This is a genomic window from Dactylosporangium sp. NPDC050588 (assembly GCF_040654975.1).
GTDB classification, from domain to species: domain Bacteria; phylum Actinomycetota; class Actinomycetes; order Mycobacteriales; family Micromonosporaceae; genus Dactylosporangium; species Dactylosporangium maewongense.
Genome location: NZ_JBFAJA010000038.1, coordinates 1 through 57,671 on the forward strand (window position 1 = coordinate 1; position 57,671 = coordinate 57,671).

General features: G+C 73.5%; 43 protein-coding genes (1 of these 43 running past the window's edge). 21 read left to right on the plus strand and 22 right to left on the minus strand.

Going from position 1 to position 57,671, the window contains the following annotated elements; all coding sequences use genetic code 11:
• Nucleotides 1–695 precede the first annotated feature (695 nt).
• From AB0I21_RS25890 to AB0I21_RS25905, 4 genes are all read right to left on the minus strand, one after another.
• Nucleotides 696–1,223, minus strand: a complete 528-nt coding sequence (locus AB0I21_RS25890) for a DinB family protein (protein WP_360564853.1) — start codon at nucleotides 1,221–1,223, stop codon at nucleotides 696–698.
• 122 nt (nucleotides 1,224–1,345) lie between these two features.
• Complete coding sequence (locus AB0I21_RS25895) at nucleotides 1,346–1,750, minus strand: PaaI family thioesterase (RefSeq protein WP_360564855.1); 405 nt, start codon at nucleotides 1,748–1,750, stop codon at nucleotides 1,346–1,348.
• Between the two features lie 44 nt (nucleotides 1,751–1,794).
• Nucleotides 1,795–2,265 (minus strand): hypothetical protein, encoded by a 471-nt coding sequence (locus AB0I21_RS25900; RefSeq protein WP_360564857.1) that lies wholly within the window; start codon nucleotides 2,263–2,265, stop codon nucleotides 1,795–1,797.
• Between the two features lie 240 nt (nucleotides 2,266–2,505).
• Nucleotides 2,506–5,808 carry a condensation domain-containing protein gene (locus tag AB0I21_RS25905; RefSeq protein WP_360564858.1) on the minus strand — a complete coding sequence of 1,101 codons (3,303 nt, stop codon included), beginning with the start codon at nucleotides 5,806–5,808 and terminating at the stop codon, nucleotides 2,506–2,508.
• Between the two features lie 214 nt (nucleotides 5,809–6,022).
• Here AB0I21_RS25905 and AB0I21_RS25910 point away from each other — a divergent pair, with 214 nt between their 5' ends.
• The 9 genes from AB0I21_RS25910 to AB0I21_RS25950 all read left to right on the plus strand — a co-directional run bounded on the left by AB0I21_RS25910 (nucleotide 6,023) and on the right by AB0I21_RS25950 (nucleotide 21,097).
• Nucleotides 6,023–7,441 carry an MFS transporter gene (locus tag AB0I21_RS25910; protein WP_360564860.1) on the plus strand — a complete coding sequence of 473 codons (1,419 nt, stop codon included), beginning with the start codon at nucleotides 6,023–6,025 and terminating at the stop codon, nucleotides 7,439–7,441.
• A 113-nt stretch (nucleotides 7,442–7,554) separates the two neighbouring features.
• Nucleotides 7,555–9,480 carry a non-ribosomal peptide synthetase gene (locus AB0I21_RS25915; RefSeq protein WP_360564862.1) on the plus strand — a complete coding sequence of 642 codons (1,926 nt, stop codon included), beginning with the start codon at nucleotides 7,555–7,557 and terminating at the stop codon, nucleotides 9,478–9,480.
• Between the two features lie 147 nt (nucleotides 9,481–9,627).
• On the plus strand, nucleotides 9,628–10,845 hold the full coding sequence (locus tag AB0I21_RS25920; protein WP_360564863.1) for a cytochrome P450: 1,218 nt from the start codon (nucleotides 9,628–9,630) through the stop codon (nucleotides 10,843–10,845).
• Nucleotide 10,846: 1 nt separating this feature from the next.
• Nucleotides 10,847–11,866 carry a methyltransferase gene (locus AB0I21_RS25925; RefSeq protein ID WP_360564865.1) on the plus strand — a complete coding sequence of 340 codons (1,020 nt, stop codon included), beginning with the start codon at nucleotides 10,847–10,849 and terminating at the stop codon, nucleotides 11,864–11,866.
• Entirely contained in the window at nucleotides 11,866–12,603 is a 738-nt protein-coding gene (locus tag AB0I21_RS25930; RefSeq protein WP_360564867.1) for a thioesterase domain-containing protein, read from the plus strand. The genes AB0I21_RS25925 and AB0I21_RS25930 overlap by 1 nt, the downstream gene beginning before the upstream one ends.
• A 133-nt stretch (nucleotides 12,604–12,736) precedes the next feature.
• Complete coding sequence (locus AB0I21_RS25935; protein ID WP_360564869.1) at nucleotides 12,737–16,054, plus strand: amino acid adenylation domain-containing protein; 3,318 nt, start codon at nucleotides 12,737–12,739, stop codon at nucleotides 16,052–16,054.
• Nucleotides 16,055–16,094: 40 nt separating this feature from the next.
• A complete protein-coding gene (locus AB0I21_RS25940) occupies nucleotides 16,095–16,865 on the plus strand; it encodes an alpha/beta fold hydrolase (RefSeq protein ID WP_344509494.1) in 771 nt (256 codons plus the stop codon).
• Nucleotides 16,862–20,407: an SDR family NAD(P)-dependent oxidoreductase gene (locus AB0I21_RS25945; protein WP_360564871.1), complete on the plus strand. Its 3,546-nt coding sequence runs from the start codon at nucleotides 16,862–16,864 to the stop codon at nucleotides 20,405–20,407. The genes AB0I21_RS25940 and AB0I21_RS25945 overlap by 4 nt, the downstream gene beginning before the upstream one ends.
• 144 nt (nucleotides 20,408–20,551) lie before the next feature.
• A complete protein-coding gene (locus tag AB0I21_RS25950; protein WP_360564873.1) occupies nucleotides 20,552–21,097 on the plus strand; it encodes an ABATE domain-containing protein in 546 nt (181 codons plus the stop codon).
• A gap of 83 nt (nucleotides 21,098–21,180) precedes the next feature.
• Here AB0I21_RS25950 and AB0I21_RS25955 read toward each other — a convergent pair whose 3' ends face one another.
• Complete coding sequence (locus AB0I21_RS25955) at nucleotides 21,181–21,807, minus strand: CGNR zinc finger domain-containing protein (RefSeq protein WP_360564875.1); 627 nt, start codon at nucleotides 21,805–21,807, stop codon at nucleotides 21,181–21,183.
• Between the two features lie 57 nt (nucleotides 21,808–21,864).
• Here AB0I21_RS25955 and AB0I21_RS25960 point away from each other — a divergent pair, with 57 nt between their 5' ends.
• Together AB0I21_RS25960 and AB0I21_RS25965 are read left to right on the plus strand one after the other, a co-directional pair.
• Entirely contained in the window at nucleotides 21,865–22,230 is a 366-nt protein-coding gene (locus AB0I21_RS25960) for a nuclear transport factor 2 family protein (protein ID WP_360564877.1), read from the plus strand.
• 45 nt (nucleotides 22,231–22,275) lie between these two features.
• Nucleotides 22,276–23,769: a DUF4419 domain-containing protein gene (locus AB0I21_RS25965; RefSeq protein ID WP_360564879.1), complete on the plus strand. Its 1,494-nt coding sequence runs from the start codon at nucleotides 22,276–22,278 to the stop codon at nucleotides 23,767–23,769.
• Here the strand turns inward: AB0I21_RS25965 and AB0I21_RS25970 are convergent.
• The 5 genes from AB0I21_RS25970 to AB0I21_RS25990 all read right to left on the minus strand — a co-directional run bounded on the left by AB0I21_RS25970 (nucleotide 23,749) and on the right by AB0I21_RS25990 (nucleotide 29,967).
• Complete coding sequence (locus AB0I21_RS25970) at nucleotides 23,749–24,393, minus strand: hypothetical protein (RefSeq protein ID WP_360564880.1); 645 nt, start codon at nucleotides 24,391–24,393, stop codon at nucleotides 23,749–23,751. The two genes, AB0I21_RS25965 and AB0I21_RS25970, sit on opposite strands and share 21 nt — an antisense overlap.
• A complete protein-coding gene (locus tag AB0I21_RS25975) occupies nucleotides 24,390–25,061 on the minus strand; it encodes a response regulator transcription factor (protein ID WP_360564882.1) in 672 nt (223 codons plus the stop codon). The genes AB0I21_RS25970 and AB0I21_RS25975 overlap by 4 nt, the downstream gene beginning before the upstream one ends.
• Before the next feature lie 1,452 nt (nucleotides 25,062–26,513).
• Entirely contained in the window at nucleotides 26,514–27,680 is a 1,167-nt protein-coding gene (locus AB0I21_RS25980; RefSeq protein WP_360564884.1) for a sensor histidine kinase, read from the minus strand.
• Between the two features lie 261 nt (nucleotides 27,681–27,941).
• Complete coding sequence (locus AB0I21_RS25985) at nucleotides 27,942–28,874, minus strand: NAD-dependent epimerase/dehydratase family protein (RefSeq protein WP_360564886.1); 933 nt, start codon at nucleotides 28,872–28,874, stop codon at nucleotides 27,942–27,944.
• Nucleotides 28,875–28,932: 58 nt separating this feature from the next.
• Entirely contained in the window at nucleotides 28,933–29,967 is a 1,035-nt protein-coding gene (locus AB0I21_RS25990) for a LacI family DNA-binding transcriptional regulator (RefSeq protein ID WP_360564887.1), read from the minus strand.
• Nucleotides 29,968–30,077: 110 nt separating this feature from the next.
• On the opposite strand from AB0I21_RS25990, the gene AB0I21_RS25995 reads away from it, so the two are divergent.
• Complete coding sequence (locus AB0I21_RS25995) at nucleotides 30,078–32,045, plus strand: cellulase family glycosylhydrolase (protein WP_360564888.1); 1,968 nt, start codon at nucleotides 30,078–30,080, stop codon at nucleotides 32,043–32,045.
• Between the two features lie 25 nt (nucleotides 32,046–32,070).
• Here AB0I21_RS25995 and AB0I21_RS26000 read toward each other — a convergent pair whose 3' ends face one another.
• The 6 genes from AB0I21_RS26000 to AB0I21_RS26025 form a co-directional block, all read right to left on the minus strand.
• Nucleotides 32,071–32,712, minus strand: coding sequence for a cellulase family glycosylhydrolase (locus tag AB0I21_RS26000; protein WP_360564890.1), 642 nt, complete (start codon nucleotides 32,710–32,712; stop codon nucleotides 32,071–32,073).
• A 114-nt stretch (nucleotides 32,713–32,826) separates the two neighbouring features.
• Nucleotides 32,827–33,723, minus strand: coding sequence for an ROK family protein (locus AB0I21_RS26005; RefSeq protein ID WP_360564891.1), 897 nt, complete (start codon nucleotides 33,721–33,723; stop codon nucleotides 32,827–32,829).
• Nucleotides 33,720–34,535: a carbohydrate ABC transporter permease gene (locus AB0I21_RS26010; RefSeq protein ID WP_354891510.1), complete on the minus strand. Its 816-nt coding sequence runs from the start codon at nucleotides 34,533–34,535 to the stop codon at nucleotides 33,720–33,722. Before AB0I21_RS26010 ends, AB0I21_RS26005 begins: the two co-directional genes overlap by 4 nt.
• Nucleotides 34,532–35,395: a sugar ABC transporter permease gene (locus AB0I21_RS26015; protein WP_344509465.1), complete on the minus strand. Its 864-nt coding sequence runs from the start codon at nucleotides 35,393–35,395 to the stop codon at nucleotides 34,532–34,534. The genes AB0I21_RS26010 and AB0I21_RS26015 overlap by 4 nt, the downstream gene beginning before the upstream one ends.
• A 62-nt stretch (nucleotides 35,396–35,457) precedes the next feature.
• Nucleotides 35,458–36,738: an ABC transporter substrate-binding protein gene (locus AB0I21_RS26020; RefSeq protein ID WP_360564999.1), complete on the minus strand. Its 1,281-nt coding sequence runs from the start codon at nucleotides 36,736–36,738 to the stop codon at nucleotides 35,458–35,460.
• Between the two features lie 64 nt (nucleotides 36,739–36,802).
• Nucleotides 36,803–37,780: a cellulase family glycosylhydrolase gene (locus AB0I21_RS26025; RefSeq protein WP_360564894.1), complete on the minus strand. Its 978-nt coding sequence runs from the start codon at nucleotides 37,778–37,780 to the stop codon at nucleotides 36,803–36,805.
• Between the two features lie 236 nt (nucleotides 37,781–38,016).
• Here AB0I21_RS26025 and AB0I21_RS26030 point away from each other — a divergent pair, with 236 nt between their 5' ends.
• A complete protein-coding gene (locus AB0I21_RS26030) occupies nucleotides 38,017–38,544 on the plus strand; it encodes a hypothetical protein (RefSeq protein ID WP_360564895.1) in 528 nt (175 codons plus the stop codon).
• 136 nt (nucleotides 38,545–38,680) lie between these two features.
• On the opposite strand, the gene AB0I21_RS26035 is transcribed toward AB0I21_RS26030, so the two are convergent.
• A complete protein-coding gene (locus AB0I21_RS26035; RefSeq protein ID WP_360565001.1) occupies nucleotides 38,681–40,531 on the minus strand; it encodes an ABC transporter ATP-binding protein in 1,851 nt (616 codons plus the stop codon).
• Nucleotides 40,532–40,605: 74 nt separating this feature from the next.
• Nucleotides 40,606–43,137, minus strand: coding sequence for a LuxR C-terminal-related transcriptional regulator (locus AB0I21_RS26040; protein WP_360564897.1), 2,532 nt, complete (start codon nucleotides 43,135–43,137; stop codon nucleotides 40,606–40,608).
• Nucleotides 43,138–43,221: 84 nt separating this feature from the next.
• On the opposite strand from AB0I21_RS26040, the gene AB0I21_RS26045 reads away from it, so the two are divergent.
• The 3 genes from AB0I21_RS26045 to AB0I21_RS26055 are packed head-to-tail and all read left to right on the plus strand — an operon-like array spanning nucleotide 43,222 to nucleotide 45,284.
• Nucleotides 43,222–44,040, plus strand: a complete 819-nt coding sequence (locus tag AB0I21_RS26045) for a MerR family transcriptional regulator (protein WP_360564899.1) — start codon at nucleotides 43,222–43,224, stop codon at nucleotides 44,038–44,040.
• Nucleotides 44,041–44,067: 27 nt separating this feature from the next.
• Complete coding sequence (locus AB0I21_RS26050) at nucleotides 44,068–44,421, plus strand: VOC family protein (protein WP_360564900.1); 354 nt, start codon at nucleotides 44,068–44,070, stop codon at nucleotides 44,419–44,421.
• A gap of 20 nt (nucleotides 44,422–44,441) precedes the next feature.
• Nucleotides 44,442–45,284: an isocitrate lyase/phosphoenolpyruvate mutase family protein gene (locus tag AB0I21_RS26055; RefSeq protein ID WP_360564902.1), complete on the plus strand. Its 843-nt coding sequence runs from the start codon at nucleotides 44,442–44,444 to the stop codon at nucleotides 45,282–45,284.
• A 43-nt stretch (nucleotides 45,285–45,327) separates the two neighbouring features.
• Here AB0I21_RS26055 and rox read toward each other — a convergent pair whose 3' ends face one another.
• Complete coding sequence (gene rox, locus AB0I21_RS26060; protein WP_360564903.1) at nucleotides 45,328–46,746, minus strand: rifampin monooxygenase; 1,419 nt, start codon at nucleotides 46,744–46,746, stop codon at nucleotides 45,328–45,330.
• Between the two features lie 353 nt (nucleotides 46,747–47,099).
• Here rox and AB0I21_RS26065 point away from each other — a divergent pair, with 353 nt between their 5' ends.
• A complete protein-coding gene (locus AB0I21_RS26065) occupies nucleotides 47,100–47,417 on the plus strand; it encodes a hypothetical protein (RefSeq protein WP_360564905.1) in 318 nt (105 codons plus the stop codon).
• Nucleotides 47,418–47,580: 163 nt separating this feature from the next.
• Here AB0I21_RS26065 and AB0I21_RS26070 read toward each other — a convergent pair whose 3' ends face one another.
• From AB0I21_RS26070 to chrA, 3 genes are read right to left on the minus strand one after another with little or no spacing between them, the layout of a single operon-like run.
• Nucleotides 47,581–47,970: a VOC family protein gene (locus AB0I21_RS26070; RefSeq protein ID WP_360564907.1), complete on the minus strand. Its 390-nt coding sequence runs from the start codon at nucleotides 47,968–47,970 to the stop codon at nucleotides 47,581–47,583.
• Entirely contained in the window at nucleotides 47,970–48,713 is a 744-nt protein-coding gene (locus tag AB0I21_RS26075; protein WP_360564909.1) for an ArsR family transcriptional regulator, read from the minus strand. Before AB0I21_RS26075 ends, AB0I21_RS26070 begins: the two co-directional genes overlap by 1 nt.
• A 14-nt stretch (nucleotides 48,714–48,727) precedes the next feature.
• The gene (gene chrA, locus AB0I21_RS26080) at nucleotides 48,728–49,855 is read right to left on the minus strand and encodes a chromate efflux transporter (protein WP_360564910.1); all 1,128 of its coding nucleotides are present in this window, start codon (nucleotides 49,853–49,855) and stop codon (nucleotides 48,728–48,730) included.
• Between the two features lie 245 nt (nucleotides 49,856–50,100).
• Between chrA and AB0I21_RS26085 the strand changes: the two genes are divergently transcribed.
• The 4 genes from AB0I21_RS26085 to AB0I21_RS26100 form a co-directional block, all read left to right on the plus strand.
• A complete protein-coding gene (locus AB0I21_RS26085; RefSeq protein ID WP_360564911.1) occupies nucleotides 50,101–51,912 on the plus strand; it encodes an AfsR/SARP family transcriptional regulator in 1,812 nt (603 codons plus the stop codon).
• Nucleotides 51,913–52,287: 375 nt separating this feature from the next.
• The gene (locus AB0I21_RS26090) at nucleotides 52,288–55,092 is read left to right on the plus strand and encodes a BTAD domain-containing putative transcriptional regulator (RefSeq protein ID WP_360564913.1); all 2,805 of its coding nucleotides are present in this window, start codon (nucleotides 52,288–52,290) and stop codon (nucleotides 55,090–55,092) included.
• Nucleotides 55,089–57,362: a DUF3488 and transglutaminase-like domain-containing protein gene (locus AB0I21_RS26095; protein ID WP_360564914.1), complete on the plus strand. Its 2,274-nt coding sequence runs from the start codon at nucleotides 55,089–55,091 to the stop codon at nucleotides 57,360–57,362. Before AB0I21_RS26090 ends, AB0I21_RS26095 begins: the two co-directional genes overlap by 4 nt.
• A 248-nt stretch (nucleotides 57,363–57,610) precedes the next feature.
• Nucleotides 57,611–57,671: the start of a hypothetical protein gene (locus tag AB0I21_RS26100; protein ID WP_360564916.1), read on the plus strand. It continues 677 nt past the right edge of the window; 61 of the gene's 738 nt are visible here — the first part of the coding sequence; the start codon lies at nucleotides 57,611–57,613; its stop codon lies off the right edge, out of view.

Here is a 57,671-nt window from a genome sequence, read left to right on the forward strand (position 1 = left end):
GGCCGTCCGGACGGCCCGGAACGTCCTTCGATCACGAGCAGGCGGGCACCACAGCAGTCACAGCGACCCGAACCCCGCCCTTGCGCGCCCACGGAACAGCGACCCACTCCCCAGGCACCGGCCACCGCCGGCGCCACCGCCCAGCACCACCGCCCGCCGCCCGGCACCCCGCGCCCGGCACCCCGCGCCCGGCAACTCCTATCCGAGCCCGCCACCCCACCACCCGTGATCCAAGGACAGAACTGGCCGTCCGGACAGCCCGGAACGTCCTTCGATCACGAGCAGTCGAGCACCGCAGCAGTCGCAGCGGTCCGAAGCCGGGCTCCGCGCCGCCCACGAAACAGCGGGCACTCGCCGGGCACCGGCCGCCGCCGACCGGCATCGCCGCCAGGCATCTCCCGCCCGTGCCCGCTGCCCGGCACCAGGCATCTCCTGTCCGCGCCCGCCGTTTCGCCGTGGGTGATCGAAGGACGGATCTGGTTGTCCGGGCGGCCCGGAGCGTACTTCGATCACTCGGGAGTAAGGGCCCGCAGCGGGGCTGGCGGCTCTCATGTGCATGGTCGGTGTCGCACCTGGAGAATCCGGGGCACGGTCCGGTCGTCAGATGGCGGTGAGGACTGCTGGTCGCCGTGCGGGGGTGGTGATTGGAGGATCGCCGACACCTGCTTGCCGACGATGAGTACGTCGGCGACGGGTCAGGCGAAGTGGGTGCGGTAGAGGTCGCGCAGCAGTGCGACCTCCGCGCCGTGGTGCATGACCTCGCGGTTGACGTGCAGCATCAGCGTCGCCATCGGGCGGTCGGCCCACGGGCCCTCCGCCGCGCCGATCGGGCGCTCCAGGGCGGCCTCGTCCAGCGCGCTCACCGCGTCGCGCCAGTCACGGTAGTGGCCCTTGAGCGCGGCGACGGCCGCGTCCGCGGTCACCGGCAGCTGCGCGGTCGCCATCGTCAGCGAGCCGTCGCCGAAGTGCGCGCTGGTGCGGAGGCCCAGTACGTGCAGCGAGACGTGCGTCATCCGCCAGGCGATCGTCGTCACCGGCGGCGGGTCCGGGGTCTCGTGCCCGCCGTCGAGCGTGGCGCGGCCGTCGGCCGCGGTCCGGACGGACCAGCAGTCCTTGACCGGCTCCCAGAAGTACTCGTCGTCGGTGAGGCCGGTCAGCGCAGGCGTCAGGTTGTGCTCCCAGTAGAGGTCGAGCTGGTCGAGCACCTCTGCGCGCCAGTCCATGCGGCGGGCTCCCGTCGGTCGTCGCGGTGATGCCTGCACCGTAGGACCGCCGCGACGACCGCCGGACCGGGTTCCGCGCGGGTTCCCTCATTCGGGAGAAGCCCGGGGAAAAGGCCTGCCGATCAGCGCAGATTCTGCAGCCTGACCTGCCCCCGGGCGACGAGCCCACCGGCCGCGTCGACCGTCTCCACCGCCCAGACCTGCTGCGTGGCGCCGCGGTGGATGGGCACCGCCGTCGAGGTGAGCCGGCCGTTGGCCGCGGTGACCGGCGCGAAGAAGTCGGTGGTGTTGCTGACCCCGACCACGGTGCCCTTGTCGCCGAGCCACCGGTCGGCGGCCACGCTCGCGACGGACTCGACCACCGCGCAGTGCACCCCGCCGTGCAGGATGCCGTGCGGCTGCAGCAGGTCGCCGCGGGCCGACCAGGCGGCGACCACCTGGTCGGGGCCGACCTCCTCGAACTGCAGGCCGAGGTGCTCGACATAGGGTCCGAGTCGCTGCGGAAGCGAAAGCTTGTCCACGGTCATGACTCGAGTATCCCAGTGTCCGCCGGAGTCTGCAGAGTCGACAGTCAGCTGTCGAAGAACTCGAGCTGCCCATTGCGCCGCAGCCGGTCCACCCAGGCCTGGGCCGTGTAGCGGGGGACGTCGAAATGCCGTGCGAGCTGCCCCACGCTGCCGGTGCGGCGCAGCTCCGCGGCGACCAGCTCGGCGTCGGGCATGCGCCGGTACGGCCGATCGGGCTTGGCGCGGCGGGCCTGCCGCTCCTCCGGCTCCGGCGGCGTCGCCCCGTTGAGCACGGTCGCGGCGACGGCGCTGCTGAGCGAGCGGGCGAGCATGTCGAAGTCGATCGAACGGGCCGCGTTGACCGGCAGTGCCCCGCCTTCGGGCGCCATCACCGACAGCTCGACGACCTGCGCCTCGAGATTCTGGTTGATCCGGACCCGCGCTGTGATGGTGGCGGGCTGCTTGTCGCCGTCCGGGCTCTCGGCCACGATCTTGACCGTGTAGTGCGTTTCAACGTACTCCTGATCGGATTCCATGGTGGTCCGCCTTATTCTTTGCAATACCTCGGGGCGAGCCGAGGGAATGGTGCATGTCGAGTAGCACAGCGATCCTGTCGATACTATACTGCGGTCGAATCTTGAGAGCCCACCAAAGGCGACACTCCCGGAGGGCTCAAACCCTCGCCTGACCTGGTAAAGCTCTCGACAGGTCGGCGTCTCGCAGTCGCCACAGCCTGTTGACTCTCTGCAACGGACATACACCATAGGGTGACGCCATCACCGGCGCACCCCACCGAGCTCCCCGATCGGAGCCGCGGGTGACTCGGCGACGGCGGCCAGCAGCTCCAGCACCTGGTCGATGCGCTGATAGCCGGACGCGTGGTCCCACAGGTCCGTGTTGAGCTCGAGCATCGCCGACAGCCCGGCCGGGCGCAGCAGCCCGTGGAAGGCCATGTCGTAGCGGGCCGTGCCGTGGGAGATGAAGCGGTATTCGCAGCCCAGCCCGGCGAGGTCGGCGGGCATCCACGACTCCAGCTGCAGTTCGCACGTGACCTGGTAGATCGGGTGTACGCCGGTGACCCGCCGGGGCTGCACGGTCTGCACGATGTCGGCGAACGGCGCCTGCTGGTGCTCGTAGGAGCGCAGCACCGCCGCGCCGACCCGCCGCACCAGCTCGTCGAAGCGCGGGTTGCCCGACAGGTCGAGCCGGACCGGGACCACGTTGAGGAAGCAGCCGACGAGCTGGTCGGCGCCGCGCTGGGTCCGGTTCGCCGTGGGGATGCCGATGACGATGTCGTCCTGGCCACTGAGCCGGTGCAGCAGCACGCCGACGGCCGCACAGAACACGGTGAACGGCGTGGTGCGCGCGGCGGCGGCCACGTCGCGCAGCGTGCGTGCCGCGTCGGCGGAGACGGGACGCTCCAGGAACTCGCCCCGGAACCTCGCCTTGTCGCCGCGCGGGCGGTCGGTGTCCAGCCGCAGCGGCGGGGCGCCGGCGAGCTCGCGGGCCCAGAACCGGCGCAGCCGCTCGCCCTCGGGGCCGTCGAGCAGCTCCTGCTCGGCCCGGGCGAGGGCAGCGAAGCCGACCTCGTGGCGCGGCAGGGCCGGTGCGCGTCCGGCGGCCCGCGCCTCGTACGCGACGGCGAGGTCCCGCATGATCAGCGTCATCGACACCTCGTCGGTGACCAGGTGGTGGAACAGCAGCTGCACCTGGTGCCGCTCGGGTTCGAGGCGGATGATCCGCGCCCGCAGCAGCGGCCCGCGGGTGATGTCGAAGCCGGTGTAGGCGATGTCGTGCTCGAGCCGTCCGCGCTCGGCCTCCCGCGCGTCGGCGTCGAGGCCGGTCAGGTCGTGGACCGGCACGTCGATCCCGGTGTACGGCTGGATCCGCTGTACCGGCTGCCCGCCGACCTCGACGAACGTGCCCCGCAGCCCCGGCTGGTGCGCGACCACGTCGTTGACCGCGGCCGCGAACGCCTCGGGGCGCATCGGCCCGGTGAGGTCGAGCACGAGGGGGATCGTGTGGGTGAGCGAGCCCGGGTCGGCCTGCTCGGCCAGCCACAGCTGCCGCTGCCCGGACAGCAGCGGCACCTCGACGACCACGTCGTCCTCGACGACCGAAGCGACCGAATCGCCCGAAGCGGCCGAAGCAGTCGAAGCATCCGAAGCGGCCCAATCAGTCGAAGCATCCGAAGCGGGCAGGTCGGCGACCAGCTCCAGCATGCCGTCCAGCTCGGGGTTCGCGGCGCGCAGCGCGCCGGTCAGCTCCACCGGGGTGGGGTTCTCGAACAGGGTGCGCACCCGCACCCGCACGCCGAGCGCCTCCTGGATGTCGGCGACGAGCCGGGTGGCGAGCAGCGAGTGCCCGCCGCTTTCGAAGAAGTCCGCGTCCGGCGCGAGGCCCGGCTTCTCCAGGGACTGCGCCCAGATCTCGACGATCAGGTCGAGCAGCCGGTCCGGGCCGTCGGGGCGGGCCGGCCCGGATTCGACTGAAGCGGCCGCGGGCAGGCCGTCGACGATCTCGAGGCGGCCGCCGACGTCCCGGCGCGCCGTGAGCCCGGTGGGCGCGCCGCCGAGCAGCAGCGCCGCGGGCTGGTGCGGCGACAGCCCGTCGGCCAGCCGCAGCTCCTCGCCGGCGTCGACACCGGTCAGGACCGGCCAGTCCTGTGCGCCGCGGGAACGGTCGAGGGTCAGCGTCACCGGCGTGCCGTCCGGCAGGTCCAGGCGCACTTGTTCGTCGCCGTCCCCGGCCAGGGGCGCCGGCTCCGGCGCGTGCAGGTCGAGCTCCGGCAGCCGCAGCTCCGGCCGCGCGAGCCACTGCCGCAGCACCCGGGCGTAGTCGTCGACGAGCGCCCGGACGCCTTCGGAGGTGTAGAGGTCGCCGTCGTACTCCAGCCACAGCCGGACCCGCTCGTCGGAGAACTCGATCTCCACGACGGTGTCGAACCGGCCCCGGCCGCGCTCGACGTCCAGGACCCGCACCGGCAGCCCGCCGAAGCGCAGGTCGCCGACCGCGTCCACGCGCGGCAGGAACAGGTGCTGGATCAGCGGCGTCCGGTCGGTCGGCCGCGGCGCGGCGGCGGCCCGCACGATCCGGTTGAACGGCAGCCGCACGTGCTCGATCGCCGCCGCGACCCGCTTCGAGCAGCGGGCCACCGTCTCGGGCAGGTCGGGGGCGCCGCCGAGGTCCAGGCGCAGCGGGACGGTGTTGGACAGCTGCCCGACCAGCGTCTCCAGCTGCGGCGCGCCGCGGTTGGCCGCGAGCACGCCGAGGATCAGGTCGTCGCGGCCGGTGGAGCGGGCGATCGTGGCGGCCCAGCCGGCGAGGCACAACGCGTAGGGCGAGCTGTGCAGGTCCCGGGCGGCGGCGCGCAGCTCGGGCCCGCCGACGCCCGGCAGGACCAGCTCGACGCGGCTGCCGACGCCGCGGCGGATCCGCCGGCGCGGCCGGTCGGGGCGCACGTCGAGGCTGGTGGGCGCGTCGCGGAGGGTCTCGCTCCACCACGCGGTGTCGGTGTCCTGGGTGGCCGGCAGCAGCGCCTCGCGCTCCCAGAGGACGAAGTCGCCGTACTGCAGCTCGGGCTCCGGCACCGTCGAGGGGCGCCCGGCGAGCGCGGCGGTGTAGTCCGCGGCGAGCTCCGCCAGCAGCAACCGGACCGCGGTGGCGTCGGCGACGATGTGGTGCACGGCGAGGGCGAGCACGTCCTCGCCGTCGCCGTGCAGCAGCAGGAAGGCGATCCCGCAGCCGGACGACGGGTCGATCCCGGTGGCGGCGAACCGGACCAGCGCGTCGCTACTGGAAGGGGCCGGCTCGTCGAGCACGGTGACGGGCAGCGGGTCCGGCACGGGGAGCACGGTCTGGCCGGGTTCGCCGTCGTGCAGCCGCAGCGCGGTGCGCAGGACCTCGTGCCGCGCCAGCAGCGCGCCGACCGCGGCGCGCAACGCGTCCGGGTCCAGGCGGCCGGGGACGGCGAGCGCCACGCACTCGGTCAGCGGGGCCTGCTCCGCCGCCGACGCGTCGGAGGACCAGAAGTGCTCCTGGATGACCGCGAGGGGCATGAAGTCTTCACAGTCTCTCATGAAGATACGATAACTCACTGCGTGAGAATCGCGCGCGAAGTGACCGGTTCGGGTGGCTTCTGGCCCCGCAAGATGCGCTGTCTGCAGAGTCGAGTTACGGTGAGGGCCGTCGGCAGTTGTGGTGTGTGGGTGAAGACTCGTGCCGACAGCCGCGCAGACCCGCGCACCGGAATACGAGCGTCTCGCACGAATTCCCGCAGAGGAGTCATGGGGCATGACCTCAACCAACGCGCAAAACAGGACACCCGCACAGACGGAGCGGGCCGAAGCACGCCCGGAAGGCGCCCCCAGGACGCCGCAAGGCCCGGCCGGCGCCGCGCCGCCCGCCGCCCCCGGTGGCGGGAAGCCGCCCGCCCCCGGCGGTCGCCGCCCCTCGGTGCTGCGCAACCGCGACTTCGCCCTCGTGTGGGGCGGTGAGTCGATCAGCCTGCTGGGCAGCGAGATCAGCGTCATCGCGCTGCCGTCCCTCGCCGTGCTGGTGTTCGGTGAGGGCGCACTCGGCGTCGGTCTGCTGATCGCGCTGCAGTGGATCCCGTTCGTGCTGCTCGCCCCGGTGATGGGGGTGCTCACCGACCGCCTGAACCGGCGGATGATGATGCAGATCTCCAACCTGGCCCGGTTCCTCATCCTCGGCTCGCTGCCGTTGCTGTGGGCCCTCGACGGGTTGACCATCACCCACCTGTACGTGGCGGCGGTGCTCAAGGGCATCTTCGACGTGGTCTTCCAGCTCGCCTACCAGGCGTACCTGCCGCAGCTGCTGCCGCGGGAGGACCTGGTCGACGGCAACGCCAAGACCCAGTTGAGCCGGTCCGTCGCGCTCATCTTCGGCCGTAGCGCCGGTGGTGCGCTGGTCGGCGCGCTCGGCGCGGCGCGGGCGATCACCGCCGACGCCGTCACCTACCTGTTCGCCGGGCTGTCGCTGATGCTCGTGAAGTTCAAGGAGCCGGCCCCGCAGCCCCGCCCCGGCGGCGTGCAGGCGACCCTGAAAGACCTGCGCGGCGGCGTGTCGATGACCTTCGGCAACCGGCTGCTGCGCTACCTGACGCTGATGGCCACCTTCGGCAACACGGCCGTGTCCATGGTCCTCGCGATGATCATCGTGTTCGGCTACCAGGACCTGCACCTCAGCGCCGCGCAGATCGGTCTCGTGCTCGGTGTCGGCGGCACGCCGGTCATCCTCGGCGCGATCCTGTCCCGCCGGATCAACGAGCGTCTCGGCATGGGCCGCACGCTGCTGCTGACCCACTCGATGCTGGTGGTCGCGTTCCTGCTGCTGCCGTTCGCCCAGTTCGGCAACACCGCGACGGCCGTGACGATCCTGATCATCTCGCAGGGCATCTCGTCGTTCACCACGCCGGTCGGCAACGTCGGTGTGATGACGCTGATCCAGAAGGCCACGCCGCCGCAGGCGATGGGCCGCGTCGGTGGCGTCGCCCTGCCGTTCGTCTGGGGCGCGAACGCCGCCGGTCCGCTGCTGGGCAGCGCGATCGCCGTGGCCTTCACCAACGTGACCGCCTTCTACCTGGCCGCCGCGCTGGCCGTGGTCGCCGTGCTCTGGGTCCTCGCGGGCCGGGTGCACAAGCTGATCGACGACGTCCCGGAGCAGGAGCGAGTGGTCGTCCCGGCCGCCTGAGAACCGGCCGCCTGAGAACCGGTCGCCCGAGAACCGGTCGCCCGAGAACCGGTCGCCCGAGAACCGGTCGCCTGAGAACCGGTCGCCTGAGAAGCAGGGAAGGAATCGCAGACATGATCACCCAGCAGGAAGCCCCGGTCGTCCGAGCAGGCACGGCGACCCTGGTCTCCCGGATCGAGGGGTTCGCCCACAGCGCCCCGGACTCGCCGGCCGTGCGGCACGGCGACCGGGAGCTGACCTACGGCGAGCTCAACCAGCAGGCCAACCAGCTCGCCCACGAGCTGTCGGTCCTGGGTGTGCGGCGCGGTGACATGGTCGCCATGTACCTGGGCCGCTCGATCGAGTGGGTGGTCGGCATGCTCGGCTGCCTGAAGGCCGGCGGCATCTGCATGCCGCTGGACCCTTCGGTGCCGGTCGAGCGCTTCAACCGGGCCATCGCGGCGGGGCGCCCCGCCGCCGTGGTGGCGGCCGCGCACTGCCCCGACGCGGCCGAGGTGCCGCCCGTCCCGGTCGGGGTGCCCGTGGCGCCCTGCCCGGGCGGCGGCAACCCCACGCCGCCGGTCCCGGGCGGGCTGCCCGTGGTCACCATCGACGCCGGCGTGCCGGCCCGCGGGCACCTGCCGGACCCCGGCCCGGCGGCGCGGCGGGACGAGCTCGCCTACGCCATGTTCACCTCCGGCTCCACCGGAGCGGCGAAGATCGTCCTCGCGCAGCACTCGTGGCTGGCGCTCAGCGCCGCCCGCAGCGCCACCATCAACGGCACCACCGCCGCCGACCGCGGCTCGTGGCTGGGCGCGGCCGGGGCCGGCATCGCGATCCACGAGGTCGGTGGCCTGCTCTGGCAGGGCGCGCAGATCGTCATCGGCGAGCACGACGTGATCGCGTCGCCGCCCGCGCTGCGCGACTGGCTCCTGCGGGAGGAGATCACGCTCAGCTTCGTCATCACGCCGGTCGGCGAGGTGCTGCAGAACCTGCCGTGGCCGGGCCAGACCCCGCTGCGGCTGCTCACGCTCGGCGGCGACCGGCTCAACAAGTGGGGTCCGCCGGACCTGCCGTTCGAGGTCGCCGTCTCGTACGGCAGCCTCGAGGCCTTCCAGGTCGCCAACTCCGTCCACCCGTGGCCGCTGCGGTGCACGCCGTCCACGGCGACGGCCGCCGACCGCCGGTCCGCGCCGCCGGTCGGCCGCCCGATCGAGGGCGTCACCGTGCACCTGCTGGAGGAGGACGGCCTGACCCCGGTCGGTGACGGCATCGGCGAGGTGTGGATCGACTCCGACTGCCTGAGCCTCGGCTACCTCGGCGACCCGGCGCAGACCGCGGACCGCTTCCGCCCCAACCCGTTCGGCGCGCCGGGCAGCAGGATCTACCGCTCCGGCGACGCGGGCCGGTTCCGCCCCGACGGCATCCTGGAGCACCACGGCCGCATCGACGACATCGTGAAGATCCGCGGGCACCGCGTCGAGCTCGGTGACGTCGAATGGGTCCTCGGCCGGCACCCCGGCGTCCGCCAGGTCGCCGTCGTCGCGGTGATGGACGGCGACCAGCGCCGGCTCGTCGCGTGCTTCACGGCCGAAGCCGGCGAGGCCGACGTCGCGCCCCTCGAGCTGCGCGACTACGCCCTGGAGCGGTTGCCGGACTTCATGATCCCGGTCGCCTTCGTCCAGCTCGACGAGCTGCCCCTGAACACGTCGAACAAGATCGACCGCCGTCGGCTCCCCCCGGCGGACTGGGCCCGCGGCCGCCCCGCGCGCTCCTGGCGGGCGCCCGCCCCCGGCACGGAGACCGAGCTGGCGCGGCTGTTCGCCGACCTGCTGCACGTCGAGAAGGTCGGTGCCGACGACCACTTCCTGGAGCTCGGCGGCGACTCGCTGCTGCTGGCCCGCCTGCAGGGTCTCATCGAGCAGGACCTCGGCACCCGCGTCGAGATGAACGACCTGGTGACCGACCCGACCGTCAGCGGCCTGGCGCGACTGATCGGCGCCGCACCCGAGGCCGCCGCGACCCCCGCGCTGCCCCCGATCACCCCGCGCCGCCGATAGACGCCGATCGACGCCGAGAGACGCCGAGAGACGCCGAGAGACCCAGTAGCGCGCCCAGCGTGGCGCTGCCCAGTACACGAGACCCCAAGAACGTCACAGGGCCCATGGGAACCCCCATGGGCCCACCGACCCGGCTTGGAGGCAGGCATGGATGCCGGCACGACCATGGAAGCGGATGTCGCCACCGACAGGCTGGTGACCGCGTTCGACCATCACGACCCCGGATACACCCCGTACACCGCGCAGCGCGTCAACAGCGAGATCCGCGACCGCGGTGTCACCTACTCCCCCGCCTACGGCGGCGTGTGGATCCTGTCCCGCTACGCGGACGTCCGCGCCGCCCTCACCGACTGGCAGACCTACAGCTCGGCCCGCGGGGTGCACTTCCCGCGCGCCGACGGCATGCCGATGTTCTCCCCCATCGACTTCGACCCGCCGCAGCAGCGCGAGATCCGCGACCGGATGGCCGCGCCGGTGACCCGCGAGGCGATCGCCGACCTGGAGCCGCGGCTGCGCGAGATGGCGCACCGGCTTCTGGCGCCGGTGGCCGCGCGCGGGCACGGCGACCTGATGGCCGAGCTCGCCGAGCCGTTCGCGATCGAGGTGCTGGGCGTGGCGTTCGGGCTGTCCGACGCCTGCCGCAGCCGCGTCCGGGCGGCGACGAAGACGATGTGGACCTACATCTCCACCGACAAGGACGCGAGCAAGTTCTGGCCCGCCTTCCACGACATCCTCGCCGAGGAGATCGAGCGGGTGCGGCGCGAGCCCGACGGCGGCTACATCGCGAAGCTGGCCGCGATGGAGCGCGACGGGCGGCCGCTGCCGGACGAGGAGCTGTACTCCATCATCGTCAGCTTCTGCGTCGCCGGGCACGACAACACGATGAACTCGATCACCCGCCTGGTGCACACCCTCGGCCAGGACCCGGGGCTGCAGCTGCGGCTGCGCCGCGAGCCGGAGCTGCGCGCGGCCGTCGCCGAGGAGGCGCTGCGGCGCTGGTGCCCCACCGACCGGTTCACCCGCGTCACGACCCGCGAGGTCACGGTCGCCGACACCGTCATCCCCGCCGGCGCCCGCGTGGTGCTGCTCTTCGACGCGGCCAACCGGGACCCGGAGAAGTTCCCGGACCCCGACGCGTTCGACCCCGACCGCGGCAACTCCCACCACCACCTGAGCTTCGGCCACGGCATCCACCACTGCATGGGCGTGCATCTCGCCAGGTCGGAGTTCGCCGCTGTACTGGACGAGCTGGCCGAGCTGCCCGTCTTCGACCTCGCCGGCCCGAGCGAGCTGCACTTCGAGAACGGCCGGCACATCATGTACGACCGGCTGCCGGTGCGGTTCCGTGCCGAGGAGGAGCGCTGACATGACCGACGTGACCACCGCACCGCCGCCGACCCTGCTGATCGACCTGGCGACCGGCCTGTGGCGGTCCCAGACGCTGACGGCGGCGATCGAGATCGGCACGTTCGAGACCCTCGCCGGCGGCGGCGCCACCGCGGCCGAGTTCGCGAGCCGCGCCGGCATCGCCGGCCGCCCGGCGGAGATCCTGCTGACCGCGTGCACCGCGCTGGGGCTGCTGGAGCAGCGCGACGGCCGCTACCACAACAGCGCCGTCGCGGACACGTACCTGGTGCCGGGCCGCCCCGACTACTTCGCCGACTACGTGCAGATGGTCGCCAAGTACACCGCGCCCGGCTGGCTCAAGGCGACCGAGGCGGTGCGCACCGACGCGCCGACCAAGCCGGTGCCGGACCCCGACCGCAACATGTTCGAGGAGGGCAACCGGCCGGACTCCTTCTGGGACGGGCTCTTCGCCTTCTCCACCCTCACCGCGCGGCACCTCGCCCGGGCCGTGGACCTGTCCGGGGTGCGGCGCCTGCTGGACGTCGGCGGCGGGGCGGGGGCCACCCTGCTGGAGCTGTGCCGCCAGTACCAGCACCTGCACGGCACCGTGCTGGACCTGGCACACGTGTGCGGCCTCGCCCAGCGGCGCATCGACGCGGCCGGCATGTCGCGGCGGGTCGGCACCGCGGCGGCGGACTTCTTCAACGACGCGCTGCCGGGCGGGCACGACGCGGTGCTGCTGTCGATGATCTTGCACGACTGGGACGAGGCGCAGAACCGGAAGATCATCGCCGCGTGCCTGGACGCGCTGCCGTCCGGCGGCACGCTGCTCATCAGCGAGCTGCTCGTCGACGACGACAAGACCGGCCCCGCCGACGCGGCCCTCATGAGCATGAACATGCTGGTCGGCTGCTGGGGCCGCAACTACACCGCCGCCGAGTACAGCGGCTGGCTGCGCGACGCGGGGTGCGCCGACGTGCGGACCGTCCGCTTCGACTCGCCCGGCGCGAACGGCGTGGTGATCGGGGAGAAGGTGTGATGGACGCGCAACAGCGACGCTGGTTCCTGCGGGAGCCGTCCCCCGACGCGAAGATGCTCCTGCTCGCCATGCCGTACTCCGGCTGCGGCGCCTCGATGTACAAGGCGTGGCCCCTGACCGTCGGCGACGCCGAGGTGGTGCCGATCCAGCACCCCTTCCGGGAGAACCGGATGCGGGAGCCGCACTTCGGCACCTACCAGGACGTCACGAAGGCGATGCTCGACGACATCGGTGACCTCGTCACCGCGCGCCCGTGGGCCGTGTTCGGGCACTGCGGCGGCGCGCTGCCGGCGTTCGAGACGGTCATCCAGGCCGGCGAGCGCGGCCTGCCGCCGCCGCACCAGTGCTTCATGTCGAGTCAGGTCGCGCCGCAGGACGGCCCGTGGGGCCGGTTCCTGGGCCTCGACGAGGACGGGCTGCGCGCCGAGATCGCCGGGCTGCTGGCCGCGATGGGCGCCGGCGCCGCGCAGGCCGAGGAGCTCGTCGACCTGTTCATCGACACCATGGAGGCCGACGTCGAGGCGAACCGGGTGTACTGGCGCCCGGCCGGCACCGTGCAGTGCCCGATCACGGGCATCGGCTGGGACGCCGACGTCGAGGTGCCGCACGGCCTGATGACCGGGTGGCCGCTGTGGGCGCCGTACGAGAAGGTGCTGCTGTCCGGGACGCACTACAGCTTCCTGGAGGCTCCGCCGTCGCTTCTCCAGGTGCTGGCGGACCGGCTCACGGCCGGCTGAGCGGATTCCCGCAGGACGGGACCCCGGCACGCCCCCGGTGCCGGGGTCCCGTCGTCTGCCGACTATGCAGCCTGAATGGCAGAGTCGGCGAAGTCTGTATAGTCTGTAATGAATCGACTGGGAGGACCGTGGCATGCCTCAACAGAGCGAACTGCTTCGTCGACTGCGCCAGCTCCCCGGGGACCGCCGGGACGAGCTGCTGGCCCGCCTGGAGGGCGTCTCCTCGGGGATCCGATCGGCCCCGCTGTCGTTCCGGCAGGAGCAGCTGTGGCTGTTCGACCGGTTCGCCCCCAGCAGCCGGGCCTACGGTCTCGGTTTCGCCTTCCCGATCGAGGGCCCGCTGAAGCCCGAGGCGCTGCGCGCGGCCCTGGCGGACCTGCAGCAGCGGCACACGGTGCTGCGCTCGACGTTCCCCGACGACGACAAGCAGGGCACCCAGCACGTGCAGCCGGCGCCGCAGGACGTCCGGCTCGACGTCGAAGACGTCACTGACGGCACTGACGGCACTGACGGCACCGACAGCACCGGCGACCGGCTGCGCGCCCGCGCCGACGAGGTCGTGAAGGACGAGCTGCGCCGCGGCCTGGACCTCAACTCCGGCCCGATGGTCCGGTTCAAGCTGCTGCGCGGCAGCGACGAGCGGCACCTGCTGGTGCTCACCAGCCACTACATCGTGCTCGACCCCCGCTCCGCCCGCGTGCTGCAGCGCGACCTCGGCGTCGCCTACGAGGCCCGGGTCGCCGGCGCCGCACCGCAGTGGAAGGAGCCGGCGGCCGACTTCGGCGCCTACGCGAGCTGGCAGCGCGACTGGTGCCGGCAGGACGGCGTCCGCGACGCGAGCGACCACTGGCGCGGCGCCCTCGCCGGCTGGGAGGGCACCGAGCTGCCCACCGACCACCCCCGCCCGCGCCTGCTGGACCTCTCCAGCGACGTGGTCCGGGCGCCGATCCCCGCGCCGCTCGGCGACGCCGGCCGGGACGCGTTGCTCGCCGCGTTCCTCGTCGTGGTCGCCCGGCACACCGCCCGCAGCGACCTCACCATCGGCGTGCCCACCGACGTCCCCGGCCCGTTCGACCCCGACCTGCTCGTCGGCGACTGTGGCAACCTCGTGCCGCTGCGGGTCGAGCTCGACGAGGCCGACAGCTTCGCCGCCGTCGTCGCCGAGGTCCGCGCCGCCCGCGAGGCCGGCGCCGAGCACGCGGCGCTGCCCTTCAAGCTGGTCCTCGACGCGCTCGGCGTCGAGCCCGACGCCGGCCGGCTGCCCCTCGTGCAGATCGGCTTCGCCGACGCCGGCGAGCCCGCCGTCCCGGTCGAGGCCGACGGGGTGCGCATAGGTTGCGAGCAGGTCGACGCCGGCGCCGGCACGTTCGAGCTCGCCCTGGAGGTCGCCGGCGGAGCGCGGCCCACCGCGGCCGTCCGTTACGCGACCTCCCTGTACAGCCGCGACACCGCCACCCGTCTCCTGGACCGCTTCCTGCAGACCCTGGAAGTGCTGTCCGCCCAGCCGGACCGCCCCCTCGGCGACGCCCGGCTCGGCACCGCCGAGGAGCGCGCGGACGTCCTGGACCGGTGGAACGCCCCGATCGGCGAGCCCGCCGACACGACGCTGCACGAGCTCTTCGCCGATGTCGTCGCGGCCGGCCCCGCGCGGACCGCGCTGCGGTGGAAGGACGGCAGCGTCACGTACCGCACGCTCGACAGCTGGTCGTGCCGGATCGCCGACCAGCTCGTCGCCGCCGGCGTCGGCCTCGGCGACCTGGTGCCCGTCGTCATGGAGCGCGGCCCGGCGCTGATCGCCGCCGTCCTCGGCATCATGCGCGCCGGCGCCGCCTACGTCCCGATCGACACCGGCCAGCCCGACGAACGGCTCGCCATGATCCTGGAGGACACCGGCGCGGACACCGTCGTCGTCTCCGCCGGCACCGCCGGCCGGGTCCCGGAGCCGCTGCGGATCGTCGTCGGCACCGACCCGGCGAGCGTGCCGGATGACGAGGAGGCGTGCCACCGGTGCGCGCCGGCCGTCGTGCCGCCCGCGTCCGCCGCGTACGTCATCTACACCTCCGGCTCCACCGGCCGCCCCAAGGGCGTCATCGTCGAGCACCGCAACGCCGCGAACTTCGTGCGGACCGTGCGGGGCATGTTCGACCTCACCCCCGCCGACCGGGTGCTGCACTTCGCCTCGCCCGGCTTCGACGTGTCCGTGTTCGAGATCTTCGGCTCGCTGCTCAACGGCGCCGAGCTGTACGTCATGGACGAGGACCAGCGCCGCGACGTCGACGAGCTCGACCGGGTGCTGCGCGAGCAGCGGATCACCGTCGTGGATCTGCCGCCGGCCATCATGGAGCTGCTCGCCCCCGAGAACTACCCGGAGCTGCGGGTCGCGTTCGTCGGTGGCGAGGCGTTCACCGGCGAGCTGACCACCCGGTGGGCCCGCGGCCGCGGCTTCTGGAACGGCTACGGCCCGACCGAGACCACCGTGACCGTCGTCGCCAAGCGGTGCGAGGGCGAGTGGACGTCGTCGCCGCCGATCGGCCGGGCGATGGACAACCACCGCGCCTACGTCGTCGACGCCGCCGGCGCCGGTGTCCTGCCCGCCGGCGCGATCGGTGAGCTCGCCATCGCCGGCCTCGGCGTCGCCCGCGGCTACCTCGGCCGGCCCGACCTGACCGCCGACCGGTTCCGCCCCGACCCCGACGGCCCGCCCGGCTCCCGCCGGTACCTCACCGGCGACCTCGCCGTGTGGAACGACGAGGGCGAGCTGGAGTTCGTCGGCCGCGCCGACCGGCAGGTGAAGGTCCGCGGCGTGCGGATCGAGCTCGGCGAGGTCGAGGCCGCGCTGCAGGCCGTCGACGGCGTCGCCCAGGCGGTCGCCGAGGTCGCCAACGACCCTCGCACCGGTGCGCTGCTCATGGCGTACGTGGTGCCGGAGCGCGCCGGGGAGCTGCAACTGGACACCGTCCGCTCCGCCGTGGCCGGCCGGCTGCCGTCGGCGATGGTGCCCTCCGTGCTGGTGCCCCTGGAGGCGGTGCCGCTCACCCCGAGCGGCAAGATCGACCGGCGCCGGCTGCCCACGGTGGAGTTCGCCGCGGTCGAGGAGCTCACCGAGGCCGACGAGGAGAACAGCTCGCCGACCGAGCGCACCATGCGCGAGGAGGTCTTCGCCCCGCTGCTGGGCGCCCGCATCGGCAACGACGTGAACTTCTTCGCCGCCGGCGGCACCAGCCTCCAGGCGATCCAGCTGTCGTCGCGGGTCAGCTCGGTGTTCGGGGTGGCGGTGCCGATCGCGGAATTCTTCGCCAACCCGACCGTGTCCGGCCTGTCCGCGCTCGTCGACGCGGCCGGCGCCACGCAGGGCTCGCAGCGCGACGCCCTCGCCGAGGCACTGGCGGCGGTCGAGGGGCGCAGCGACGAGGAGCTCGCCGAGCTCGCCGCCGAACTGGACGCCCGATGAGCGGGTCGGGACGGCTCCAGAGCGCGGCGGAGGTGGCGGCATGACGACTGCGACGGTCACCTTCACGGCGGACTCGCAGTGGGTGCGCCGGGTGCCCCGGGAGGGTGCCCGGCTCCGGCTGGTCTGCCTGCCGTTCGCCGGCGGCGGCGCGTCGGTCTACCAGGGCATGGCGGCGCTGCTGCCGTCCTGGATCGAGGTCCTGGCGGTGCAGCCGCCCGGGCACGAGGACCGGTCCCGCGAGCCGCTGCCGGCCAGCATCCCGGGGCTCGTCACGGCGTGCGCGATCGCGCTGCGGCCGTACACGACGATGCCCTACGCCCTGTACGGCCACTGCGCCGGCGCCCTGCTGGCCCACGAGGTCGCGCACGAGATGGGCCGGCGCTTCGGGACCTGGCCGCAGCGGCTGATCGCCGCCGAGCAGCCGGCACCGCAGGCCCCGCCGCCCCCGGCGCCGCTGCACCTGCGGTCCGACGAGGACCTCCTGGCGTCCATCCGCGACCGTGGCGGGCTGCCCGAGGCGGTCGCCGGCAACGCGCAGCTGCTGGAGTTCCTGCTTCCCGTGCTGCGCCACGACTTCGCGCTCTGGGAGAACTACCGGCACCGCCCCCGCCCGCCGCTGCCGGTCCCGATCACCACGGTCCGCGGCACGACCGGCTCGGTCGACGAGACCGCCCTGGCCGGCTGGGCCGAGCAGACCACCGCCGGGCGCACCGGCGTGACCGTCGAGGGCGGCCACTACTTCATCGTCGGACTGACCGCGGCGGCCGCCGGGGGGATCGCCGCCGCCCTGGACGGAAGGACACCCCCGTGAGCACCACCGACACCATCGCCCGGATCGCCGCCGGAGCCGCCGGTGTGCAGGACGCCGCCGCCGTGTACGACCGCAAGCTCCGCGCTGCCGCGTCCCGCGTCTCGGGAGGGCAGGCCACCACCGGCCTCCCCTCCGGTGCGGAGATCCCCGCCGACCGTCCCGCCCTCGTGCGCGGCCCCTCGCCGGTGCTGCCGCCCGACGCGGTGGCGACGCTGCCCGAGGCCCTCGAACGCGCCGCCCGCGTCGCGCCCGGCCGCGGCACCACGTACGTGCTCCCGGACGGCAACACCGACCGGCAGACCTACGCCGAGCTCTACGACGAGGCCCGCCGCGTCCTGAGCGGCCTGCGCCGGCACGGCCTGACGCCCGGCGACGCCGTGCTGCTGCAGTGCGCCGACAGCCGCACCTTCGTCACCGCCTGGTGGGCGTGCGTGCTGGGCGGGTTCATGCCGACCGCGGTCGCGCCGGCTCCGGAGTACAACACCGACAACGCCGCCGTGCGCAAGCTCGCCTCCGCGTGGGAGCTGCTCGGCAAGCCGCCGGTCATCGCCGACGCCGCGTTGCTGTCCGGCGTGGAATCCCTCGCCGACCGGCTGCCCGCGCTGCGGGTGCTCGCCGCGGACACTCTGCCTTCGGAGGAGCCGGCTTCCTGGGATGTGCCGGACCCCGAGGCCCTCATCGTCAACCTGCTCACGTCCGGCAGCACCGGCACCCCGAAGTGCGTGCAGCACCGCCACCGCACGATCGTCGCCCGCACGTACGCGACCATTTTTGCGAACGGCTTCACGCAGGACGAGGTCTCGCTGAACTGGATGCCGCTCGACCACGTCGGCGGCATGATCATGTTCAACCTGCGGGACGTGTTCCTCACCTGCGAGCACGTCAACGTCCGCACCGAGTCCGTCATCCGCCGTCCGCTGCTGTGGCTCGACTGCGTCGACCGCTTCGGCGCCACCTGCACCTGGGCGCCCAACTTCGCGTTCTCGCTCGTCACGCAGCGCGCCGACGAGATCGCCGCCGGCTCCTGGAAGCTCGGCACGCTCACCAACATCTGCAACGCCGGCGAGGCCGTCGTCGCCCGCACCGCCCGCCGGTTCGTGGAGCTGCTCGCCCCGCACGGCCTGCCCGCCGACGCCATGGTGCCCTGCTGGGGCATGTCGGAGACGTCGTCCGGCGTCACGTACTCCCGCATGCACCGCGACGACCCGGCCGCCGGCACGATCGCGCTGGTGCCCGCGTCCCTGGACGGCGCGCTGCGCGAGCTGCCCGCCGGCACCCCCGGCGCGGTCGTCGTCACCGAGGTCGGCGCGCCGATCCCCGGCGTGGCGCTGCGGATCGTCGGCCCGGACGGTGCCGTGCTCCCCGAGGGGCGCGTCGGCCGCCTGCACATCTCCGGCACGACCGTCCAGAACGGCTACGCCCACAACGACAAGGCCAACGCGGAGAGCTTCACCGCCGACGGCTGGTTCGACACCGGCGACCTCGGCTTCCTGCGCGACGGCCGGCTGTTCCTCACCGGGCGCCAGAAGAACATGGTCATCGTCAACGGGGCCAACTTCCCCGCGCACGAGATCGAGGCCGTCGTGGAGCAGGTCGCCGGTGTACGACCCGCGTGCTCGGCCGTCGCGGGTGTGCCCGACGAGGACACCGGCACCGACGCCCTGGTCGTCTTCTTCGTCCCGGACACCGACGACGTGCCGGCGCTCGTCGACGACATCCGCACCGCCCTGTCCCGGGACTTGGCGCTGCGCCCCACGTACCTGGTGCCGGTGACGGAGCAGGAGTTCCCCCGGCAGAACGGCGGGAAGGTGCAGCGGGAGCGGCTCCTGTCGGGCTGGCGCGCCGGCGACTTCGACGACCGCTGCTACGCCGACTCCACGGGCCCCTCGGACGCCGCGGACCAGGCCGGCACCGCGGCGCTCTCCGTCGTCTGGGAGCCCGCCGGCACGCCGCTGGAGCGCGGACCGGCGACGCGGGTGCTGTTCGACGCCACCAACGGTGACGGTGACCGGGACGTGCTCGGCGACTTTCTCGCCGTCGCCAGGACGCTCGGGCCCGACGACGAGCTCGCCGTCCTCACCCGTGGCGCCGTCCACGCCGTCGAGGGCGACCTGGTCGAGCCGGACCGTGCCGGGTTGACGGCGCTGGTCCGCACCGCCGCCTCGGAGCGCCTCGCCGCGAGGATCACGCTCATCGACGCGCCCGCCGACGCGACCGACGACGACCTCGCCGCCCTGGCGGGCATGCGGCACGACGAGACCGTGGTCGCCGTGCGCGACGGCCGGCCGCTCGTGCAGCGGCTGCGCACCACGACGCTGCCCGAGGCGTTCGACGTCCCCGCCGACGTCCTGCCGCGCGGCGGCACCTGCCTCATCACCGGCGGCCTCGGCGGGCTGGGCCGCACCGTCGCCGAGCACCTCGTCGCCGGGCACGGGGCGCGGCTGCTCATCGTCGGCCGGACCCCCGCGTCGCGGCTCGACGACGGCTCCCGCGAGGCCCTGGAGATCCTCACGTCGATCGGCGAGGTCATGTACCGCGCCGCCGACGTCGCCGACGCCACCGCCCTGTCCGCCGCGGTCGCCGACGCCGAGACGTCCTGGGGCCGCGGACTGGACCTGGTGCTGCACCTCGCCGGCGCTCCCGTCGCGCCGCAGTGGGAGCAGCTGTCGCGGCACGAGCTGCGGGCCGAGTCCCCCGAGTGGCTCGCCGGCATGCTGCGCCCGAAGGCCGGCGGCTGCGCCGCGATCGACCAGCTCCTGGCGACCCGCCCTGGCACCGCCGTCGTGCTCTTCTCGTCCGTCAACGGCCTCTTCGGCGGCACCGGCTTCGGCGCGTACGCCGCCGCCAACGCCGTCCTGGACGGCTGGGCGCACCGCTGGGCGGCGACCGGCCGCCGGGCGCAGAGCATCGGCTGGAGCATGTGGGACGGCCCCGGCATGAACGACGGCAGCCCCCTGGTCGCCGCCGCCCGGCACCGCGGCCTGTCCCTGATCGACCCCGCCCACGGCACCGTGGCACTCCTCGGCGCCCTGCACACCGGTGCCGTGCACCTGCTGATCGGCGCCGACCCGGAAAACGAGCAGATCAAGCCGTTCCTGGCCGCGGACCAGCTGCGCGGCGGCACCATCGCGGTCGCCGTGGTGCCCTCCCCCGGCGAGGACCCGGAGCGCGTCCGCTCCGCCGTCGCCACCCGCCTCGCGCGCGAGGGCATCTTCGCCCGCGTCGGCGTGACGACCCGCATCGAACGCGACCGCAGCGGCGCCCCCGACCCGGCCGCGATCCTCGCCGCGATCGGCACCGGCGGCGCCGGCTACACGGCCCCCGAGGGCCGAGTGGAGCAGCTCGTCGCGGACGCCGCCGCCGACGTCCTGGCCGTCCCCCGCATCGGCCGGGAGGACTCGTTCTTCAGCCTGGGCTGCGACTCGGTCCGCGCGCTGCAGCTCGCCCAGGCCCTCAGCGACCGCCTCGGCGCGCCGGTGACGGTCGGCTCGCTCTACGAGTCGCCGACAGTGCGCGCCCTGGCCGCCACCATCGCCGCCTGACCGCACCACCCGGGACCCGGCGCACCCCGCGCCGGGTCCTTCGGGCATTGACCAACGTCTGAATGGGGGAAGGTTCGTCTCACACCGTGCCGGCCCGAGGAAGAGGCCTCTCGTTGGGCGGGCGGGGCGGGCTAGGGTGGGCGGATGGCGCGGCTGGACGGGTCGGGCGCGGGTGAGGCGCAGAGGTTCCGTAGCGGGCGCATGGCGCTCGATCTGGTGCACACGGCCGGCGACCGCGAGCACGGGAGGGTGGAGCTGCTGAGCGGGCCGGACGAGCTGGGCCGCTGGCTCCGAGTGGTGACCGGGCTCGACCCGATCGTGGCGACCGCGGTCGACATCGATCCCGTGCACGCACTGCGGCATGCCGTGCGTCGCGCCGCCGCTCGTACCATGGCGAAAACCGCGACAAGTGTCGTGGACCGGCTCACGCTCAACGCCGCCGCGGCGCTCACCCCTCCCGTGCCGGAGCTGCGAGCCGACGGCACCGCCGCCGTGCGGGGCGTGGTGCGGGTGCCGGAGGTGTTGTCGCTGCTCGCCCGGGACGCGATCGAGCTGTTCGGCGGGCCGCTCGCGGCGCACGTCCGGATGTGTGGTGGCTGCGGGCTGCTGTACGTCGAGCCGTCGCCGGGCGGGTGCTCGCCACGACGCTGCGCGGGCCGGGTCAGGCCGTCGCGGTCACGGTCGGCGTAGCACGCCGGTTGCGGTGGCCGCGGCGCCGTTGCACGTCGAGCCGTCGCCGGGCGGGTGCTCGGCACTACGCTGCGCGGGCCGGATCAGGCCGTCGCGGTTTCGGTCGGCGTAGCACGCCGGTTGCGGTGGCTGCGGGCCTTGTTGCGGTTGCCGCACCGCTCCATCGAGCACCAGCGGCGGTTCCCGGGGCGGGACGAGTCGAGGAAGATCAGCTGGCACGGGTCGCCGGCGCACTCGCGGAGCCGGTCGCGCAGCGCGGGGGTGCCGATCACGGTGAGCGCGTCGCGGGCGAACGCGGCGAGCACCTGCCGCCCGGTGACCGGGGTGACCCACCGCCGGACCAGGTCGGCGGCGTCGACGCGGAAGCGGGGCGGGGCGTCCGCATAGCCGTTGAGGACCTCCACGGCCGCCGCGTCGACCGGGCGGCCGTGGGCGATGGCGGGCGCGATCAACCAGAACGTGTCCCGCAGGTGCCGGACCCGCTCCAGATCCGTCGCCCCGATCCGGAGGTCACTCACAGTGAGCAGCGCGGGCGCGGCGAGCCGGGTGCGGGTCAGCCAGTCCGCGAGGTCGGCGGGCCGGTGCAGGATCTCCCACCGGCGGCCAGCGCCGGGCCCGCCCGTGGCGAGCAGCTCGACGCCGAGACTGCCGGGATCGAACGAGAACCGTTGCCCATACGCACTGGTCAGCACGTGGATGCCTGGGTGCATGTAACCAGTTTAACCGGTGCGGACCCCGGGTATCCAACGTGCGGAAGGGGGGTCGACATGACCATCGCAACGGAGCTGAAGGACCTCGAGAAGGAAATGTGGCGGGCCAACCGCGAAGGCGACGGCGACTTCTACGAACGGGTCGTACGCGAGGATGCTCTCACCGTCAGTAAACATGGCGTCGCCGGTAAGGCGGACATCGTCCCGAACGTCACCAAGAACGAGAACCCGTTCCTCAAGACCGACCTGAGCCACCTGAAGGTCGTGCAGATCAGCGAGGACAGCGCCCTGGTGACGTACAAGGCGACGGTGACCGCGCTGATCGACGACGAGCAGCAGAAGTTCCAGGTCCTCGCGACCAGTGTGTACGCCCGCGAGGACGACGGATGGCGCTCGGTGTTCCACCAGCAGACCGAGGTCTGAGCAGGGTCGGCCCCGGTCCGTTGACCGGGGCCTTACAGTCGGCGGGTGGTCACGTTCGGAGTCGATGACGTCACGCCCGCCGCCGCGCCGCTGCCGACCCGCCCGCTGGGCGGGCTGTTCCCGGACGCGTTGGCCGTCGGCGGCGACCTCGGGCTGGCGGTGCTCGAACCCGACGGGGTGCACCCGCTGCTGAGCGCCGTCGCGCGGGCGTTCGCCGACCACCGGCCGCTCGTACTGTCGCCCGACGCGGTCTGGCTCACCATCGCGCAGGGCGTCGCCCAGCACATCCGCCTGCACGCCGAGGAGCTGCGGCCGCTGCTGGTCCGGCACGCCGGCCGCAAGAAGCTCGCCGTCACCATCGACGGTCCCGTGCCGCAGGACGCCGCTTCATGGGCGGTGCTGACCGACCAGTTCGCCGGCCTGCTCGCGAAGGAGATCGAGGACGCCGAGCTGTTCGAGTGCGACTTCTCCACCAGTACGCCGGTCGAGCGGACCGCCGGGCGGGTGGTGCTGCTGGACGCGTACTCGCCGTATTTCGCGCTGTGGCTGGTCGCGGTCTGCGGCATCCCGTCGGTGACCCTGACCGGCACCGTCGAGGACTGGCGGCGCATCCGCGGACGGGTCGACGCGCTCCAGCGCTTCGGGTTGGACACCTGGTGCCGGTCGCTCGCGCCGATCCTCGACGAGTTCGTCCGGGCCGCGTCCGGCGCGCCGGACGTCGCCTTCTGGCAGCGGATCTACAGCCCCGTCGACGCGTACGGCGGCGAGGTCATCACCGGCTGGGTCACCCGCTTCTACCCGTACCTGGCCGACTCGGCCGTCGACCGCCCGAACCCGATGCTGGACCTGCCCGTCGGCGAACCGCGGGACGTCCCCAGGAACCAGGGGCCCGGCATCCGCAGCTCATCGGTGCCGGCCACGCTGTCGCGGGTGGTCGTGCACGTCAACGACCAGATCGGCGGCGACAACGGGGTGGTGGCACTGCACGCCGGGCTCGTCGCGGTCGCCCAGGACCCGGACGGCGCCCTGCGACCGGTCGCCGGCTGGCACCTGGCGGAGGCGGCGCTCGAGATCGACGACGTGATCGACCGGATGGTGCGCGACCACGACACGACCCCGGTGGGCGAGCTGCCCCGGTCAGGGTCCGTGGAGGGGACCGCCGAGGTCGTCGCGCTCTACCACCGCGTCGGCTCCGCGACCCTGTTCGACGGCGCGTGGCGACTGCCGCCGGCGGACGAGCGCCGCTCGTTCACGACCGGTGACGACCAGCTGTGGGGCGTCACGCTCTTCGAGCTGGCGGACGGTCGCACCATCGGCTCGATCGCGCACTGGCAGACACAGACGGTGTCGTGGGTACTGTGCCGGATCAAGGCCGCGACGCCGGGCGATCGCGACTTCCTGCCGAAGATGGTGGACGACCCAGCGGACGTGCCGGTGCTCGGCACATCCCTCGCGATCCTGCTCTCCGCCGCCCTGGACTCCGGCGGCGACGTCGCGCACCTGGAGACCGGCCGCCTCTCACAGCTGGGTCAGGCGTAGCCAGCGGCAGCTCCAGTCGTCGTCGTTGCCCTCGACCGGCGGGCCGTGCTGCTCTTCGGCCGGTGCGTACCGCCCTCGCCGGCCTTCCAGCCAGCCGCAGCTTGCCCGGTACCGGCCGGGCGCCAGCGGCAGGACGGCGCCGACACCGAGCATGTGCTCCAGGTCGAGCCGGTTGCCGGTCCGCGTCGCCTCGGCGGCACCGGCCGGCGCCCACACCACCGCGACCTGTCCGCCGCTCAGTTCCAGCTCCAGCTCCGCGACCGGCCGCTCCCGCTCGCGTGCGGCGGCCCCGGCGGCGTACCGGCGCGGGGCGTCGCTGTTGCGCACCCATGACCGCACGACGAGCAGGCCGTCACCGCCGGCAGCGACGTCCGCGCCGCCCGGCCCGTCCATCTCCCACACCAGGCCCACCTGGTCCGCGCCGAACCGGACCAGCCCCGCCTCGAGCTCATCGTCGTCCTCCGGGTACAGGACGGCGTGGGCACGGGCGTAGTCACACGCCGGGTCCAGCTCGTAGTCGTCGTCCAGGACCGCCCCGCCCCACCCGGCGAACGACGCCTCGGCGCAGACCAGCAGCGGCCCGCCCTCACCGCCGACCCGGGCCACCCACTCGTACGCGCTCACCGGACGGTGACCAGGCCGGTCTGGTACGCGATGACGACGAGCTGCGCACGGTCCCGCGCACCGAGCTTCACCATCGCGTGGCTCACGTGCGTACGCGCCGTCGCCGGGCTGAGAAACAGCGCCGCGCCGATCTCGTCGTTGCTCATACCCTGCCCCACGAGCGTGAGGACCTCCCTCTCCCGCTGGGTCAGCACGGCGAGCCTGTCCTCGGCCACCCGCACGGCCGCCCGCCCCGCGGTGAACTGCGCGATGAGCCGCCGGGTGATCCTCGGGGCGAGCAACGCCTCACCCGCGGCGATCACCCGCACGGCGTGCAGCAGCTCCGCCGGCCCCGCGTCCTTGAGCAGGAAGCCGCTCGCCCCCGCCTGGAGCGCCTCGAAGACGTAGGCGTCGGTGTCGTACGTGGTCAGGATCAGCACCCGCACGTGCTCAAGCCCGCGCATGCCCGCGATCCGCCCGGTCGCCTGGATACCGTCGAGCTCAGGCATCCGGATGTCCATCAGCACGACATCAGGCCGGGTGGCCCGGACCCGCTCCACCGCCTCCGCACCATCGGCCGCCTCCCCGACCACGACGATGTCGTCCTCAGCGTCGAGCAGCATCTTGAACCCGGACCGCACCAACGCCTGATCGTCGGCAAGCAGCACCTTCACCGGACCATCGCTCACACCATCACCTCCACCGCTCCCCGACGCCGCCCTGCCCTGAACCGTGCACCCATGCCTCGCGTCCCTCCACTGCGTCCGGGTGCGCTCACACCGTCACGCCATGAGTTCCAGCCTATGTTTCGTGGTCCTCCGCCCTGCTCGGGACCGCTCATGCCATCACGCCCACTGTGCTTCGACGCTGGCTTGGGCTCAACCGTGTGGGCCTCCGCTGCGCGACGGGGCGCTCATGCCGTCACCCCCGCTGCGTTTCGGCGTGAGCTGTACGGTTCGCCCATACCTGCAGGCCTTCGCCGCGCCCGGGGACGCTCATGTAGTCACGTCCGTTGCGCTCCGGCGCCCGCCCGGTTTCCAGCCCATGTTCGCAGGCCTCCGCTGTGTGCGGGGCGTTCATGTCCGTCGCATCCGCTGCGCATCTGACATCGGCGTGAGCTGCCCCCTGTACCCATGGTTCGCGTCCTTCGCTACGATCGAGGCGTTCATGTTTGGCGCCCTTCCCCGTGCTCCGCGCTGGCGTGAGCTGAACCTCGTGCTCACGGTTCGCGCCCCTTCGCAGCCTCGGGTTGCTCATGCGGGCGTCCGCTGTATTCGGGTGCGCGCATGTCCGTCACGTCTGCTGCGCTCATCGGCGTCGGCGTCAGCTGGAGCCGCGCCCCCTGGTCCGTGGGCCTCCGCTGCGCGACAGGGCGCTAATGCCGTCACCTCCGTCGCGGTTCGGTGCCGGTCTGAGCAGCGGCTCATGGTCCGTCGGCCTCTGCTGTGCATGGGTCCGCTCAGGGTGTCATCACGTCCGCTGCGCTCCGGCGCCATCTGAGTTACGGCCCGCATCTTGCGGGCGTCCGCTGTATTCGGGTGCGCGCATGTCCGTCACGTCTGCTGCGCTCGTCGGCGTCGGCGTCGGCGTCAGCTGGAGCCCGCGCCCCATGGTCCGTGGGTCTCCGTTGCGCGACAGAGCGCTCATACCGTCACCTTCGTCGCGGTCCGGCGCAGGTCTGAGCAGCAACCCATCGTCCGTAGGCTGCCTCCGCTGCGCGACAGAACGCTCATACCGCCACCTTCGTCGCGGTCCGGCACAGGTCAGAGCAGCAGCCCATCGTCCGTGAGCTGCCACCGCTACGCGACAGAACGCTCATACCGCCACCTCCGCCGCGGTCCGGCACAGGTCAGAGCAGCAGCCCATCGTCCGTGAGCTGCCACCGCTACGCGACAGAACGCTCATACCGCCACCTCCGCCGCGGTCCGGCACAGGTCAGAGCAGCAGCCCATCGTCCGTGAGCTGCCTCCGCTGCGCGACAGGGCGCTCATGCCGCCACCTCCGCCGCGGTCCGGCGCAGGTCAGAGCAGCGGCGCATCGTTCGGTGGCCGCCGCCACGATCGGGGGCGCTCATGTCGTCGCCTTCGCTGTGCGCCTGCGCCCGTCTGAGGTGTGGACCATGGTGGTGCGCGGCGGAGTGGTCATGCAGGAACCGCTGCGTTGGTGACCAGCGGCAGTCTGGCGCGGACCTCGAAGCCGCCCGCGGGTAACGGGGCGGCGGTGAGGTCGCCGCCGAGGAGTTCGCAGCGCTCGATCATGCCCCTGATGCCGCGGCCGGGCTGTGTGGCGGCGGCGGCCTTCGGGCCTGTGTTCGTGACCAGGACCTCGAGGACGTCGGCGTGCCGGCTGAGCGTGACCGTCACCCGGGTGGGGCCGACGTGGCGGATCACGTTGGTGAGCGCCTCCTGCACGATCCGGTACGCGGTGGTGCCGACAGAGCTCGGCACCTCGCCCGCCGTGTCCGCGTCGAGGGTCAGGTCGAGGCCCGCGTCGCGGGCGACCACGGCGAGCTCGTGCACCTGCCCGAGCCCCGGGTGCGGCACCCGGCCGTCGTCATCGTTGCGGAGCACGCCGAGGACGGTCCGCATCTCCTGCAGCGCCTGGGCGCTCGTCTGCTCGATCGTCACCAGCGCCTCGCGGGCCCGGTCCGGGCGCTGGTCCAGCATGTACGCCGTGACGCCCGCCTGCACGTTGATGATGGCGATCGCGTGCGCGACCGTGTCGTGCACCTCCCGGGCGATCCGGAGCCGCTCCGCGTCCACGCGCGACCGGGCCTCCTCCTCGCGGGTCCGCTCGGCCTGCGCCGCCCGCTCCAGGGCCTCCGCCACCGCGACCCGCCGCGACCGGACCGACTCGCCCAGGGCCGCCGCCATGACGGACGCCGCGATCCGGAAGAACACCCACCCGATCGCCGCGCGCGGCTCCACGTCGGCGCCCACGATCAGCCAGCCGGTGGCCAGCACCGCGATGCCGGCGCCCGCGATCAGCAGCGAACGGCGACCGTCGCCATAGGCGGTCAGCGTGTACAGCGCGACGAACAGCCCGATCCACCCCGGCCCGTCGGAGAACCCGGCGACGAAATACGCCAGGCTGATCAGCGCCGACGCGACGAACACCGCGACCGGCCAGCGCCGCCGCACGGCCAGGATCAGCCCGCTCGCGACCAGCAGGGCGATGCCGAGGTGGCCCAGATCGGCCAGCGGGCGCGACCCCACCTCCTGCGGCTTCGCGAGGGTCCCCTGCACCTGCATGACCGCCACGAAGCAGCCGAGCAGGAGATCCTGCACCAGCGCCCCCGGTCGTCTCATACCCGCAGCTTAGTTACCCGGTACGACAGAAAACCTACGACGAGAGGCGCGACCTGGGCGGCACCGCCTACGCAGATCTGCGTACCGTTGGCCGCCGCCCGCCGGAGGACGCGGGGCGGGTGGCGCCACGACGATCGTCGGCGTGAACCCACCGCCACAGCGCGCGGGGCCGCTCCGCGGGCGCGGCAGCGTAGCCCGGGTCCTCGTCGCCGCCGTCGGACTGTCGGGGGCCTTCGGCGGCGACGCGGTGGACGCCCGCGGTCATGCAACTGCTCGGGCTGCCGGGCGCTCCTCGAACGTCTCCCGGATCGCCGCGTCGAGCGGCTTTCCGGACGCCGGCTCGATGAACAGGTCGGCGAGCAGCACGTCCGCGAGGTGGGAGGGGTTGACGCCGGACTCCTTGCGCCCCAGGGCCTGCAACCCGCCGCCGAGCTTCAGGGCGGCCCGGACCACGGCGGCGGGCAGCCGGCGGGCCTTGCGGGGGCGCCCGGCCGCCGTCGCGATGCGCTCCAGCATCTCGCCCCAGCGGAGGTTCTCGTCGGCGACGGGGATGTCCTCGCCGCTGCCCTGTTCGAGGGCGTCGGCGGCGACCTCGGCCACGGCGCGCGCCGAGGTCACGGCCGTCCCGCCGGTGGGGGCGAGCAGCGGCGACCGGGAGCGGGCCCAACCGTCCAGCGCCGGCGCCCAGTTCGGCAGCCGGTCCCCGGCCCGCCCGAACACGAACGGCAGCTCCAGCACGGCGACCGGCAGTCCCGGCCCGGCGGCCTCGCGTGCCTCCCGCGCCTGTTCGACCCGGCAGCGGATGTACGTGTGCCGCTCGGTCAGCCGCAGCTCAGGGTGCAGCCGGTCCCAGTACGTGTAGTACGACCCCATGACGACGCCGCGGGTCAGGCCTTCCTCCCGGGCCGCCGCGAACAGCCGCACCACCGGCTCGACGATGTCGCGGCGGAACTGCGGATGGATCGGCTTGCGCAGTGCGCGTTGTTCGTCGGTACGGGCCGCGTACACCACCCCGTCATGCCCGGTGAGCACCTTGCGCAGCTCGTCGGCCGGCGCGACCTCCATGTCGAGCAGGTGGTCGACCCCCGGCTGCGCGCTGCGCGCCACGGTCGTCACCTCGTGCCCCCGCTCGCGGAGCACGTCCACGACGTGCGCCCCGATCAGCCCGCTGCCACCCACCACAAGAATCCGCACGCCGGATCATGCACGCGGTGCCCACCCCCGTGTCAAGGGATCGTTTCGAATACGTCGATCACGGATGTCGCGGGCGCAGCGGGCGGGTCGACTCCCGCACGTGCAGGGTGCCCGGCGGCAGGGTGATGTGGCTGACGTCGCCGGTGTGCAGCGTCCGCAGCAGCGCCCGGGCGGTCAGCTCCGCCTGGTGCGCGGGGGTCTGCTCGACGGCGGTGATCGCCGGGACCGTGATCTGGCACAGGTCGGAGTCGTCCCAGGCGATCACCGACACGTCCCCCGGCACGGAGCGGCCCAGGTCGTGCACGACCTTGAGGGCGGCGGCGGCCATGACGTCGTTGTCGAAGACGACCGCGGTCGGCGGGTCGGCGCCGCTCATCAGGTCCAGCATCGCCCGCATGCCGTCCACCGCGCTGTAGTTGGTGTGCAGCACGCGATGCCGGTCCAGGCCGGCGCGGTCCACGGCGGCGGCGAACGCCGTGTCGCGCTGCCGGGTGTGCAGCAGCTCCGCGACCCCGGCGACGCGGGCGAACGAGCGGTGCCCCAGCGCCCGCAGGTAGTCGGCGACGCGCGCGGCCGTGCCGGCGGCGTCGGCGTCGACGCTGCTGATGGTGTCCGGTCCGGTGTGCCCGCCGATGACGGCGGCGGGCAGGCCCAGCTCGACGAGCGCGTCGATGCGCGGGTCCTGCGGGCGGACGTCGGTCACGATGACGCCGTCGACGTGCCGGCCGGCGAACCACCGGCGGTACACGTCCACGGTGTCGTCGACCTCGTCGACCAGGTGCAGCAGCAGGCTCATGCCGTTGCGGTTGAGCTCCGCCTCGACGCCGCTGAGCATCTGCGTCAGGTAGGAGTCGACGATCAGCACCCGCGGCGGGCGCACCAGCACGAGGCCGATCGCGTTGGCGCGGGACAGCCCGAGGGAGCGCGCCGCGAGGTTGGGCGCCCAGCCGAGCTCGCGGGCGGCGGCCAGGACCTTCGCCCGGGTCATCTCGGACACGCCCGACCGCCCGTTGAGCGCATACGACACCGCCGCCTCGGAGACGCCCGCTCGGGTGGCGACCTGACGGATCGTGACCCGGCGACTGAAGCGCATAAGGCAGACCGTAAGACGATCAATGCGCTATGTCAACGTCATCATTGACACGCCAGCGGCGCCAACTCTAGTCTCCGGACTGATTCGGTTAAGTCTACGGAAGGCAGCCGATGATCAGACCCCTTCTCGCCGCATGCGCCGGACTCGCCCTCGTGCTGGCGGCAGGCCCGGCGAGCGCCACCACGCACGGCGACACCGGCTTCGTCACCCGCCATGGCGACGACCTCACCCTCAACGGCAAGGAGTTCCGGTTCGCCGGCTCCAACAACTACTACCTGATGTACCGCTCACCGGCGATGGTCGACGACGTCTTCGCCGACGCGAAGGCCGCCGGCTTCACCGTGCTGCGCACCTGGGGCTTCCTGGACATCGGCGCCCAGGACGACACGGGATCCGTGCACCACAAGGAGAACGGCGTCTACTTCCAGTACTGGGACGGCACGCGACCCGCCTACAACGACGGCCCCGACGGCCTCCAGCACCTCGACCAGGTGGTGAAGTCGGCCCGGGACAAGGGCATCCGGCTGGTCATCCCGCTGACCAACAACTGGAGCGCCTTCGGCGGCATGGACCAGTACGTGCGCTGGCGCGGCGGCGCCCACCACGACGACTTCTACACCGACCCGGTGATCCGCGGCTGGTACAAGGACTGGATCAGCCACGTGCTGAACCGCACCAACAGTCTCACCGGGGTCAAGTACAAGGACGATCCCACCATCATGGCGTGGGAGCTCGCCAACGAGCCGCGCTGCGTCGGCTCCGGCGTCTACCCGCGCTCGGCGGCGTGCACCGACGCGACGGTCACCGCATGGGCCGCCGACATCAGCGCCCACCTCGACGGCGTCGACCGCAGGCACCTCATCAGCTCCGGTGACGAGGGTTTCCTGTGTACCGACCGGGCCAGCGCCGACTTCACCGTCAACTGCGCCGACGGCGTCGACTCGGCGGCCCTCGCCGCGCTCCCGGCGGTCGACTTCATGTCCTTCCACCTGTACCCGGACCACTGGAAGAAGGACCCGTCGTGGGGCAGCGGCTGGATCACCACCCACGCCCGTCTCGCCGGCCGGCTGCGCAAGCCGGTGATGCTCGGTGAGTTCGGCCTGCTGGACAAGGCGTCCCGCAACGTCGTCTACCAGCAGTGGACCGACGCCGCGGTCAGCGCCCGCCTCGACGGCTTCCTGTACTGGATCCTCTCCGGCGTGCAGGACGACGGCACCGACTACCCCGACTACGACGGCTTCACCGTCTACTGCCCCAGCCCCGTGTGCACCACCGTCGCCAACGCCGGCGACGAGCTGCGGCACGGCCGTCGCTCCCGCCCGCCGGTCGCCGACCACGACACCGCGCAGACGCTGCGCGACGACCCGGCGACGCTCACCCCGGCCGCGAACGACATCGCCTACCGCACCAGGGTCAAGGCCGCCACCATCGACCTGGACCCGGCCGCCGCCGGCCGGCAGACCACGGTGACCCTGCCCGGCGGCTCGTTCGGCCTGAACGCGAAGACCGGCGTCGTCACGTTCACGCCCGCCGCCGGTTTCGTGGGGCGGGTCGCCGCGCCGTACACCATCCGCGACGAGGCGGGCCGCACCTCCAACGTCGCGGAGCTGCGCGTCACGGTGAAGAACCGGCCCGGCGACGCCCTGGTCCTGGCGTCCTTCGAGGCGGGCACCGAGGGATGGGCCGCGGCGAGCTGGCAGTCCGACGCCGGCACGGTGGCGCGGACGACCGAGTTCCATCCCGAGGGCTCCGCCGGCCTGCGGGTCACCACCGCCGACGGCGGCTGGTTCGGCGTCACCGGCCTGACGGGTGTCGACCTGTCCGGCAAGTCCGCGCTGCGGTACGAGCTGCGCACCACGACCGGCACCTCCACCAGCATCGCCGTGCAGACCGGCGACGCCTACACCTGGTGCCAGTCGACGTGGGGCTACGCGAGCGCGGGCAGCACCACGACCGTCGAGGCGGACCTCGCGACCGGCATGTCCTGCGACGCGGCGGCGCTGGCCGACGTGCGGGCCGTCTACGTCTGGTTCGACGGCAACGGCACGCACGACATCGACCACCTCCGCGCCCAGTAGGCAGCAACGAGCAGGCAGGCCACCGTCAGTTGTAGACGGTGGCCTGCCTCGAGGTCTGCTTCCAGCCGTTGGTGCCCCAGATGATGCGGTCGCCCCACCAGGAGCGGTTGTTGACGTTGAAGCCGTACACCATGTCCAGGTACTCCACGCCGCCGCCGTTGCCGGACCACGACCAGGCGAGCCAGCCGATCCCGCGGTAGTTGGCGTGGTTGACGATCGCGTCCTCGTCGACCGGGCCGTCGGAGTGCCAGTGGCCGAACTCCCCGACGACGAGCAGCAGGCCCGCGTTCACGTAGGAGTCGATGTACGTGTAGACCTCCTGCGCGGTGTCGTACACCCCGTGCATGTGCACGGCCTTGCAGCGGGAGATGACGGCGGAGACGTCCGCGGCGCTGCTGTAGCCGTAGCGGCCGCCGGTGAGCACGACCCGGATGGTGTTGGCGCCGGAGTTCTTCATGTCCGCCCATACCTGGGTCTGGCTGGTGTACCAGGCGTGGCCGTGGTTGGCGCCGCGCATGATGAACTGGTTGCCCCGCGCGTCGAGCAGCCTGGTGCCGGAGACCCGGAACCCGGTCGCCGCGGCGGCCGGCGATGCCGGTCCCGCGACGACCAGTCCGGCGGCGGCGAGCATCCCTGCGGCGACTGCGGCCAGTGTCCGTCGTGCCATGACAGCTCCAATCTGTCCTGAACCGATGAAGCGACGGCAGGCAGCACTGAGCCAGTCGGGACGGAGAATGGCAGCGCTGGCGGGCGTTGCCGTCTCAGTGGAGCGCTTAACGGATTAAGTTGCAACCAGTCGCTGGTACTCGTGCTCGGCGAGGCCAAGCGCGCCGAGCACGCCGGAGAGGCCGCCCAGGTCCGGCGGGACGATGTAGGTGGACAGGTCGGCGGTGGCGGGGACGGCGTCGAGGGCCTTGCCGAGCCGGTCGGCGGTGGCGGCACGCACGGCGTCCAGGAGCCCGGGGATGTTCAGGACGCCGCCGCCGACGACGATGCGGTGCGGCATCAACAGGTACAGGATGGACGTCATGAGCTGCGAGAGGTAGTGCGCCTCGAGCGCCACCGTCCGGGACAGCAGCGGGCCGAGGTCGTGGGCGGGGCGGCCGGCCCGGCGGGCGATGGCGGGGCCGCTGGCGAGTCCTTCGACGCAGTCGCCGTGAAACGGGCAGGTGCCGGCGAAGTCGTCACCGGGATGGCGCTGGACGTGCAGGTGGCCCATCTCGGGGTGCAGCAGGCCGTGCAGCGGGCGGCCGTCGACGACGGCGCCGCCGCCGATGCCCGTGCCGACGGTCACGTAGACGACGGTGCCCTGGCCGCGGCCCGCGCTCCAGCGGTGTTCGCCGTAGGCGGCGCCGTTGACGTCGGTGTCCAGCGCCACCGGGACGCCGAGCCCGCGCCGCAGCGCGCCCACGAGGTCGGTGCCGCCCCAGCCGGGCTTCGGGGTGGTGGTGATCCGGCCCGAGGCGAGGTCGAGCGGGCCGAACGAGGCGACGCCCAGCGCGGCGATGTCGCGGCCGGCGGCGCGCTGGGCGCGGAAGTAGGCGATGACCCGGTCGAGGGTCTCCCCCGGCGAGGTCGTCGGGATGGTGGTGCGGTCCACGACCGCGTCGGGGCCGACCCCCACCGCGCACACCACCTTCGTGCCGCCGGCCTCGACACCACCGAACAGCACGCTCACTTGCCGGCCCCCGCGGTGAAGCCGTTGTAGATGAAGCGCTGGAGGGCGAGAAATGCAACGAGCGTTGGAATGATGACGAGGATGACGCCGGCGGAGATGACCTCCCACTGCGCCCCGAACGGCCCCTTGAAGCGGTACAGCGACGTGGAGATGACCCCGAGCTCCTGCGACGGCATGTACAGGAACGGGATGTAGAACTCGTTGTACATGGCGATGCCCTTGATGATGACGACCGTGGCGATCGCCGGCTTCAGCAGCGGCAGGATGATCCTCCAGTAGATGCCGAACGCGGAGGCGCCCTCCATCGCGGCGGCCTCGTCGAGCTCGCGCGGCACGCCGCGCAGGAACTGCTGGAAGATGTAGATGGAGATGATGTCGGTGCCGAGGAAGAGCACGATCGCCGACCAGCGGCTGTCGTAGAGGTCGAGGGCGTCGACGACCTTGAACGTGGCGACCTGGGTGGTCACGCCGGGCACGAGGGTCGCGAGCAGGAAGAGCGCGACGACCACCCCGCGGAGGCGGAACCGGAAGCGGTCGATGGCGTAGGCGGCCATCGAACCGATGAGGACCGTGCCGGCCAGCGAGACCGCCATGATGATGGACGTGTTCACGAAGCCGCGGAGCATGTGCCCCTTGGTGAAGGCCGTGACGTAGTTGTCCAGGTTGAACCAGTCGCCGGGCGGGTCGAAGGGGCCGCTGTTGAGGTACTCGGTGTTGGTTTTCAGCGACGCCATCACCAGCACGACGGGCGGCAGCAGCACCACCAGGCACGCGCCGGTCAGCGACAGGTATTTCAGCACACGGGCGATCACGAGAGGTCCACCTTCTCGTCGGGTGCGATGCGGCGCTGCAACCACGTCACCAGCAGGATGATCAGCAGCAGGACGACCGCCATCGCCGAGGCGAGGCCGAGCTTGTAGTACTTGAAGGCCATGTTCACGGTCTGGATGACGAAGGTCTCGCTGTCGTTGGCGCCGCCGGTCATGATGAACGGGATCTCGAACACCGACAGCGAGCCCGAGATCGCGAGGATGAACGACAGCCCGACGATCGGCCGGATGCCCGGCAGGATGATGTGCAGGAACTGGTCCCAGCGGTTCGCGCCGTCCAGCTCGGCCGCCTCGTACAGGTGCGCGGGGATCGACTGGATGGCGCCGAGGAACAGCACGAAGTTGAGGCCCAGGTAGCGCCAGATCGAGGTGCCGGCGAGCGAGTAGTTGACCACCTCGGGGTCGCCGAGCCACTGCTGGGTCGCGCCGCCGAGGCCGACCGCCGACATCGCCGAGTCGAGGGTGCCGCCGGGCTGGAAGAAGAACAGGAAGATCATGCCGATGGCGACGCCGTTGATGAGGTACGGGAAGAACAGCACGCCCTTGAACAGGTTCCGGAAGCGCGTGTTGAAGCTCAGGATCGTGGCGAAATACAACGCGAGCAGGATTTGCACCACGGACGCGCCGATGTAATACAGGCTGACCTTGAGCACGCCGAAGAGCTCCGGCCGGGTGGCGATCTCGACGTAGTTGTCGATCCCGACGAACTCCCGGCTCGGGCTCAGCCCGTCCCAGGACGTGACGCTGTAGCCGAACATGTTCACCACCGGGATGTAGGTGAACACGATCAGGAACGTCAGCGGCGCAACGAGAAACACGTAGGGTGTCAGCTTCCGGCCCACGTCTCACCTTTCGAGGACAGAGGCGTGCGGCCCGGCGAAGGGCCGCACGCCAAGCAGCACACCTACTTGAGCTTCGCCCGGGTGTCGGCCCACTTCTTGTTCAGGTCGGCGAAGATCTGTTCCTTCGTCTCCTTCTTCGCGCCGCGGGCCGCGTCGACGATCCGCTGGCGGTACTTGCCGTCGAACAGCGCGATCTCGGCGGTGTTGCCGATCTTGTCGGCGAGCCCCTCCTCGCCCTTCGGCGCCGGGTTCAGCTCGATGAACTCCGTCTTGGCCGTCTGCAGGTCGGCGAGGGACGCCGGCAGCTGCGCGCTCGTCACCACCGAGACGCCGCCCTGGTCGGTGGCGTAGTTCGACTCGTCGGCGAACCAGTCGACCCACGCCCGCGCGGTCGCCTTGTTCTTCGAGTTGACGTTGATGCCGTTCTTGTAGTCGCCGCCGACGACGGTGTGGAACTTGCCGTTGACCTGGTTGGGGAACGGCCAGTAGCCGATGTCGTCCTTGCTGGCGGCGGCCGCCTGCATCTGCACCACGGACCAGGAGCCGAGCATCATCGTGGCGATCTTGCCGGTGCCGAGCATGCCCTTGGACTGCTCCCAGTTGGTCGTCGTCGGGTCCGGCTCGGTGTAGCCGCCCTTGACCGCGTCGAAGAGCAGCGAGTCGATGATGTACTGCTCCTTGCCGGGGCTCCACGGCGCGTCGTCCTTGCCGAGCTTGATGGCCGCCTCCGGGTCGCCGCTGACGGCGCCGCGCACGCCCTCCCACTGGCCGAGCGGCCAGCCGTCCTTGTAGTTGGTGTACAGCGGGATCACGCCGGTCTTGTCCTTGATGGCTTTCAGCGCCGCCAGGAACTCCTCGGGCGTCTTCGGCGGCTCGGTGACGCCGGCCTGCGCCCACACCTTCTTGTTGAACACGTAGCCCTGGGCGTTGCCGGTGATGGCGAGGCCGTACACCTTGCCGCCGAACGTCTGCTCGGAGCGCACGAACCGGTACTTGTCCTTCATCGCGTCCACGGTGCCCAGCGGCTCGAAGAACAGCGGCAGCTGGTCGGCGGTGACGGAGTTCGGGATCGGCAGCACGTCGCCGTAGTTCTTCGTGTTCATCCGGACGCGCACCTCACCCTCGTAGTCGGTGATCGCCTCGAACTTGACGTTCGTGCCGGGATACTTCGCCTCGAACTTCTTCTTGTACTCCGGCAGCACGGTGTCGACGAGGTCGGTCCGCTGCGTCAGTACCGTGATGTCGCCGGCGATCTTGCCGTCCGAGCCGCTGCCCGCGTCTTCCCCGCAGGCGGTGAGGACGAGGGAGGTCACTGCGAGCAAGGCGACGAGGTGCTTCTTCATATGCACGGGTACCACCTTCCGATCAGAGGGGGTGTTATCGGTTGTGCCGCACAGGTGCCAAGAGTCAGAACGAGCGCATGAGGTCGAGCAGGCGGACGTCGACGTCGAAACCGTCGCGCCGCTCGAACCGGGCGCCGGGCCGGTGGTGCCCGGCGATGCCGAACGGGCCTTCGAACTCCCACAGGGCGTAGCCCCAGCCGAACTGGCCGAAGACGTCGAACAGGTCGGCGAACCAGGCCCGCGCGACCTCGTCGGGGGTGTGCTCGTAGCAGCCGAACTCCCCCACGTGCACGGGGACGCCCGCCGCTTCGAGCTCGCGCCACGGCGCGTAGAAGTCGCGCAGCCCCGCGCCGTCCCACCAGCGCCCGTCGTAGTCGCACGGGTAGGCGGGCGCCGGGAGCCCCTGATGCCCGGGCCACCAGGGCGCCCGGTAGTGCGAGACGCGCATCGGCTGGTATCCGCGGACGCTCTGCGTGGCGCCAAGGTCGGCGAGCTCGGGCATGGCGAGGTTGCCGCCGTCGAGGCCGTCGATGACCAGCGGCCGGTCCGGCGAGATCGCCCGCACCGCGGCGGCCGCGTGCCGGATGACGGCCTCATGGGCGTCGCGGGTGAAGCCGCGCAGCCCCAGCGCGGGTGGCTCGTTGACGAGATCGAAGCTGAGCGCTTCCGCCGGGATGCCGCTGTAACGCTGGGCGAACCGCTCCCACGTGGCGACGAACGCGTCGCGGGCCGGGCGGTCCGTCCACAGGTTGTACGGCTCGGTCTCCCACCCGGTGATGATGTAGCCGGGCGCGCGGTGCAGGTTCAGTGAAAGATGCAAGCCGCGCTGCCGGCACGCGTCGAGGATCTTGTCGACGCGGGCGAGCACCGACTCGTCGGCCTGGTGCGGGTCGCCGCCGACGCTCCACAGCCGGTAGTCCGTCGGCAGCCGGATGAAGTTGAATCCCCACGCCGCGACGGCGTCCAGGACCCGCTCGTCGGGCCCTGCCGCGCCGGCGTGCGCGTTGAACATCCACTGGACGTTGAACCCGTGGTGGGGCATCGCGGATCGACCCTTCAGGCGGTGCCGGCCCCGGCCGCGCGCCTGGGGTGGGGGCGCGCGCTCACTGAACCGGATAAGTTCCATCAACCTAGGCCCGCACATTGAAGCTGTCAATCCCACTCCGCCGCCGCACGCCAACACTGAAGCGCATAACCATGTCAGGCGGGTTGCGGCGGTGCTGTAGCTTCGCGGGTCGCCGATCGACGGCGCGCGCCGAAGCAGAAACAGGAGCCACCGTGACCGACCGCACCGAAGCCACCGGGAGACTGCTGCGGCGACTGCGTTCCGACGCCGGAGTGGCCCCGGCGTCGCGGGACGTGGAGCCGCCCGAGCTGGCAGTGTGGCGGCAGATGCGCGACGACCCGTTCCTCGCGGAGTGCTTCACCGTCACCGACGACCCGCCCGTCGTCCACAGCTATCTCGCCGACGGTCACCCGGGCGTGGCCAGATTCCTGGCCGACATCCTCTGGCTGGGCGAGACCTACGACCGCCTGCCGATCGGCTACTGGAGCGCGGGCGCGGACACCTTCGCCGGCGCGCCGGTCATCTACGTCGACGACGAGGCGAGCGTCGAACTGGTCGGCACCAGCCTGGTCGACTTCCTCGGCCCGTGGGTCGGCGAACTCGGCGCCGGGGAACTGCTCGACTTCTGCCGCCGGGCAGGCCTGCGGCCGCCGATGTCGACGGCCGAACGCGACGCGGCACTCGCGGACCACCCGGACCCGCAGCAGGTGTTCGACTTCTTCCTGCACTCGGTAGGGTAGCCGCCACACGCGCCGTCCTGATCGCACTCGCCCGGAGCCATGCCGGTCACGCCCGGACCTGCGCCGCGACGGGCACCGGCGGGCGGGACCCTCGCGGCGCAAGCTGCCCGGGTGGTGTGCCGGACCGAAGGCCCGACTACACGCGGACCTGGTCGTCGGTGTCGGCGAACTGGGTTGAGTAGAGCTCGGCGTAGCGGCCGCCGGCGGCGAGCAGGGACGTGTGGGTGCCGCGTTCGACGATCTGGCCGGCCTCGACGACGAGGATGAGGTCGGCGGCGCGGACGGTGGACAGGCGGTGCGCGATGACGACCGCCGTCCGGCCGCTGAGGGCCTCGGCGAGCGCCGCCTGCACCGCGGCCTCCGACGTCGAGTCGAGGTGCGCGGTCGCCTCGTCGAGCACGACGACCTGCTGGCCGGCCAGAAGCAGGCGGGCGATGGTGAGGCGCTGCCGCTCGCCGCCGGAGAGGCGATAGCCGCGCTCGCCGACGACGGTGTCGAGGCCGTCGGGGAGGGAGGCGACCAGGTCGTCGAGGCGGGCCCGGCGCAGGACCGTCCAGAGCTCGTCCTCGGTCGCCGACGGCCGGGCCAGCAGCAGGTTGGCCCGCACCGACTCGTGGAAGAGGTGCCCGTCCTGGGTGACCATGCCCAGCGTGGCGCGGATCGCGTCGAAGGACAGGTCGCGGACGTCGATCCCGCCGAGGCGGACGGTGCCGCTGTCCACGTCGTACAGGCGAGGCAGGAGCTGCGCGATGGTCGACTTCCCGGCGCCGGACGAGCCGACCAGGGCGATCATCTGGCCCGGCTCGGCCTTGAACGAGACGTCGTGCAGGACCTCCACGCCGCCGCGGGTGTCCAGGGTGGCGACCTCCTCCAGGGAGGCGAGGGACACCTTGTCGGCGGAGGGGTAGCCGAAGCGGACGGAGGAGAACTCGACGGACACCGGGCCGGGCGGGACCTCGCGGGCGTCGGGCTTCTCCGCGACGAGCGGGCGCAGGTCGAGGATCTCGAAGACCCGCTCGAAGCTGACCAGGGCGCTCATCACCTCGACCCGGGCGCTCGCGAGGGCGGTCAGCGGCGCGTACAGCCGGGTCAGCAGCAGCGCGAGCGCCACGACCGCGCCCGCGTCGAGCTGGCCGGCGAGGGCCGCGACGCCGCCGATGCCGTAGACGAGGGCCAGGGCGAGCGAGGACACGACGGTCAGCGCGGTGATGAACACGGTCTGGTTCATGGCGGTGCGGACGCCGATGTCGCGGACCCGGCCGGCCCGGGCGGCGAACTCCACCGACTCGTCGGAGGGCCGGCCGAAGAGCTTGATGAGGGTGGCGCCGGGTGCGGAGAAGCGCTCCGTCATCTGGGTGCTCATCGCCGAGTTGTGCGTGGCGGCCTCGCGCTGCAGGCGGGCGAGCCGGGTGCCCATCCGGCGGGCCGGCAGCACGAACACCGGCAGGAGCAGCAGCGCGAGCAGCGTGATCTTCCACGACAGGCTCACCATCACCGCGAACGTCAGCGACAGGGTGACGATGTTGCTGACAACGCCGGACAGGGTGCCGCTGAACGCGCGCTGCGCGCCGATGACGTCGTTGTTGAGCCGGCTGACCAGCGCGCCGGTGCGGGTGCGGGTGAAGAACGCGACCGGCATGCGCTGCACGTGGTCGAAGACGGTGGTGCGCAGGTCGAGGATCAGCCCCTCGCCGATCTGCGCCGACAGCAGCCGGGCGAGCAGCCCGACGCCGGCCTCGACGAGCGCGATGACCGCGATCAGCACCGCGAGGGTGACGACGGTGTCGCGGGAGCCGCCGCCGACGATCGCGTCGACGACCCGGCCGGCGAGCACCGGCGTGGCGACCGCGAGAAGGGCCGTCACGACGCTCAGCGACAGGAACCCGGCGAGCCGGGCCTTGTGCGGGCGCGCGAACGCGGCGATCCGGCGCAGCGTGGCGACCGAGAACGGCCGCCGGTCCTGGGTCGCGTGGATGGCTTGGTACATCTGGTTCCAGGCGGTGACTTCCATGCTCACGTCCGCCACCGTACGACCTGGAGTGGGGTTCAGGTCCAATCGGTTTACAACAGGCCGAGGTCGCGGGCGCGGCGGACCGCCTCCGCGCGGCTGGACGCGTCGACCTTGCGCAGCACCTCCCGGATGTGGGTGCGCACGGTCTTCACCGACACGTCCATGAGTTCGGCGATCTCCTCGGTCGGGGTCAGCGCCGCGAGGTGCCGCAGCACCTCCGCCTGCCGGAGGCTGAAACCGGGCACGGGATCCGCCGCCGTCGCGTGCCGGCGCAGCAGCTGGCGCACGACGCCGTCGGCCTCGTGGACGGCGCGGGTGCCGCCGTCGTCGACGGTGAACCCGACGGCGGTCCGCAGCGCCTCGGCGGCGCGCTCGTGGTCGCCCCGCCGGGCGGTGCCGGCCGCGAGCAGCAGCCACGCCTCGACGAGCACGCCGACCGGCAGGCCCGGCAAGCACAGCACCTGGTGGGCGCACTCGACGGCGCACTGCGGGTCGCCGGCCGCGAGCAGCGCCGAGCCGCGGGCCAGGGTCGCCTCCGGCCGCTCCTGGTCGAGGCGGGCGAGGGCGGTGCGGGCCTCTTCGTGGCGGCCCATCGCGACCAGGACCCGCGACTCGGCGAGATCCAGCTCGTGCCGGACCCAGAGGCGGGCCGAGGTCTCCGGCGGCGCGCCGCGCAGGACCGACAGCGCCGCGGGCAGTTCGCCGCGGGCGCGCAGGAGCCTGGACCGCACGATGGTCAGGGTGCCCGCGTAGGCGCTCTCCCGCGGCATGATGTCGGTGGCCAGCCCCTCCTCGGCGGTGCGCAGGTGACGCCAGGCGGCGGTGGTGTCGTAGCGTTCGGCGGCGACCCACGCGAGCGCGAGGTCGGCGATGTGCCGCGGACCCCGGTTCAGCGCCTCGGTGCGCGCCACCACGTCGGATGCGCGATGGGCCGTGTCGTACGCCGAGCGCAGCCGCCCCAGCAGCGCCTCGGTGAAGGCGAGATGCTGCGTGCAGTACGCGAGGAGGCCGCCGCACCGTTCGCTGCGGGCCGCGCGGATCGCCGCGGCGAAACTCCCGGCGGCCTCGTCGAGCCTGCCGGCCCGCAGGTGCGCCGTCGCGACGCCGGACAGGACGAACACCCACAGCTCCGGCCGCACGGCGATCCTGCCCGGGTCGACCTGCGGCAGCAGCCGCGCCGCGGCGCCGGTGACCGCGTCGAGCCGCTCCGCGTCGCCGGTCTCGTAGGCGACGGACTGCTGGACCATGCACGCGGCGATCCGGACCGGCAGCGACGCCTCCGGGCCGGGGAGCCAGGCGTCGCCGGCGAGGAGCCGTTCGGCCCGCGGGAGGTCGCTGTGGGATATCGCGTGGGCGGCGGCGACGATCACGCCCTCGGGCGTGTCGGGTTTGGCGGGCATCCCGTCGAGCAGCCCCGTGAGCCGGCCCGCCGGCCCGTCCACGATGACCTCGCCGACCGCCAGGTCGTCGACGACGAACCGGGCCGCGTCCTCCCACGCGCCGACGGCGGCCGCGTGCTCGACGGCGCCGGCGAGGTCACCGTGCCGGGCGGACCAGCGGGCCGCGACGAGCCCGGCGGTCCTGGCCGCGGCGGGCGGCAGCGGGAGCCGGTCGCGCAGCACGGCACCGAACAGCGGGTGGAGGCGGTAGGTGCCCTGCGCCTCGCTCACCGTCTCCAGGAACGCGCCGGCCTCCTCCAGGTCGGCGATGACGTCGCCCTCCTCGACGCCACCCACGATCGCGGCGAGCTCGGCCGTGAACGTGTCCAGGCGGGCCACCCCGGCCAGCAGGCGCCGCTGTCGCGGGGTGCACCGGTCCAGGATCTCCCCGGTGAAGTAGTCGACGACGTAGTCGTGCCCGGCCAGCGCCGGCACCCCGGAGCCGTCCGCCATCGCCAGCGCGCACAGTCGCACCCCGGCGAGCCAGCCCCGGGTCTGTTCCATCACGTCGGCGAGCGCGGCCGGGGTCAGGTCGACGCCGTGCAGCGCGAACAGCGCCCGCACCTCGCCGGCGTCAAGCGCCAGCTCCGACCAGCGCAGCTCGCTGAGCTGGTCGGTCAGCCGGTAGCGGTGCAGCGGGAACCGTGGCCGGTGCCGGCCGACGAGCACCAGCCGGAGGTGGCTCTGCGCGTGCCGTAGCAGGAACTCGATCTCGCCCAGCTGCTCCGCGTCGAGCCAGCAGGCGTCATCGAGGACGAGCACGATCGAGTGCTGCTGGTGGGAGAGGACGGCCGCCAGCTCGGTGACCGTCGCGTGGTCGGGCGCGATGGTCAGGTCCAGCAGTGCCGCGGGCAGCAGCACCCCGGCGCCGCGCAGGGCCGCCAGCAGGTGCTGCCACAGGCGCGCCGGCCGGCCCGTGTCGTCCTGGTCGACGGTGAGCCAGGCGATCGAGTCCCAGCCCGGGCTGTCGTCGGCCCACGCGGCGACCAGGCGGCTCTTGCCGGATCCGGCCGGCCCGGTGACCACGGTGACCGGCAGGTCGGTCAGGCTCCACAGCGAGTCGATGAGCTGCTCACGCGGCAGTGCCCGGTCCACCGGCTCGGGTCTGGTGAGCTTCGCGGACAGCAGTGGCGCTCCGTCCATGGAGGCCTCCATCTGTGTCGATACCCGACAGCATATGCGGAGAAGCTTGACCTTCCACCTACTGGAACAGGTTCACTCAAAGGCATGACACGGGGCATGACACCGGGCGTCACCATCGGCGAGTTCTCGCGGCTGTGCCATCTCAGCGCGAAGACGCTGCGGTACTACCACGATATCGAGCTGCTGGTGCCGGCCGGCATCGACGAGGACACCGGCTACCGGCGGTACGCGCCCGGGCAGGTCGACGACGCGCACCTCATCCGGCGGCTGCGGGACCTCGACATGCCGATCGCGCAGATCCGCGGGGTGCTCGCCGAGCCCGACCCGTCCGCGCGGCAGGAGGCCCTGGCCCGGCACCTGGACCGGATGGAGGCCGAGCTCACCCGTACCCGTGACGTGGTCCTGTCGCTGCGCCGCCTGCTGGGGCCCGAGCCCGAGCTGCCGGTCCGGCACCGGCTGTCGGCGGGTTCGCCGGTGGTCCGGGTGTCGGCGCGGATCACCCGCACCGAGGTGACGGACTGGTGCGGACGGGCCTTCCCTTCGTTGTACTCGATCCTTGCCGACCTCGGCACCGATCCGGCCGGCCCGGCCGGTGCGACCTACTCCGCCGAGTTCTTCGAGGGCGAGATCGGGGAGGTCGTCGCGTTCGTGCCCGTTTCGGCTGACGTGGTGCGGGCGGGCGACGACCGGTTCGCGACCCTGCCGCCCGCCCGCTACGCCGTCGCCGTGCACAACGGCCCGTTCGCCGACTGCGACATCACGTACGGCCGGCTCGGCCTGCACGTCGCGTCCCACGACACCGCCCTGCCCGACCCGATCGTCGAGGTCTACCTGGTCGGACCCGACGAGACCACCGACCCGGCCGAGTTCCGCACCGAGATCTGCTGGCCGATTTCCGCCTGACCTTCGTTTCCTCAGGAGAGAGAGCACATGACCGACCTCGCCATCGCCCACGTCACCGTCGACTGCGCCGACGCGGCCGCCCTCGCCGGCTTCTACGCCGCGCTGCTGGACCGCACCGTCGACCCGGAGGCGACCCCGTTCTTCGCGACCGTGGGCCGCTCGACCGGCGCCCAGCCCGTCCTCATGTTCATCCAGGTCCCCGACAAGACCCCGGGCAAGAACAGCATCCACCTCGACCTGCACACCGCCGACCTGCCCGGCGCCGTCGCCCGCGCCGTCGGCCTCGGCGCGAAGCAGGTCGGCGACTTCAACGAGTACGGCGCCGTCTGGACGACGTTGTCGGACCCCGAGGGTAACCTCTTCGACATCGGCGCCAGCTGATCGTCTTCAGGGGGTTCGCGATGGGCGGGGACCGGCGGCAGCAGTTCGTGGACCTGCACCGGGAGGGCTGCTTCCTGCTGCCCAACGCGTGGGACGCGGGCAGCGCCCGGGTCCTCGAGTCCGCCGGCTTCCCCGCCATCGCGACCACCAGCGCCGGGATCGCGTTCTCCCTCGGCCGGCCCGACCACGACTTCTTCGCCGACCACGGTCCGCTGGCCCGCCTCGACCGCACCACGATGCTCGACCGGGTCCGCGAGATCGTCGCCGCGGTCGACGTGCCGGTGAGCGCCGACCTCGAGGAAGGCTTCGGCGCCTCCCCGGAGGACGTCGCGGCCACCATCTCGATGGCCGTCGCCGCCGGCGCCGCGGGCGGCAACATCGAGGACTTCACCGGCGCGCGGGCCCGGCCCCTGCACGACCAGGCGCTCGCCGTGGAGCGGATCCGGGCCGCCCGCGCCGCGGTCGACTCTTCCGGCGAGCCGTTCGTCCTCGTCGGCCGCACGGACGCGCTCATCGTCGGCGGCACCCTCACCGACGCCGTCGACCGGGCCAATGCCTACCTGGCGGCCGGCGCGGACTGCGCGTTCGTGCCGGGCGCCGCCGACCCGGCCACGATCGGCACGCTGGTCCGCGAGCTCACCGGGCCGCTCAACGTGGTGATGGGCCTGACCGGCGGCACCCTGTCCCTGGCCGCCCTGCGCGACCTCGGCGTCCGCCGCGTCACCGTCGGCGGCAGCATCGCCCGCGCCATGTATCACCACCTGCGCCGGGCCGCCCGGGAGCTGGCCGAGCACGGCACCTTCACGTATGCCGACACCCAGCTCTCCCAGTCCGACCTGAACGACCTCTTCCGCCGGCCGTAGGCCACCGCGGGCGCGTCACGGCGACGCGCCCGCGGCAGCGCGGTCAGGCGGGTTTGCCGAACCAGCGGGCGAGGTGCTCGTCCAGGTCCTGCTGGTCGTCGCCGACCCAGGCCACGTGACCGTCGGGGCGGAGCAGGACGCCCGGGGCGTCCAGCGCCGCGGTGGGGTCCCCGAGGTGGTCGACCCGGTCCGACCAGCCGCCGGCGGTCAGGCGTCCGGTGCGGTCCAGCAGCAGGCCGCGGCCGCGGTGCAGCAGGTCGTACAGGCGGCCCTGTCGCACGTCGAGGTCGGGCAGGCGGCGGCCGAGCAGGTCGGGGCCCGGGCCGAAGTCGTAGCGGACGCCGATCGCGGTGATCTTCTCGATCAGGTGGCGGTTCACCTCGTCGAAGTCCATCAGCTCGGTGAGCAGCCTGCGCAGTGCCCGGGGGCCCGGTTCGGTGGAGAACAGTTCCATCTGGGCGCGGGTGTTGTCCAGCACGTCCGCGGCGACCGGATGCCGCTCGGCCTCGTAGGTGTCCAGCAGCGTGTCCGGCGCCCAGCCGCGGATCTGCGCGGCCAGCTTCCAGCCGAGGTTGAAGGCGTCCTGAACGCCCAGGTTGAGGCCCTGCCCGCCGATGGGTGGATGGATGTGTGCCGCGTCGCCGGCCAGCAGCACCCGCCCGACCCGGAACCGTTCGGCGAGGCGGGTGGCGTCGCCGAAGCGGGACAACCAGCGCGGGGAGTGCACGCCGAAGTCGGTGCCGGCGATGGCGTGGAGCTGGCGCTGGAAGTCCTCGAGGGTGGGTGGCTCCGCGCGGTCGCTGACTCCCGCGCCGGGGATCACGACGCGATAGACCTCGCCGAAGGGTCCGAAGGTGAACCGCTGATCGGTCTTGCGGACCTCGGCCACCTTGGCCGCGATCTCCTCCGGCGGCGCGGCCGCCTCCATCTCGCCCATCAGCGTGTCGGTCCGCGAGGGCTCGCCGGGGAAGCCGACGCCGAGCAGCTTGCGCACGGTGCTGCGGGCGCCGTCGCAGCCGACGAGATAGCGTGACCGCAGCCGTTCGCCGCCGGCCAGCTCGACGGTCACGCCCTCGCCGTCCTGCTCGAGGCCGGCCACCGCACAGCCGCGCCGGACCTGCGCGCCCAGGTCGACCGCATGCGCTTCGAGCAGGTGCACGATGACCGGCTGCGGGATGCCCAGCAGGTAGGCGTGCGCGGTGTCCAGATTCTCGGGCGCGGGCTTGTCGATGGCGGCGAAGAAGCCGGCCGCAGGCCGGCGCCGTGCGCGTGCGGCGATGCGCTCCAGCAGCCCGCGCATCGCCATCAGCTCGATGCTGCGGACATGCAGGCCGACGATGCGGACGAACGACGCCGGCTCGGTCTCCTTCTCCAGGACGAGCACCCGCACGTCGTGCAGTCGCAGCTCGGCGGCCAGCATCGCACCGGCCGGGCCACACCCGGCAATGATCACGTCGAACATAGGTTGTTGCCTTTCGGGAGTGCCTGGTTGGCGGGGCTCCCGGCGACACCTACGTCAATCGCCCGGCCGTGACGGCAGGGGGAGCACCCACATCGATACAGCGTTCATGGGTCTCACCTCCTCGGGCCGTGTCACGGACAGCAGCAAGGTACAAGCCCGGGCCTCGTCCCGTCCAGTCCATTCCGGCCACGACACGCGGACTGACCGCGGGCCGTCCGCGTGTCGCGCGGCGTGTCGATCTGGTGTTCGACGTCGGGTCGTGTCGGTGCTGTCGGCCGGGCGGGCGGTGGCCTACGGTTCGGGACGTCGCCGGTCGTCGGGGGCCGGCACGGAAATCCGGACGGGGTGGAGCCATGGCAGGTGTGGTGCCGGGGCCGCGGGAGCGGCGGGCGGACGGGTGCACGGTGGAGTTCACGATCGGCGGGGTGCCGGGGGCGATGACGACCGGGCACGGGATGGACGGCACGCTGCGGCGGGTGGACCTGCGGGCGGGGGTGCACGGGTCGGAGCTGGCCGGGCTGGCCGACGCGCTCGCCACGGCGATCACGCTCGGGCTGCAGCACGGGGCGCCGCCGGCGGCGTACGCCGACGTGCTGCGGCGGCTCGAGCTGGACGCGCCGGTCGAGGACGGCAACCCGCTCGTCGAGGCGCTGGGGTCCGCGCCCGAGTAGGCGACGGACGGGAGCACCGCGGCGCGAGGGGCACCGGCGCGGAAGCCCCTCGCGGCGCGGCCCGCGCTACCCCATCTCCGGCCGATGGCGACGATGCCCCGGTTGTGGCGCAGGACCGTGCCGGGCGCCCGGCGAGCGGCCGACCCCGGCCCTGCCCGGCCGGTCAGGCGGCGGGCTGGAACAGCTCGATCACGTTGCCTGACGGGTCCTGCAGGAGGATCTGGTGGCCGCCGGGGCCGCTCACGATGTCGTTGCGGAAGGTGAGGCCGGCGGCGCGCAGGCGGGCGACCTCGGCGGGGAGGTCGTCGACGAGGAGATGGATCCGGTTCCAGCCGCCGGGTCCGGGCACCGCGCCGTCGGGCATGGGGCGCCCGGCGGAGCTGGCGGGGCCGCTCAGCAGGAGGCGGAGCCGGCCGCGGACCACGTCGGCGAAGGCCGGCGCGGCGTCGGTCCTGACCGTGAAGCCCAGGTGGGTGGTGTAGAACGCGACGGCGGCCGGGACGTCGCCGACCATGTACCGGACGTGGACCAGATCCTTCAGTTCGAGGCTCATCACTGCGACCTTTCGAGGGAGCTGTCGATGGCGTGCAGCAGGAAGGTGATGCGGGTCGTCAGGTCTTCGGCGGTGCGGGCGAACGGCGACGGCTCGGTCGAGGTCGCCGGGTCGGGCAGGCTCCAGTGGGCGAGGGTGGGCGCGCCGGCGAACGCGGGCCGCAGCTCGCGGACGCGGTCGCACAGGCTGATCACGTGGTCGAAGGGCTCGTCGGCGAAGACGCTCAGGTGTTTCGGGTGGCGGCCGGCGATGTCGATGCCGGCGGCGCGCATGACACGGACCGCCTCAGGATGCAAGGGCTTGGGGTCGCTGCCGGCGCTGGCGGCCCGGACCCTGCCGCCGCCCAGCCGCTCCAGCAGCGCCTCGGCCATCTGGGAGCGGGAGCTGTTGCCCGTGCACAGGAACAGCACGCGGACGGGGACGCGGGGGAAGGACGGCGGCGGCTCCGCGGGGGCGAGGCGCACGCCGGGGTGCAACGCGAGACCGGCCGAGGCGAGCTGAGCGCGGTACTCGACCAGGTCGAGGCTGTAATACGTGTCGCGCTTGTCTGCGGAGCTGCGCCGGGTCCGGACCAGGCCGCCGGAGCGCAGCTGGGCGAGGTGGTAGGAGGTCAGGCTCTGCCGCTGGCCGACCAGCGCCGCCAGCTCGCCGACCTGCCGGTCGCTGCGCGACAGCTCCCGCAGCAGCCGCCACCGCACGGGATGCCCGGCCAGGCGCAGCACGCCCGGTGGTGAATCCTCCATGAACTCAGAATACATCAAATCAAACTGATGGTTACACCGATCGCGGCAGCGGCGAGGAGGGTGGGGACCACGCCCACGCGCAGGGGCAGCAGCAGGACCGCGGCGCCGGCGAGGACGGCGAACTGCCACGGCTCGCGCAGCGCGAGGGTGAGCAGGATCGCGGAGCCGAGGATCGCGCCGATGGCGGCGGGGCCGGCGCCGTCGAGGAACGCCCGGACCCGCGCGTCGCCGCGCAGGCGGTCGAAGCGGTGCGCGCCGAGCAGGATGAACGCGAACGACGGGCTGAACGCCACGACCGAGGCGAGCACGCCGCCGCCGATGCCCGCCGCGGCGTAGCCGACCACCGCGACGGTGTGCACGACGGGGCCCGGCGTGATCTGCCCGAGCGCGACCGCGTTGAGGAACTGCGCGTCGGTCATCCAGTGGAAGCGGTCGACGGCGTCGGCCCGCATCAGCGGGATGATGACGAAGCCGCCACCGTACGACAGCGCGCCGACCTTCAGTGCCACCCAGGCGATCGACAGCAGCACTCCCCCGCCCGCGCCGGCCGCGGCCAGCAGCGGCAGGCCGGGAGCGCGCCGGGTGCCGGCGACGGTGAGCGCGGCCTCCAGCACGCCGCAGGCGAGCAGGACGAGGACGAGCCACGGTCCGAGGGTCGCGGCGGCCACGATCCCGACGGCGACGTACAGCACCCAGCGCACCTTGCTGCCCGACTGCCAGGCCCGCTGCCGGCTCGCCGGGAGGAGGCTCCAGCCTGCCTGCACCGCGACCGCCGCGACGGCCGCGCCGGCCCCGGCCCCGGCACCGCGCACCCACGCGGGCGGCGACCCGGCCAGGAACAGCACGGACAGGGCGAGGATCAGGACGAGGCCCGGCACGATGAACGCGGCCCCGCCGACGAGCGCGCCGACCCGCCCGCGGACCCGCCACGCGCAGAAGATGGCGAGCTGGGTCGAGGCCGGGCCGGGCAGCAGGTTGCAGGCCGCGACCGCGTCCTCGAACTCGGTCGCGTCCAGCCACCGGCGGCGGTCCACGCACAGCTGCCGCAGCAGCGCGATGTGCGAGGGCGGGCCACCGAAGCCGACGCAGCCGATCCGCCCCCACTCCTTGAGCACGGTGAGCAGTCCGACCTGAGGGTCCACGACGAGCACCATACACCAGTTCAGTTTGATGCACTTGCGCTCCGACGGCCGCCGGCTGCGGTCGGGCCGGCCGCCCCCCGACGGCGAGGTCGTCAGGCCCCGAAAGAACGGGCTGACCAGGGCGTTGAGGTTCCCGCAGGGTTTCGGCAGGGTCCCCGCGGCAACATCGCCGGTGACCACTGATCCCAGTGGGTCATCGGGGGAACGCGCGCCGGTCCCGGCCGGCGCGCGTTACGACCACGGGGATGCCGATGTCGTTCTCGTTCCAGATCCTCGGGCAGCTCACGGTGCGCTCCGGCACGGTCCCGGTCGAGCTGCCCGCCGGCAAGCCGCAGGCGCTGCTCGCCGCGCTGCTGCTCAACGCCAACCGCCTCGTCCCGGTCGACCGGCTCGTCGACGCGCTGTGGGACGAGGCGCCGCCCCGCTCGGCGGTGGCGAACGTCCGCACGTACGCGGTCCGCGTCCGCAAGCTGCTCGCCGACCCGGAGACCGTCGCCGGCTCGCGGCTGCTGGGCCAGGAGCGGGCCTACCGGATCGCCGTCCAGCCCGGCGAGCTCGACCTGGCCGAGTTCACGGAGCTGGCCGCGCAGGGCCGCGCGGCGCTGCGGGCCGGCGACCCGTCGCGGGCGGTCGAGCGGCTCATCGCCGCCCTCGCGTGCTGGCGCGACGACCACGCGGGCGTCGGCCTCCCCCGGCCCGGCGGGCTCGGGCAGCGCCTCGCCGCGCTCGACGACGAGCGGCTGCGCACCGTCGAGGACCTCGTCGACGCGCGGCTCGCCCTGCAGCACCACGAGGTCCTCATCGGCGAGCTGCGGCGCACCGTCGTGGAGCACCCGCTGCGGGAGCGCACCTGGGGGCAGCTGATGCGCGCCCTGTACCGCGCCGGCGACGTCTCCGGCGCCCTGCACTGCTTCCTGGAGGTGCGGGCCGCGCTGCGCGAGCGGATGGGCGTCGACCCGGGCCCGGAGCTGCGGCGCCTGCACGCGGCGATGCTGGCCCGCGACCCGGCGCTCGACGAGACCGCGCCGTGCCCGCCGTTCGCGGCGCATCCCGGGACGCCGGCGTTCGCGGCGCCGGCGCTCCCGGTCCCCGCGCACCGGCCGGAACCGCCGCGGCAGCTGCCGCCCGGCCCCGCGGTGCTGGTCGGGCGCGAGCCCGCGGTGGACGCCGTCCTCGCGGCGGTCGCCACCGGCGCCCGGGTCGTCTGCGTCTCCGGGCCGCCGGGCGTCGGCGCGTCCGCGTTCGCCGTCCACGCCGCGCATCTGCTCGCCGACAGGTACCCGGACGGGCAGCTCTTCGTGCGGCTGGGCACCGCCGACCCGGCCGCGGCGGCGGCGCACCTGCTGCACTCGCTCGGCGTCGCCGACGAGACGGTCCCGCGCGGGCTCGCCGCCCGCACTGCCCGCCTGCGGACCGCGCTCGCGAGCCGCCGGGTGCTGCTGCTCGTCGACGGCGTCGACGACGTCGCGCAGGTCCGGCCGCTGCTGCCCGCCGCCCCGGGGTGCCTCGCGGTGATCGCCGCCAGCCGGCCGCTGCCGACGATCGACGGCGTCGCGCTGGTGCCGCTGGACCCCCTGCCCCGGTCCGACGCCGTCGCGCTGCTGCTCGGCTCGCTCGGCCCCGCGCAGGATCCGGTGGCGCTCGACGAGGTCGCCGCCCACTGCGAGGGCCTGCCGGCGGCGCTGCGCATCGTCGTGGCGCGGCTGCTGGGCCGCCCGGACCGGTCCGCGGCCGCGTGCGCCCGGCGGCTGCGGGCGCCGGAGCGCCGCCTCGACGAGCTGCGCGCGCACGACCTGTCGATCCGGGAGAGCCTCGCCGCCCGCTGCGCCACGGTCAGCGCCGCCGCGATGGACGCGCTGCGGACCCTCGCCGGCCTGCCGCAGCCGGTGACCACGCACGACCTCGCCGCCGCGTCCACGCTGAGCCCCGACCGGGCCGGCGACGCGCTCGACGAGCTGGTCGACGCGCGGCTCGTCACCGCCGACGGCACCGGCGGCCACCGTGCCGGCGACCTCGTCCGACTGTTCGCCGCGCAGATGGCCCCGGCCGATGTATAGCGGTGCCGGGGACGTTGTATCCGCCCTGGACCCGCTCCGTCCGTAAGGCCCCGCCGGGACCGGTCGCCGGACATCCAGCCCCGGCCGGTCAGGCGGTGGGTGCCGTGGCCGCCCGAGACGCACGATGCCGTCATCCAGCACGCTCCCGCAGGCGATGCGGTGCTTCGCCGGCGAGACCGGGCAGCCGATGGGTGTCGGCAGGGCCGTCGCCCGCGAGACCCGGGCAGCCGGTCGCCGAGCTTGCGGGCGGCGCACGCACCGCCGTCCACCTCCCCCGATGCCGCGCCGGCGGTCTCCGCGCCGATGGCAGCTGCCGTAGGATGCGTCGATACGCCGGACCGGCATCGCCGATACAAACGGGGGACGGGGAGGTCCATGGAGTTCCGGCTGCTCGGACCGATCGAGGCGTGGACCGCGACCCGGCGGCTGGACGCCGGGCCGCCGCGCCAGCGCCTGGTGCTCGCGGCGGTGGCCGCCGACGCCGGCCGGCTCGTGCCGATCGAGACCATCATCGACCGGGTCTGGGCCGGCGACGCGCCCGACCGGGCCAGGCACGCGCTGTACGTGTACGTCGCCAGGCTCCGCGGCGCCCTGCAGGACGGCGGCGCGTCGCCGCTGGTCCGCCGCTCCGGCGGCTACGTCCTCGACGTCGACCCGGAAGCCGTGGACCTGCACCGGTTCCGGGCCCTCGCCGAGCGGGCCCGCGACCCGCGGACCTCCGACCCCGCCCGGGTCGCGGCGCTGCGGCAGGCCCTGGACCTGTGGCGGGGCGCGCCGCTCGCCGACGTGGCCGGCCCGTGGGCCGAGCGCATGCGCGAGAGCTGGCGCCAGCAGCGCCTCGACGCCGCGGTCTCCTGGGCGCAGGCGGCCCTGCGACTCGGCCAGGGAGGTGAAGGTGGAGGCGGAGGCGCGGGAGCGGTGGAGCCGCTCATCGGCCCGCTGACCGAGCTGGCCGCGGAGCACCCCTACGCAGAGTCCCTGGCCGCGGCCCTCATCGAGGCGCTGCACGAGAGCGGGCACCAGGCGGAGGCGCTCGACCGGTACACCAGAATCCGCCGCAAACTCGTCGACGACCTCGGCACCGAGCCGGGCGCGGAGCTGCGCGACCTGCACGCCCGGCTGCTGCGGCAGGCCGGCACCCCCGAAACCCCGGCGCCGCAGCCCGCCGCGCCCGCCCCGACCGCCGCGCAGCTCCCCCTCGACCTGCACAGCTTCACGGGCCGCACGGCCGAGCTCGACCGCCTCGACGCGATCCTCGAGGAGGCCGTCGTCCTCGCCACGGTCACCGGCACCGCGGGCGTCGGCAAGACCAGCCTCACCGTCCACTGGGCGCACCGTGTCGCCGGCCGCTTCCCCGACGGGCAGCTCTACACCGACCTCAACGGCTTCGGCGGCGCCGACACCGTCGTCACGCCCGCCCAGGCGGTCCGCGGGTTCCTCGACGCGCTGGGCGTGCCGCCGCGGCGCGTCCCGGCCGACCTGGCCGCGCAGACCGCGCTGTTCCGCAGCCTGACCTCGGGCCGGCGCATCCTCATCGTGCTCGACAACGCCCGCGACGCCGACCACGCCCGGCCGCTGCTACCCGGCGGCCCCGGCTGCCTCGTCGTCGTCACCAGCCGGACCAACCTCGCGGGGCTCATCGCCGCCGAGGGCGCCCAGCCGGTCCCCCTCGACCTGCTGACCCACGGGGAGGCGACGCGCCTGCTCGCCCGGCGGCTCGGCCGCGCCCGCCTCGACGCCGAGCCGTCCGCCGTCGACGAGATCGTCGCCGCCTGCGCCGGCCTGCCGCTCGCCCTGGCGATCGTCGCCGCGCGCGCGGCGCTGCGCCCGCACCAGCCGCTCGCCGACCTCGCCGCCGAGCTGCGCGACGACCTCGACCAGTTCGACGTCGGCGACACCCGCGGCGACGTGCGGGCCGTGTTCTCCTCGTCGTACCGCACCCTGAGCGACGCCGCGGCCCGTCTGTTCCGGCTGATCGGCCTGCACCCCGGCCCGGACATCAGCGCGCCGGCCGCGGCGAGCCTGCTCGGCGTGCCGGTGAAGGAGGCGAGGACGCTGCTCGCCGACCTCGTCCGGGCGCACCTGCTCACCGAGCCGGCCGCCGGCCGGTTCGCCGCGCACGACCTGCTGCGCCGGTACGCGGCCGAGCTGGCGGCCAAGGACCCGGCCGGCGAGCGCACCGCGGCGACGCGGCGGCTGCTGGAGTACTACCTGCACACCGCGTTCGCCGCGACCACGCTCCAGCACCCGTTCCAGGTGCGCGTCCCCGACCCGGCGCCTTCGTCCGCCGGCGTCGTGGCGCCCGCGCTCGCCGACCAGGCGGCCGCGGGCCGGTGGTTCGCCGCCGAGTATCCGGTGCTCATCGCCGCCGTCCACGCGGCCGCCACGACCGGGTTCGACTCGCTCGCCTGGCAGATCGCCTGGACGCTCACGAACTTCTTCCAGCGGCAGGGCCGCCACCACGACTGGATCGCCACCCAGCGGGTCGCGCTCGCGGCGGCGCACCGCTGCGGCGACCGGCACGGCGAGGCACACCTGCAGCGGGTCCTGGGCCGCGGCCACCTCGCGCTGGCCAACTACGACGACGCGCACGCCGCCCTCACCGCGTCGCTGGAGCTGTTCCGTGGGCTCGACGACCCCGTCGGCCGGGCCGCGACCCACCTGAACCTCGGCGAGGTGCACGAGGCGCAGGGCGACAACGCGGCGGCGCTCGACCACGCCGAGCATGCCCTCGCGCTGTACCGCACGACCGACCGGCCCTCGAGCCTCGCCTACGCGTTGAACGCGTCCGCCTGGTACCACATCGAGCTCGGCGACCCGGGCCAGGCGGTCGGGCACTGCCGGCAGGCGCTCGCCCTGCAGCAGAAGATCGACGACCGGCACGGGCAGGCCGCGACCCTGGACACGCTCGCCTACGCCCACCACCGGATGGGCGCGTTCGCCGACGCGATCGCCTGCTACCGCCGCGCCGTCGCCCTCACCCACGCCCTCGCCGACAGCCCCAACGAGGCGGGCATCGGCGACCGGCTCGGCGACGCCCTCTTCGACGCCGGCGATCTGCCGGCCGCACAGGCCGAGTGGCGCAAGGCGATGAAGATCTACGACGAGCTGACCCACCCGGCGGCCGACAAGATCCGCGCCAAGCTGGCCGCGCGGCTGCCCCAGGGGGTGACCGGATGACGACGCACCACCGCGCGCCGCGGCGGCTCACCCTGGTCGCGGCCGTCTCGACGCTGCTGGCCGCGCTGCCGGTCGGCACGCTCTTCAACAACGCCACCTGGGCGCTGCGCGCCGCCCTCGTCGTGGCCGCGATGTGCGCCGCCGGGCTGCTCGTGCGCAGCGTCCGCGCGCCGTCCTGGGCGCCGGCCCCGGCCATGGCGCTCGCCGGCCTGCTCGTCCTGACCTGGTCGTTCCGCAGCGGCCACGAGTACGCGGGGATCCTCCCCGCACCGGGCACCTTCGCCCACTTCCGTGACCTGCTGCGGACCGCCGCCGACGACCTGGCCAGGTTCGCGCCGCCGGTCACCGACCGCGAAGGCCTCATGTTCCTGGCGGTCCTCGGCGTCGCCGCCGTCGCGCTCCTCGTCGACCAGCTCGCGGTCGTGCAGCGCCGGCCCGCCCTCGCCGGGCTGCCGATGCTGGCCGTCTACGCCGTGCCGGTCACCGCGAGCAGCGCGAGCACCAGCTGGCTGCCGTTCGTCCTCGGCGCCGCGGGCTTCCTGTGGCTGCTCGGCACCGACAGCCTCGACCGGGTCGACGGGTTCGGGCGCCGGCTCGGCAGCGCCGGCCCGCGGACGCCGTCGCCGCTCGCCGCGGCCGGGCGCCGGCTCGGCGCCGCCGGGGTCGGCCTCGCCGTCCTCGTGCCGCTGGTCCCCTTCGCGCTGCCCGGCATCGGCCTCGACCGGCTCGGTGGCGCCGGCGACCCCGGCGGCGGCGAGGTCGACATGGTCGCCGCGTTCGCCGCGCGGCTGCGGCAGGGCCCCACGTCCGACCTGGTGCGGGTGACCGGTGCGACCGACCCCGACCCGTACTACCTGCGCCTCGGCGTCCTGGAGCAGCTGACCCGGCAGGGCTTCACCGCCCGCCCGCCCGGCGGCACCGGCCGGCTCACCGGACCCGCCTGGGGCGCGTCGGTCCGCAGCACCGCCTACCGGGCCGACATCGAGATCGTCAGCGGTCTCGGCGATGGTCTGCTGCCGGTGTACGCCTGGCCGACGAGCATCACCGGCGCGGGCGCCGGCTGGCGCTTCGACGGGCGGACCGGCGTCGTGCACGCCGAGCGGCGGGCCGCCCCCGGGCTGCGGTACACGGTCGGCTACGTGCGGCCCGACGTCACGCCCGGCGACCTGCGCGGGGCCGCCCCGGTCGACCCCGGCGACCCGGCGTTCAAGGACACCCTCGCCGTGCCCGACGACCCGGCCGTCCGGTCCATCGTGGAGCGGCTGGTCCAGGGCCGGGCGACGCCGTACGACCGGCTCGACGCGATCCACGCGTTCTTCGCGCCGTTCACCTATGACACGCGGGTGGACGCGGACCTCGACCTGGCCGGGTTCCTGCGGACCAGGCGCGGGTTCTGCGTCCAGTACGCCGCCGCGTTCGGCTGGCTGCTGCGCGCCGCGGGGATCCCGTCGCGGGTCGTGATCGGCTTCGCCCGCGGCACCCGCAACGGCGGCACGACCACGATGACCAACCGCGACCTGCACGCCTGGACCGAGGCCTACTTCCCCGGCTTCGGCTGGCTGCCGTTCGACGCGACCCCGGCGGGGGCGATCGCCGGCTCGGCGTCCACCGCGTACCTGCCCGGCCCGGACGCCACCGCCACCCCCACCGCCGCTGCCACCGACGGGCGGCCGGGCGGCGCCGTGGCCCGCCCCACCGCGTCCGCGGCGCCCGCTCCGACCGCCGCTGCGGAGCCGCCGGCGCCCGCTCCGGAGGCTTCCGGCCCGGCGACGGCGGTCGTCCTGTGGGTGCTCGGCGGCGCGATCGCCGTGCTGCTCCTGCTCGTCCCGGCGGCGCTGCGCGGGCGGGTCCGGCGGGCGCGGCTGGCCCGCGCGTCGGCCGCGACGCCGGGCGAGGAGGCCGCGAGGGCGCGCGCCCACCACGCCTGGGACGAGCTGATCGACACGATGCTCGACTACCGGGTGCCCGTCCACGACGGCGAGTCCCCGCGCGCCACCGTCGCCCGCCTCGTCGTCGACGGCCGGCTCCGCGTCGAGACCCGCGCCGGTGTCCGGCTGCTCAACGAGGTCGAGGAGCACGCCCGGTACGCCCGCCGCCCCCTGCCCACCCCCGAGCTGCGCGCCGCGCTGGGTGCAGTCCGCGCCGACCTGGCCGGGCACGCCACCGCCGCGACCCGGGTGCGGGCGGTCCTGCTGCCACCGTCCCTGCTCCGCCGCCGCCCGACCAGCGCCGCAACCGCGCGGTCGTCGCCCCGGACGCCGCCACACTGACCGCCGCACCGACTGCAAGCCCCGCGCCCGGCCGATCGCGTGTCTCGGCCTGCGACAGCAACGGCGCCGACGAGACCGCCACCAAACCGCTGATGCGATCGCTCCGCAGGGAGCCCAGGCTGCTTCAGCCGCGCAGTCTCGAGGCGCCCCGCGGAGCGCAGGCTGCCGGCCCTCACCGGCGACGGACACCCGACGGCGCCCCGCGACCGATGGCCGTCCCGGCGGCGCCCCCGCCCGACGGAGTCGTCGTGGCAGCTACGGCGGCGGGTGGGGGCGTCGTAGCGGCGGGCGTGAGGCGCGGCGGTGGCA

What these genes read in the sequence shown, in the direction of transcription:
- rox (WP_360564903.1), bottom strand. Translation starts at nt 46,746, where the DNA reads ATGTTCGACGTGATCATTGCCGGGTGTGGCCCGGCCGGTGCGATGCTG.
- AB0I21_RS26020 (WP_360564999.1), bottom strand. Translation starts at nt 36,738, where the DNA reads ATGAAGAAGCACCTCGTCGCCTTGCTCGCAGTGACCTCCCTCGTCCTC.
- AB0I21_RS25925 (WP_360564865.1), top strand. Translation starts at nt 10,847, where the DNA reads ATGACCGACGTGACCACCGCACCGCCGCCGACCCTGCTGATCGACCTG.
- AB0I21_RS25910 (WP_360564860.1), top strand. Translation starts at nt 6,023, where the DNA reads ATGACCTCAACCAACGCGCAAAACAGGACACCCGCACAGACGGAGCGG.
- AB0I21_RS25935 (WP_360564869.1), top strand. Translation starts at nt 12,737, where the DNA reads ATGCCTCAACAGAGCGAACTGCTTCGTCGACTGCGCCAGCTCCCCGGG.
- AB0I21_RS25890 (WP_360564853.1), bottom strand. Translation starts at nt 1,223, where the DNA reads ATGGACTGGCGCGCAGAGGTGCTCGACCAGCTCGACCTCTACTGGGAG.
- AB0I21_RS25930 (WP_360564867.1), top strand. Translation starts at nt 11,866, where the DNA reads ATGGACGCGCAACAGCGACGCTGGTTCCTGCGGGAGCCGTCCCCCGAC.
- AB0I21_RS25960 (WP_360564877.1), top strand. Translation starts at nt 21,865, where the DNA reads ATGACCATCGCAACGGAGCTGAAGGACCTCGAGAAGGAAATGTGGCGG.
- AB0I21_RS26000 (WP_360564890.1), bottom strand. Translation starts at nt 32,712, where the DNA reads ATGGCACGACGGACACTGGCCGCAGTCGCCGCAGGGATGCTCGCCGCC.
- AB0I21_RS26055 (WP_360564902.1), top strand. Translation starts at nt 44,442, where the DNA reads ATGGGCGGGGACCGGCGGCAGCAGTTCGTGGACCTGCACCGGGAGGGC.
- AB0I21_RS25915 (WP_360564862.1), top strand. Translation starts at nt 7,555, where the DNA reads ATGATCACCCAGCAGGAAGCCCCGGTCGTCCGAGCAGGCACGGCGACC.
- AB0I21_RS26035 (WP_360565001.1), bottom strand. Translation starts at nt 40,531, where the DNA reads ATGTACCAAGCCATCCACGCGACCCAGGACCGGCGGCCGTTCTCGGTC.
- AB0I21_RS25955 (WP_360564875.1), bottom strand. Translation starts at nt 21,807, where the DNA reads ATGCACCCAGGCATCCACGTGCTGACCAGTGCGTATGGGCAACGGTTC.
- AB0I21_RS25950 (WP_360564873.1), top strand. Translation starts at nt 20,552, where the DNA reads ATGGCGCGGCTGGACGGGTCGGGCGCGGGTGAGGCGCAGAGGTTCCGT.
- AB0I21_RS25995 (WP_360564888.1), top strand. Translation starts at nt 30,078, where the DNA reads ATGATCAGACCCCTTCTCGCCGCATGCGCCGGACTCGCCCTCGTGCTG.
- AB0I21_RS26040 (WP_360564897.1), bottom strand. Translation starts at nt 43,137, where the DNA reads ATGGACGGAGCGCCACTGCTGTCCGCGAAGCTCACCAGACCCGAGCCG.
- AB0I21_RS26065 (WP_360564905.1), top strand. Translation starts at nt 47,100, where the DNA reads ATGGCAGGTGTGGTGCCGGGGCCGCGGGAGCGGCGGGCGGACGGGTGC.
- AB0I21_RS26050 (WP_360564900.1), top strand. Translation starts at nt 44,068, where the DNA reads ATGACCGACCTCGCCATCGCCCACGTCACCGTCGACTGCGCCGACGCG.
- AB0I21_RS26025 (WP_360564894.1), bottom strand. Translation starts at nt 37,780, where the DNA reads ATGCCCCACCACGGGTTCAACGTCCAGTGGATGTTCAACGCGCACGCC.
- AB0I21_RS26090 (WP_360564913.1), top strand. Translation starts at nt 52,288, where the DNA reads ATGGAGTTCCGGCTGCTCGGACCGATCGAGGCGTGGACCGCGACCCGG.
- AB0I21_RS25900 (WP_360564857.1), bottom strand. Translation starts at nt 2,265, where the DNA reads ATGGAATCCGATCAGGAGTACGTTGAAACGCACTACACGGTCAAGATC.
- AB0I21_RS26045 (WP_360564899.1), top strand. Translation starts at nt 43,222, where the DNA reads ATGACACGGGGCATGACACCGGGCGTCACCATCGGCGAGTTCTCGCGG.
- AB0I21_RS26075 (WP_360564909.1), bottom strand. Translation starts at nt 48,713, where the DNA reads ATGGAGGATTCACCACCGGGCGTGCTGCGCCTGGCCGGGCATCCCGTG.
- AB0I21_RS26085 (WP_360564911.1), top strand. Translation starts at nt 50,101, where the DNA reads ATGCCGATGTCGTTCTCGTTCCAGATCCTCGGGCAGCTCACGGTGCGC.
- AB0I21_RS25905 (WP_360564858.1), bottom strand. Translation starts at nt 5,808, where the DNA reads ATGAGAGACTGTGAAGACTTCATGCCCCTCGCGGTCATCCAGGAGCAC.
- AB0I21_RS25920 (WP_360564863.1), top strand. Translation starts at nt 9,628, where the DNA reads ATGGATGCCGGCACGACCATGGAAGCGGATGTCGCCACCGACAGGCTG.
- AB0I21_RS25895 (WP_360564855.1), bottom strand. Translation starts at nt 1,750, where the DNA reads ATGACCGTGGACAAGCTTTCGCTTCCGCAGCGACTCGGACCCTATGTC.
- AB0I21_RS26095 (WP_360564914.1), top strand. Translation starts at nt 55,089, where the DNA reads ATGACGACGCACCACCGCGCGCCGCGGCGGCTCACCCTGGTCGCGGCC.
- AB0I21_RS25940 (WP_344509494.1), top strand. Translation starts at nt 16,095, where the DNA reads ATGACGACTGCGACGGTCACCTTCACGGCGGACTCGCAGTGGGTGCGC.
- AB0I21_RS25990 (WP_360564887.1), bottom strand. Translation starts at nt 29,967, where the DNA reads ATGCGCTTCAGTCGCCGGGTCACGATCCGTCAGGTCGCCACCCGAGCG.
- AB0I21_RS25980 (WP_360564884.1), bottom strand. Translation starts at nt 27,680, where the DNA reads ATGAGACGACCGGGGGCGCTGGTGCAGGATCTCCTGCTCGGCTGCTTC.
- AB0I21_RS26070 (WP_360564907.1), bottom strand. Translation starts at nt 47,970, where the DNA reads ATGAGCCTCGAACTGAAGGATCTGGTCCACGTCCGGTACATGGTCGGC.